This is a genomic window from Streptomyces sp. NPDC002537 (assembly GCF_053594975.1).
On record NZ_JBSFWT010000022.1, the window covers coordinates 1 to 57,112 of the forward strand.

General features: G+C 71.7%; 51 protein-coding genes and 1 pseudogene (1 of these 52 cut by a window edge). 37 read left to right on the top strand and 15 right to left on the bottom strand.

The window, feature by feature from the left end; translation table 11 throughout:
• Window positions 1-185: 185 nt before the first annotated feature.
• The gene (locus ACWD4A_RS12935) at window positions 186-662 is read right to left on the bottom strand and encodes a MarR family winged helix-turn-helix transcriptional regulator (RefSeq protein WP_451193011.1); all 477 of its coding nucleotides are present in this window, start codon (window positions 660-662) and stop codon (window positions 186-188) included.
• Window positions 663-755: 93 nt separating this feature from the next.
• Here ACWD4A_RS12935 and ACWD4A_RS12940 point away from each other — a divergent pair, with 93 nt between their 5' ends.
• Entirely contained in the window at window positions 756-1,100 is a 345-nt protein-coding gene (locus ACWD4A_RS12940) for a rhodanese-like domain-containing protein (RefSeq protein ID WP_451193014.1), read from the top strand.
• Window positions 1,101-1,138: 38 nt separating this feature from the next.
• On the top strand, window positions 1,139-1,714 hold the full coding sequence (locus ACWD4A_RS12945) for a YceI family protein (protein WP_451193016.1): 576 nt from the start codon (window positions 1,139-1,141) through the stop codon (window positions 1,712-1,714).
• A gap of 81 nt (window positions 1,715-1,795) precedes the next feature.
• On the opposite strand, the gene ACWD4A_RS12950 is transcribed toward ACWD4A_RS12945, so the two are convergent.
• Window positions 1,796-2,416, bottom strand: a complete 621-nt coding sequence (locus tag ACWD4A_RS12950) for a TetR/AcrR family transcriptional regulator (protein ID WP_451193019.1) — start codon at window positions 2,414-2,416, stop codon at window positions 1,796-1,798.
• A 727-nt stretch (window positions 2,417-3,143) separates the two neighbouring features.
• Here ACWD4A_RS12950 and ACWD4A_RS12955 point away from each other — a divergent pair.
• The 8 genes from ACWD4A_RS12955 (at window position 3,144) to ACWD4A_RS12990 (ending at window position 12,528) form a co-directional block, all read left to right on the top strand.
• Window positions 3,144-4,322: a pyridoxal phosphate-dependent aminotransferase gene (locus tag ACWD4A_RS12955; RefSeq protein ID WP_451193022.1), complete on the top strand. Its 1,179-nt coding sequence runs from the start codon at window positions 3,144-3,146 to the stop codon at window positions 4,320-4,322.
• The gene (locus tag ACWD4A_RS12960) at window positions 4,312-4,815 is read left to right on the top strand and encodes a DUF6190 family protein (protein WP_451193025.1); all 504 of its coding nucleotides are present in this window, start codon (window positions 4,312-4,314) and stop codon (window positions 4,813-4,815) included. The genes ACWD4A_RS12955 and ACWD4A_RS12960 overlap by 11 nt, the downstream gene beginning before the upstream one ends.
• A complete protein-coding gene (locus ACWD4A_RS12965) occupies window positions 4,815-5,609 on the top strand; it encodes a dihydrodipicolinate synthase family protein (protein ID WP_451193028.1) in 795 nt (264 codons plus the stop codon). The genes ACWD4A_RS12960 and ACWD4A_RS12965 overlap by 1 nt, the downstream gene beginning before the upstream one ends.
• Window positions 5,606-6,436: an iron-containing redox enzyme family protein gene (locus ACWD4A_RS12970; protein WP_451193030.1), complete on the top strand. Its 831-nt coding sequence runs from the start codon at window positions 5,606-5,608 to the stop codon at window positions 6,434-6,436. Before ACWD4A_RS12965 ends, ACWD4A_RS12970 begins: the two co-directional genes overlap by 4 nt.
• On the top strand, window positions 6,433-6,744 hold the full coding sequence (locus tag ACWD4A_RS12975) for a Rieske (2Fe-2S) protein (RefSeq protein ID WP_451193033.1): 312 nt from the start codon (window positions 6,433-6,435) through the stop codon (window positions 6,742-6,744). The genes ACWD4A_RS12970 and ACWD4A_RS12975 overlap by 4 nt, the downstream gene beginning before the upstream one ends.
• On the top strand, window positions 6,741-7,778 hold the full coding sequence (locus ACWD4A_RS12980) for a methyltransferase domain-containing protein (protein WP_451193036.1): 1,038 nt from the start codon (window positions 6,741-6,743) through the stop codon (window positions 7,776-7,778). Before ACWD4A_RS12975 ends, ACWD4A_RS12980 begins: the two co-directional genes overlap by 4 nt.
• A 139-nt stretch (window positions 7,779-7,917) precedes the next feature.
• Window positions 7,918-11,661, top strand: a complete 3,744-nt coding sequence (locus tag ACWD4A_RS12985; protein ID WP_451193039.1) for a multicopper oxidase domain-containing protein — start codon at window positions 7,918-7,920, stop codon at window positions 11,659-11,661.
• A gap of 105 nt (window positions 11,662-11,766) precedes the next feature.
• The gene (locus ACWD4A_RS12990) at window positions 11,767-12,528 is read left to right on the top strand and encodes a DsbA family oxidoreductase (RefSeq protein ID WP_451193042.1); all 762 of its coding nucleotides are present in this window, start codon (window positions 11,767-11,769) and stop codon (window positions 12,526-12,528) included.
• Between the two features lie 53 nt (window positions 12,529-12,581).
• Here the strand turns inward: ACWD4A_RS12990 and ACWD4A_RS12995 are convergent, their stop codons facing one another.
• Together ACWD4A_RS12995 and ACWD4A_RS13000 are read right to left on the bottom strand one after the other, a co-directional pair.
• Window positions 12,582-13,355 (bottom strand): ABC transporter permease, encoded by a 774-nt coding sequence (locus ACWD4A_RS12995; RefSeq protein WP_451193045.1) that lies wholly within the window; start codon window positions 13,353-13,355, stop codon window positions 12,582-12,584.
• A complete protein-coding gene (locus ACWD4A_RS13000) occupies window positions 13,352-13,975 on the bottom strand; it encodes an ABC transporter ATP-binding protein (protein ID WP_451193048.1) in 624 nt (207 codons plus the stop codon). Before ACWD4A_RS13000 ends, ACWD4A_RS12995 begins: the two co-directional genes overlap by 4 nt.
• A gap of 248 nt (window positions 13,976-14,223) precedes the next feature.
• On the opposite strand from ACWD4A_RS13000, the gene ACWD4A_RS13005 reads away from it, so the two are divergent.
• From ACWD4A_RS13005 to ACWD4A_RS13025, 5 genes are all read left to right on the top strand, one after another.
• Window positions 14,224-15,465 carry a helix-turn-helix domain-containing protein gene (locus tag ACWD4A_RS13005; RefSeq protein ID WP_451193050.1) on the top strand — a complete coding sequence of 414 codons (1,242 nt, stop codon included), beginning with the start codon at window positions 14,224-14,226 and terminating at the stop codon, window positions 15,463-15,465.
• Between the two features lie 165 nt (window positions 15,466-15,630).
• On the top strand, window positions 15,631-16,071 hold the full coding sequence (locus tag ACWD4A_RS13010; RefSeq protein WP_451193053.1) for a hypothetical protein: 441 nt from the start codon (window positions 15,631-15,633) through the stop codon (window positions 16,069-16,071).
• Window positions 16,071-16,295: a hypothetical protein gene (locus ACWD4A_RS13015; RefSeq protein ID WP_451193056.1), complete on the top strand. Its 225-nt coding sequence runs from the start codon at window positions 16,071-16,073 to the stop codon at window positions 16,293-16,295. Before ACWD4A_RS13010 ends, ACWD4A_RS13015 begins: the two co-directional genes overlap by 1 nt.
• A gap of 199 nt (window positions 16,296-16,494) precedes the next feature.
• Entirely contained in the window at window positions 16,495-17,379 is an 885-nt protein-coding gene (locus ACWD4A_RS13020; RefSeq protein ID WP_451193059.1) for a radical SAM/SPASM domain-containing protein, read from the top strand.
• Window positions 17,376-18,509, top strand: coding sequence for a methyltransferase domain-containing protein (locus ACWD4A_RS13025; protein WP_451193062.1), 1,134 nt, complete (start codon window positions 17,376-17,378; stop codon window positions 18,507-18,509). Before ACWD4A_RS13020 ends, ACWD4A_RS13025 begins: the two co-directional genes overlap by 4 nt.
• 119 nt (window positions 18,510-18,628) lie before the next feature.
• On the opposite strand, the gene ACWD4A_RS13030 is transcribed toward ACWD4A_RS13025, so the two are convergent.
• From ACWD4A_RS13030 to ACWD4A_RS13045, 4 genes and pseudogenes are all read right to left on the bottom strand, one after another.
• The gene (locus ACWD4A_RS13030) at window positions 18,629-19,081 is read right to left on the bottom strand and encodes a hypothetical protein (protein WP_451193065.1); all 453 of its coding nucleotides are present in this window, start codon (window positions 19,079-19,081) and stop codon (window positions 18,629-18,631) included.
• Window positions 19,082-19,347: 266 nt separating this feature from the next.
• Window positions 19,348-20,544: a hypothetical protein gene (locus ACWD4A_RS13035; RefSeq protein ID WP_451193067.1), complete on the bottom strand. Its 1,197-nt coding sequence runs from the start codon at window positions 20,542-20,544 to the stop codon at window positions 19,348-19,350.
• A 161-nt stretch (window positions 20,545-20,705) separates the two neighbouring features.
• Window positions 20,706-21,068, bottom strand: a pseudogene (locus tag ACWD4A_RS13040) (transposase); the annotation flags it as partial.
• 154 nt (window positions 21,069-21,222) lie between these two features.
• Window positions 21,223-22,065: a helix-turn-helix transcriptional regulator gene (locus ACWD4A_RS13045; protein WP_451193070.1), complete on the bottom strand. Its 843-nt coding sequence runs from the start codon at window positions 22,063-22,065 to the stop codon at window positions 21,223-21,225.
• A 210-nt stretch (window positions 22,066-22,275) separates the two neighbouring features.
• Between ACWD4A_RS13045 and ACWD4A_RS13050 the strand changes: the two genes are divergently transcribed.
• On the top strand, window positions 22,276-23,127 hold the full coding sequence (locus tag ACWD4A_RS13050) for an oxidoreductase (RefSeq protein ID WP_451193073.1): 852 nt from the start codon (window positions 22,276-22,278) through the stop codon (window positions 23,125-23,127).
• A gap of 96 nt (window positions 23,128-23,223) precedes the next feature.
• On the opposite strand, the gene ACWD4A_RS13055 is transcribed toward ACWD4A_RS13050, so the two are convergent.
• Window positions 23,224-24,612 carry a S10 family serine carboxypeptidase-like protein gene (locus ACWD4A_RS13055; protein WP_451193075.1) on the bottom strand — a complete coding sequence of 463 codons (1,389 nt, stop codon included), beginning with the start codon at window positions 24,610-24,612 and terminating at the stop codon, window positions 23,224-23,226.
• A 26-nt stretch (window positions 24,613-24,638) separates the two neighbouring features.
• Window positions 24,639-25,865 (bottom strand): phosphatidylserine decarboxylase, encoded by a 1,227-nt coding sequence (locus tag ACWD4A_RS13060; RefSeq protein WP_451193078.1) that lies wholly within the window; start codon window positions 25,863-25,865, stop codon window positions 24,639-24,641.
• A 400-nt stretch (window positions 25,866-26,265) separates the two neighbouring features.
• Between ACWD4A_RS13060 and ACWD4A_RS13065 the strand changes: the two genes are divergently transcribed.
• A complete protein-coding gene (locus tag ACWD4A_RS13065; RefSeq protein ID WP_451193081.1) occupies window positions 26,266-26,838 on the top strand; it encodes an RICIN domain-containing protein in 573 nt (190 codons plus the stop codon).
• Between the two features lie 179 nt (window positions 26,839-27,017).
• Window positions 27,018-27,881 (top strand): TauD/TfdA family dioxygenase, encoded by an 864-nt coding sequence (locus ACWD4A_RS13070; RefSeq protein ID WP_451193084.1) that lies wholly within the window; start codon window positions 27,018-27,020, stop codon window positions 27,879-27,881.
• A 250-nt stretch (window positions 27,882-28,131) separates the two neighbouring features.
• Here the strand turns inward: ACWD4A_RS13070 and ACWD4A_RS13075 are convergent, their stop codons facing one another.
• The gene (locus tag ACWD4A_RS13075; RefSeq protein WP_451193087.1) at window positions 28,132-29,499 is read right to left on the bottom strand and encodes a S53 family peptidase; all 1,368 of its coding nucleotides are present in this window, start codon (window positions 29,497-29,499) and stop codon (window positions 28,132-28,134) included.
• A 275-nt stretch (window positions 29,500-29,774) separates the two neighbouring features.
• Here ACWD4A_RS13075 and ACWD4A_RS13080 point away from each other — a divergent pair, with 275 nt between their 5' ends.
• The gene (locus ACWD4A_RS13080) at window positions 29,775-30,320 is read left to right on the top strand and encodes a DoxX family protein (protein ID WP_451193090.1); all 546 of its coding nucleotides are present in this window, start codon (window positions 29,775-29,777) and stop codon (window positions 30,318-30,320) included.
• Window positions 30,321-30,396: 76 nt separating this feature from the next.
• On the opposite strand, the gene ACWD4A_RS13085 is transcribed toward ACWD4A_RS13080, so the two are convergent.
• Both ACWD4A_RS13085 and ACWD4A_RS13090 read right to left on the bottom strand, forming a co-directional pair.
• Window positions 30,397-31,506 (bottom strand): alpha/beta hydrolase, encoded by a 1,110-nt coding sequence (locus tag ACWD4A_RS13085; protein ID WP_451193091.1) that lies wholly within the window; start codon window positions 31,504-31,506, stop codon window positions 30,397-30,399.
• A gap of 208 nt (window positions 31,507-31,714) precedes the next feature.
• Window positions 31,715-32,134 (bottom strand): DUF4345 domain-containing protein, encoded by a 420-nt coding sequence (locus tag ACWD4A_RS13090; RefSeq protein ID WP_451193093.1) that lies wholly within the window; start codon window positions 32,132-32,134, stop codon window positions 31,715-31,717.
• Between the two features lie 93 nt (window positions 32,135-32,227).
• Between ACWD4A_RS13090 and ACWD4A_RS13095 the strand changes: the two genes are divergently transcribed.
• A complete protein-coding gene (locus ACWD4A_RS13095) occupies window positions 32,228-32,827 on the top strand; it encodes a TetR/AcrR family transcriptional regulator (RefSeq protein WP_451193095.1) in 600 nt (199 codons plus the stop codon).
• A 100-nt stretch (window positions 32,828-32,927) separates the two neighbouring features.
• On the opposite strand, the gene ACWD4A_RS13100 is transcribed toward ACWD4A_RS13095, so the two are convergent.
• Window positions 32,928-34,592: an aldehyde dehydrogenase family protein gene (locus tag ACWD4A_RS13100; RefSeq protein ID WP_451193097.1), complete on the bottom strand. Its 1,665-nt coding sequence runs from the start codon at window positions 34,590-34,592 to the stop codon at window positions 32,928-32,930.
• 197 nt (window positions 34,593-34,789) lie between these two features.
• Here ACWD4A_RS13100 and ACWD4A_RS13105 point away from each other — a divergent pair, with 197 nt between their 5' ends.
• From ACWD4A_RS13105 to ACWD4A_RS13155, 11 genes are all read left to right on the top strand, one after another.
• A complete protein-coding gene (locus ACWD4A_RS13105) occupies window positions 34,790-35,890 on the top strand; it encodes a hypothetical protein (protein ID WP_451193099.1) in 1,101 nt (366 codons plus the stop codon).
• 318 nt (window positions 35,891-36,208) lie between these two features.
• On the top strand, window positions 36,209-37,297 hold the full coding sequence (locus tag ACWD4A_RS13110) for a hypothetical protein (protein ID WP_451193101.1): 1,089 nt from the start codon (window positions 36,209-36,211) through the stop codon (window positions 37,295-37,297).
• 41 nt (window positions 37,298-37,338) lie between these two features.
• Window positions 37,339-38,058 (top strand): iron-containing redox enzyme family protein, encoded by a 720-nt coding sequence (locus ACWD4A_RS13115; protein WP_451193102.1) that lies wholly within the window; start codon window positions 37,339-37,341, stop codon window positions 38,056-38,058.
• Between the two features lie 37 nt (window positions 38,059-38,095).
• The gene (locus ACWD4A_RS13120; protein WP_451193104.1) at window positions 38,096-38,860 is read left to right on the top strand and encodes a hypothetical protein; all 765 of its coding nucleotides are present in this window, start codon (window positions 38,096-38,098) and stop codon (window positions 38,858-38,860) included.
• A complete protein-coding gene (locus ACWD4A_RS13125) occupies window positions 38,857-39,960 on the top strand; it encodes a M14 family metallopeptidase (RefSeq protein WP_451193106.1) in 1,104 nt (367 codons plus the stop codon). Before ACWD4A_RS13120 ends, ACWD4A_RS13125 begins: the two co-directional genes overlap by 4 nt.
• A 53-nt stretch (window positions 39,961-40,013) precedes the next feature.
• Window positions 40,014-41,744 carry a fatty acyl-AMP ligase gene (locus ACWD4A_RS13130; protein WP_451193108.1) on the top strand — a complete coding sequence of 577 codons (1,731 nt, stop codon included), beginning with the start codon at window positions 40,014-40,016 and terminating at the stop codon, window positions 41,742-41,744.
• Window positions 41,741-42,820 carry a thioesterase domain-containing protein gene (locus tag ACWD4A_RS13135; RefSeq protein WP_451193110.1) on the top strand — a complete coding sequence of 360 codons (1,080 nt, stop codon included), beginning with the start codon at window positions 41,741-41,743 and terminating at the stop codon, window positions 42,818-42,820. Before ACWD4A_RS13130 ends, ACWD4A_RS13135 begins: the two co-directional genes overlap by 4 nt.
• Window positions 42,807-44,171 (top strand): aspartate aminotransferase family protein, encoded by a 1,365-nt coding sequence (locus tag ACWD4A_RS13140; protein ID WP_451193112.1) that lies wholly within the window; start codon window positions 42,807-42,809, stop codon window positions 44,169-44,171. Before ACWD4A_RS13135 ends, ACWD4A_RS13140 begins: the two co-directional genes overlap by 14 nt.
• A complete protein-coding gene (locus tag ACWD4A_RS13145; RefSeq protein WP_451193114.1) occupies window positions 44,168-45,160 on the top strand; it encodes an aldo/keto reductase in 993 nt (330 codons plus the stop codon). The genes ACWD4A_RS13140 and ACWD4A_RS13145 overlap by 4 nt, the downstream gene beginning before the upstream one ends.
• Window positions 45,161-45,388: 228 nt before the next feature.
• Window positions 45,389-46,687, top strand: a complete 1,299-nt coding sequence (locus ACWD4A_RS13150) for a hydroxyacid-oxoacid transhydrogenase (RefSeq protein WP_451193115.1) — start codon at window positions 45,389-45,391, stop codon at window positions 46,685-46,687.
• Between the two features lie 17 nt (window positions 46,688-46,704).
• Entirely contained in the window at window positions 46,705-48,207 is a 1,503-nt protein-coding gene (locus ACWD4A_RS13155; protein ID WP_451193117.1) for an aldehyde dehydrogenase family protein, read from the top strand.
• On the opposite strand, the gene ACWD4A_RS13160 is transcribed toward ACWD4A_RS13155, so the two are convergent.
• Window positions 48,181-50,475 carry a BTAD domain-containing putative transcriptional regulator gene (locus tag ACWD4A_RS13160; protein WP_451193120.1) on the bottom strand — a complete coding sequence of 765 codons (2,295 nt, stop codon included), beginning with the start codon at window positions 50,473-50,475 and terminating at the stop codon, window positions 48,181-48,183. The genes ACWD4A_RS13155 and ACWD4A_RS13160 overlap by 27 nt on opposite strands.
• A gap of 440 nt (window positions 50,476-50,915) precedes the next feature.
• On the opposite strand from ACWD4A_RS13160, the gene ACWD4A_RS13165 reads away from it, so the two are divergent.
• The 6 genes in view from ACWD4A_RS13165 to ACWD4A_RS13190 are tightly spaced (at most 27 nt apart) and all read left to right on the top strand, a layout consistent with a single transcriptional unit that may run on beyond the window.
• Window positions 50,916-52,520: an AMP-binding protein gene (locus tag ACWD4A_RS13165; protein WP_451193121.1), complete on the top strand. Its 1,605-nt coding sequence runs from the start codon at window positions 50,916-50,918 to the stop codon at window positions 52,518-52,520.
• Complete coding sequence (locus ACWD4A_RS13170; protein WP_451193123.1) at window positions 52,517-53,410, top strand: phosphopantetheine-binding protein; 894 nt, start codon at window positions 52,517-52,519, stop codon at window positions 53,408-53,410. The genes ACWD4A_RS13165 and ACWD4A_RS13170 overlap by 4 nt, the downstream gene beginning before the upstream one ends.
• Window positions 53,407-54,564, top strand: a complete 1,158-nt coding sequence (locus ACWD4A_RS13175; protein ID WP_451193125.1) for an SDR family oxidoreductase — start codon at window positions 53,407-53,409, stop codon at window positions 54,562-54,564. Before ACWD4A_RS13170 ends, ACWD4A_RS13175 begins: the two co-directional genes overlap by 4 nt.
• Entirely contained in the window at window positions 54,557-55,417 is an 861-nt protein-coding gene (locus tag ACWD4A_RS13180; RefSeq protein WP_451193127.1) for an alpha/beta fold hydrolase, read from the top strand. The genes ACWD4A_RS13175 and ACWD4A_RS13180 overlap by 8 nt, the downstream gene beginning before the upstream one ends.
• Window positions 55,414-56,373, top strand: a complete 960-nt coding sequence (locus tag ACWD4A_RS13185) for a hypothetical protein (RefSeq protein ID WP_451193129.1) — start codon at window positions 55,414-55,416, stop codon at window positions 56,371-56,373. Before ACWD4A_RS13180 ends, ACWD4A_RS13185 begins: the two co-directional genes overlap by 4 nt.
• Before the next feature lie 27 nt (window positions 56,374-56,400).
• Window positions 56,401-57,112 carry the start of an MFS transporter gene (locus tag ACWD4A_RS13190; RefSeq protein ID WP_451193131.1) on the top strand. It continues 878 nt past the right edge of the window, so only the first 712 of its 1,590 coding nucleotides appear in the window; it begins with the start codon at window positions 56,401-56,403; its stop codon lies off the right edge, out of view.

Genomic DNA, 57,112 nt, shown 5'->3' on the forward strand with positions numbered 1-57,112 from the left:
AGAACCACGGTCCGCAAATCCAGCCCGTCCGGCGTTTGAGGACAACGCGGCGAAGCCGTGTTGCGGGGCCCGGGGCGTCAGCCCCGGGAACCAGAGCCCGGGGCGCAGCCCCAGCAGCCAGGGGTCCGGGGCGTCAGCCCCGGCAGCCAGGGCCGGGGGGCGCCCCCCCGGGATCGGGAACTGGGTCAGCCGCGCCGACGAGCGGGGCTGGCCACCGTGTCGAGCCGTTCCCCCCGCGCCACCTTGGTCAGCGCCTCGGCGACGACCTCGGTCTCCTCCTCCGTCAGGTACGCGGAGAAGTGCCGCCGGATTCCCCGCATGTACACCGGTGCCGTGGCCCGCAGCGCCTCCAGCCCGTCCTCGGTGATGACGGCCCACACCACCCGCTTGTCCGCGCCGTCGGCGTCCTTGCGGACGAGCCCCACGCGGACCATCTCGTCGACGAGTCGGCTCACCCGGGTGCGGCTCAGGACCACCCGCTCCGCGACCTCCTGCATCCGCAGTCCGTGCTCGCCCGCGGCCTTGAGCTCCAGCAGCACGTCGTACCACGTCAGGGGGACGCGGCCCTCGCGCTGCACGTCGCTCTCGATCGCGCGGACGGCTGTGTTGTGGGCGAGCAGCAGTGCTCGCCATGCCTCGATGCCCACATCCCCTTTGCTCACGGGGAAAGTATATCGGCGCTTGTGTGCGTCCGCACGCACTTGATAGTGTGTGTGCGAACGCACGGAAAACTTCGACCCCGGAAGGGTGACGACATGGTCCGCAGCATCGGACGTGACGACGTCAAGAAGAAGATCGACAGTGGTTCGGTGACGGTCGTCGAGGCCCTGCCCTCCTCGTACTTCGAGGAGGCGCATCTGCCCGGCGCCCTCAACCTCCCGCACGACGCGGTCGACAAGCTCGCTCCCGGGCTGCTGCCCGACAAGCAGGCCGAGATCGTCGTCTACTGCGCCGACGGGCCCTGCGGGAACTCCGGCATCGCCGCCAAGCGGCTGACCGAACTGGGCTACGCGAACGTGTACGAGTACGGCGAGGGCAAGAAGGACTGGATCGACGCCGGCCTGCCGACCGAGTCCGGGCCCGCCGCCCGCACCTCCTGACGAACACCTCCTGACGAACCAGGAAAGGGGACACCCCCATGAGCAGTGCTGTTTCCCCCACCCGTGAGGTGAACGGTGTCCAGCTGCCGTCCGCCGGCACGTGGAAGGTCGACCCCGGCCACGCCGAGGTCGGCTTCGTGGGCCGCCACTTCATGCTGACCAAGGTGCGCGGGCGCTTCACCGGCGTCGAGGCGTCCGTCTCGGTCGGCGAGCGGCCCGAGGACAGCCGGGTCACCGCCGTCATCGACATGGCCAGCGTCGACAGCGGCGACAAGACCCGCGACGACCACCTGCGCTCGGGCGACTTCTTCGACGTGGAGAAGCACCCCAAGGCCACCTTCGCCTCGACGTCGGTGACCTGGAAGGGCAGCAAGGGGACCATGACCGGGGACCTCACCATCAAGGGCGTGACGCGGTCCGTCACCCTCGATGTGGACTACCTCGGCTACGCCAAGGACCCGTGGAACAACGACCGCGCGGTGTTCTCGGCGCACGGCAAGGTCAACCGCGAGGACTGGGGCCTCACCTGGAACATGGCCCTGGAGACCGGTGGCATCCTCGTCTCCAAGGAGATCGAGCTGACGCTGGAGATCGAGACGATCCGCGAGGCCTGACCTCGGTGGGCACCGCCCCGCCCCGTACGCCGCCGCCCCTCCGGGCGGCGCGTGCGGGGCGCCGCGCCGTGTCCGGGGCCGTCACGGCCCGCCGTCGCCGGCGACCTGACGGACGAGGGCGAGCACGGCCTCGCGCACCCGGGCGTCCTCGAACTTCCGTGTGCGCAGGGCGTGGTGGAGGTCGGCGGCGAGCGGCGCGAGCAGCAGATGGGCGGTGGCCTGCGCGTCGAGCCCGGGGCGCGCCTCGGCGAGCAGCAGGGACAGGTGCCGCTGCCACAGGTGGTACGAGCCGACCCGGTAGCGGGCACCCGGCCGGGCGGTCTCCGACAGCCGGATCAACTCCAGGTTGCCGCCGAGGAGTTCGAGATATCCGTCGAAGAAGGCGAGCAGCCGGGCCGCCGCCGGGGCGCCGGGCCCGAGCGGTGCGGGGCCGGACAGCAGCCGCTCCTGGAACCCGCGGTCCTGGGCGTCGAGGAGCGCGGCCGCCAGCCCGGCCTTGCTGCCGAACCGCCGGAAGAGCGTGCCCTTCCCGACCCCCGCCTCGGCGGCGATGGCATCCAGCGAGACGCGCTCCACCCCGCGCTCGGCGAACAGCCGCGCGGCCGTGGCCAGAATGACGTCGCGATTGCGCGCCGCGTCCGCACGTTCGCGCGGCGGGCCGGAACCGATCTCTATCAATTCCCTGTCGACCGGGCCCTCCATGAATCGATCTTGGTTTATTCTCCGCGGCCGCGGTCCCGCCGGGCAAGAAAAATTCGGTGAAGTATCCGTCAAGTCATGGGCAAGGCCGGGAATATGACACCGCCACCCATCGGCCGAATCCCTTGATCGTTCGCCGCCTGCACGGAAATCCGAGTCTCGAAGATGCTTGCTCGGGGTGTTCCCGGTATGGCATAGTCCTGGCCGTCGGACTACGGTCCGTTTACGGGGGAGCAGGAACATGGCACGTAATTTTGACCGTGTTCGCAGCACGATGCCGAGCGAAGCGGAGGAATCCGCGTGATCGGGGCATCGTCGAGCGGGCGGCAGCCGGATCTTTATATTCCGGGGGGCATCCGAACGGCCGGCGGGCACAGACCCGCCCTGGCCGGGCGCGCATAGCCACGGGCGTACCACGAGGGAATCCGCAATCGGGCCACCGGCCGGGACGGCCGGCCGACCCGTGCCCGCGGCCGATTCCCCGGCGCTCATCGCGCCGTGCGCGGCAGTGCGTCATACGGAGCCGCGCAATTTCTTCCAGGCTCCGGCGGGCCGGTGCGTCGGCAGTGTGCCGCACCCGGTATGCCGGAGCGTTCCCACAGAGCCATCGCAGTGTTTCCCGGCGACGGAGCCGAGCACCTTCCACGGCGCGGCCGGGCGAGTCGGAACAGCGCCACGGACCGTCCTGGACCGGCCGGTCCGGATCACCGAACGCGCACGGGGAGAGACCATGAACACCAACGGCACCCGCACCGGCGGGGCACTCGTCGACCTGACCCAGCACGAGATCCAGGCGCTGCGGACCGAGTTCAACCTGGCCGACGCCCACACCCACCAGCGGCAGTCGGCCGGCCAGCACCACATCGTCGCCCGCCTCCCGCAGTTATGGTACGAAGCGGAACAGGGCCTCCAGGAGACCTACGAACAGCGCTTCGTCGACGCGTTCTTCCGGCTGCACCGGCAGCCCACGGCACTGGCGAAGAAGAAGACCATGCTCTCCTACGCCGCGTCGATATCGACGATGGTGGTCGGCATGTACCTGAAGCAGCAGCGGATGGCGGTGACGCTGATAGAGCCCTGCTTCGACAACCTCTACGACGTGCTGGCCAATATGGGCGTGCCGCTGTACCCGGTGGACGAATCGGCCTTTGCCGACCCCGACCGGATCTACACCGAGCTCAAGCGTAGGGTCCGTACCGACGCACTGTTCCTGGTCGACCCGAACAATCCCACCGGGTTCAGCCTGCTGAAGCACGGCCGCCGCGGGTTCGAGGAAGTGGTCCGGTTCTGCAAGGACCACGACAAACTGCTGGTGATTGATTTCTGCTTCGCCTCGTTCACGCTATTCGACCCCGCTGTCGCACGGTTCGACATGTATGAACTCCTGGAGAATTCAGGGGTCAGCTACATGGCGATCGAGGACACTGGGAAGACCTGGCCGGTGCAGGACGCCAAATGCGCGATGATCACCGTCAGCGACGACATCCACGAGGCGGTCCGCAATCTGCACACCAGCGTTCTGCTGAATGTCTCGCCCTTCGTGCTGAACATGCTCGCCGAGTACATCGAGGACTCCATCGGGGACGACCTCTCCTCGGTCCGCGACGTCCTCACCAGCAACCGGGAAGCCGCGCGGAAGGCCCTGGACGGCACGATCCTGGAGTACCAGGAGCCGGTGGTCAACGTCAGTGTCGCCTGGTTCCGGATCAACCACCCCGAGCTCACCGCCACCGAGCTCCAGCGCGACCTCACCGGCGAGGGCCTGTACCTGCTGCCCGGCCGGTACTTCTACTGGAGCCAGCCCGACAAGGGCGACGGACACCTCCGGATGGCCCTGGCCCGCGACCCGAAGATGTTCTCCGCGGCCATGACCCGGCTGACCCGGACGCTCGACCGCCATGCCCGGTGACTCCTACGTGGACGCCGCGCTGTTCCTCGGCATGAACAGCGCGGACGAGGCCACCCGGATCGCCTGCAAGTCGTTTTTCGCCACCCGGCTCCACGGCAGGGTCACGATGAGCCTGGAACAGGTGGGCCGCTGCGACGACCTGGTGTGGCGCTTCCCTCGCGAACTCCAGGACGCCTACTACCCGTTCATGGACCACCTGCACACCGACATGGACATCCGCCGCCTCGGCTACACCCGCGAGGACCTCGACACCGGACTCGGCACGCCCGGGACGGCCGGGCTGCCCACGCACGAACGGCTCCTGGCCGGCATGGTCCTGCACCGCGGTGGAGTCCTCCACACGGTCAGCCCCGGGCTGCTCGCCCGCACCGGGCTGCCGGTCCTGCCGCCCGAGCCCGGACCCGAAGTCCCCTTCCCCGACGGCCTGGAGAAGCTCTACCGCGACTCGCTCGCCCTGCGGATCGCGCCCGGCCTGCTCCTGGGGGAGGGCTGATGTACGCGGGAGTGACCGTCGCCCTGGTGACACCGCTGACCGACCGGGGCGACGTACCCCGACGGGACGTCACCCGCCTCGTGGACTCCGTACGGCCCCACGTGAGCGCCCTGCTCCCGGCCCTCAGCACAGGCGAGGGCTGGGCGCTGACCGACCGTCAGTGGCAGGCGATGATCGGTCACACCGTCGACTGCGCGGACGGCCTGCCGGTGTTCGCGGGCATCCAGCGGCCCACCACCGGGGAGGTGACCGAACGGGCCCGGCTCGCCGCCCGTCTCGGCGCCACCGCCGTCGTCGCCACCACCCCGTACGGGCCGCACGTCACCCAGCGGCAGATGTACGACCACTACGCGGCCGTGGCGGAGGCGGCCGGGCTGCCCGTGGTCGTCTACCACGAGTCCGTGATCTCCGGGAACGGCATCGAACTCGCCACCCTGCTGCGGATCTGCGACCTGCCCGGGACGGCCGCTGTCAAGGACTCGGCCGGTTCCGCCGCGGACACCCGGGCCCTGCTCGCCGCGGGGCCCGGGGTGCCGGTGCTCCAGGGACTGGAGCACCTCGTCGGCGACTGCGGGGACGTCGACGGCTGGGTCATGGCCCTCGCCAACGTCGAACCCGCCCTGTGCGCCACGGCGTTCGGCGCCCGGCCGGTGTACAACGCGGCGGTGCGCGAAGCCTGCGAACGCCACGGCCTGGACCGGGCCGACTGGTACCGGTCCCTCAAATCCGAACTCCACCGCCGCCGGGTGATCGGCACCGGCCGGACCGCGACACCCGAAGGGAGCCGCACATGAGGACGGAACCCACGGACAGCGACCTCAAGCGGCTGTTCATCCACAACCGCTCCCTGCCCGACGCCCGCACCTACGCCCACATCGAACGCATCGAACGCGCCTGGATCGTCGCCCGGGTCGCGGAGCTCGAGGAGCGCATACCCCCGCTCGCCGGCCGGGCCGAGTGGCTGGAGGCGCTCGACGGACTCCTGGAGAAGGAACGCGCGGGCACACCGGCCGGCCACTACCTCGCCGAGAAGGCGACCCGGGAGCAAATGACCTATGTCGTAGGGGAGTTCGCCCCCGACGGCCTGACCGAGGCACAGAACTTCTTCCCGGCCGTACCCCGGCTCCCCATCCGGGCCCAGATGGCCGTGATGCGGGTGCTCATCGACGAGTTCGGCTGCGGCAACCTCCAGCAGGCCCACTCCCAGCTCTACCGCGACCTGCTGGCCGAACTCGGGCTCCCGCTCGAACTGGACGCCTACCTGGACCGCACCAGCGACGAGACGTACGCCTTCCTCGACGCCTTCTACTGGCTCACCCAGCGCGCCCCGCACCTGGAGTACTTCCTCGGCGCCCTCGCCTACCTGGAGGCCAGCATCCCCTCCGCGTTCACCGTCCAGGCACGCGCCTGCGAACGGCTGGGCATCGTCCACGGCCGGTACTACACCGAGCACCTCCACATCGACACCTTCCACCGGCAGGAGATGCAGGTGGCCATCCGCGAGTACGAGGCCGTGCACGGACTGGACCCCACCCGGCTCTGGGTCGGCGCGCTGCTGCTCTCCGAACTGATCGGCACCGCCTTCGAGACCGCCGTCGAGCGGGCCCGGGAGGCGGCGTGACCGGCGGCACGGGCGGCCACGCCGTCACCGTCGAACCCCTGCCGGGGGAGTGGGTGCGGGTCACCGTCGACGGACGGGCGTACGAGATCGCGGCGGCCTGCCCGCACCGCAAGGGCCGCCTCGTCCACGGCTACGTCAACCCCCGCACCCTGCGCATCACCTGCCCCCTGCACCGCTCCACCTTCGACCTCGTCACCGGCTGCCAGACCTCCGGCCCCAGCGCGGACGCGCTCCCGGTCCGCCCCGCCCCGGACGGCACCGACCTGAACAGACCTGCCCCGGACGCCACCCAAGGAGAGCCACAGTGAGCACCACGGCCCACGGCCCCGCGCCGTACACGGCGGAACAGGTCTGGCTGCCCGCCTCCGAGCGGCTCACCGACTGGGACGCCGCCTTCCACGATCTGATGCTCGGCGACGACCTCCGGATGGATGCCTTCCGCGCGGCCGTCCGGGAGGCCGTGCGGCCCGGCGCCACCGTCCTCGACCTCGGCACCGGCACCGGCGTCCTCGCCCAGTGGGCCCTGGAGGCGGGCGCCCGCCGGGTGTACGGCATCGAGCTCAACGCCGACGTGCTGCGCGCCGCCTGCGACCGGGTGGCGGCCGCGGGACACCGCGAGCGGTTCCGGCCCGTCCACGGCCTCTCCTTTGACGTCGACCTGCCCGAGCGCGTCGACGTCGTCATCTCCGAGATCATGGGCAACCTCGCCGACAACGAGGGCTTCGCCGCGATCCTCGCCGACGCCCGCGAGCGCTTCCTCGCGCCCGGCGGCGCCATGCTCCCGCAGCGGGTCGAGAGCTACCTCGTCCCGGTCGCCGCGCCCCGGGCCCACGCCCAGGTGCGCGCCGGGCGGCCGCAGGACGGCGGCGGCCCCGGGCCGTTCGCCGAACTGCTGCGCAGCCGGGGCGCCCGCGGCCCCTTCGACCTCTACTACGACGTCGTCCTGCCGCTGGACGGCCACCTCTCCGCGCCCCGGATCGTCCGCGTCTACGACCTGGAACGACAGGAGCCGTCCGCCACCTACCAGGTGCCGCTCGTGTTCACCGCGCAACGGGACGGCGTGCTGAGCGGGTTCAAGGGCTACTTCGTGGCGACGCTGTCGGACACGGTGGCCCTGGACATCTCCGGGGACGGCATCGCCGAGCGGACGGCCTCCGACAGCTGGAAGCACTGCTTCCTGCCGATCGAACGGCAGATCCGCGTCCGGCGCGGGGACCGGATCGCCCTCACGTTCACGCGGACGGACGGCTCCGACGGACCCTTCCGGCAGAGCTACCGCTGGGAGGGCCGGGTCCTCTCCGGCGGCACGGTGACGGCGCAATTCGCCCACACAACGGCCTGACCGCGCAACTGCCTGACCGCACAACCGCCTGACCACACGACCGCCTGATCGCACCACCGGTGGAACACCACCGCATCACCGGAAACGCACCGCAACCACAGGAAACGAGCAGCACCGACACCACGGGGGAACCACACGCATGCCAGCACCCACCCGTACCTACGACGTCGTCGCCCTCCATGTCCCCATCGCCTACAACGGATTCGGCGACTACGACTCCAACGGCGCCCTCTACACCCTCGCCACGGACGCGGAAGAGCTCCGCTCGATCGCCGCCACCTGGCCCTCGCCGTTCCCCAACTACCTGGAGGAGCCCGAGCGGGTGCCCGAGCCGCACCCGCTGATGCGCCCGCTCGTCCTGCGCGCCCGCCGCGGCGAACGGCTGCGCGTACGGCTCTCCAACGAGCTCGACCGTCCCACCGGCATCACCATACAGGGCGTGCGCTACGACGCCCGTACCCAGGACGGCACGGCCGTCGGCCGCAACCCCGACAGCACCGTGCCGCCGGGCGGCACCCGCGAGTACGAGTGGGTCTGCGAACACGAGGGCGTGTTCCACTTCGGCGACATGGCCGACCCGCGCGGCGAGGGCGCCCAGAGCCACGGACTGATCGGCGCCCTCGTGGTCGAGGCGGCGGACGCCACCTGGACCGACCCCGAGACCGGCAGCGACCTCGCGTCCGGGCTGTACGCCGACGTGCACCTGCCTGACCGCAGCTTCCGCGAGTTCGTCATCTTCATGATGGAGTACCCCAGCAACGACAACCCCGCCGACGCGTCCGCCCTGATGCCCATGGGCGGCATGCACTCCATGGACACCCCGGGCGCCCCGGGCCCCGCGGGACACCCGATGCTGCGCGCCGCCGACGGCCGGGGCCCCGACACCACCGCCGACCTCACCCCGCCCAACCTCGCCATGCTGCCCGTCAACCTCCGCATCGAGCCCATGGAATGGCGGATGTACCGGTACCAGCGGATGCTGGACAACGGGGTGCTCGACCCGGTGCGCGACGCCCAGACCGGCGAGGAGATGCACCACAGCTCCTGGATGTTCGGCGACCCCGCCACCCCCGTCCTGCGCGGCTACCAGGGCGACCCAGCGGTGATCCGGCTGGTCCACGGCGGCATGCGCGACACCCACGTCTTCCACACCCACCTCCACCAGTGGCACGCCGACCCCACCGACCCCGCCTCGCCGATCGTCGACTCCGTCAGCATCAGCCCGCAGGAGGGCCTCACCCTCGAACTCATCGGCGGCCTCGGCTCGGTGCAGGCCGCCGTCGGCGACTCCATCTGGCACTGCCACATGTACGTCCACTTCCACATGGGCATGTGGGGCCTCTTCCGGATGTTCGACACCCTCCAGGACGGCACCGGCCGCTACCCCGACGGCACGGCCATCAGCCGGCTCGTCCCGCTCCCGCACCGCGCGCCGCCGCCCCTCCCGACCCCGGAGAAGCCCGGCTTCCCCGCCTTCATGCGGGACGCCGCCTCCTACCCGCAGAAGTCGCCCCGCCCCCCGCGCACCCCGCACCAGCCCCTCGGCATGGGCCGCGAACCCACTCCGCTGGAGGCCGCCGCCTTCTGCCCCGACCCCCAGCCCGGCGAGGCGTTCACCAAGATCGGCCCGCCCGACGCACCCGTACGCCGCTACCACCTCGTCGTCACCAGCGGAACCGTCTACTACCACGGCGACCCCACCGCCGAGCACGCCAAGACCTGGCACGACCACCGCGGCCACTTCTTCGTCCTCGCCGAGGAGCTCGAAGAGGCGGGCGGCATCGAGGAGTTCAGGCGCCGGCTCGAAGCGGGCGAACGCACCGTGGAGCCGCTGGTCATCCGGGCCCGCAAGGGCGAGATCCTCGAACTCACCCTCACCAACGCCCTGCCCACCGGACCGCAGGGCCAGACCGCGTTCGACCCCAAGCTCCCCTTCCAGCCCGAGGCCGGACTCCACACCCACCTGGTCAAGTACGACCCGCTGATCTCCGACGGCTCCAGCATCGGCTGGAACTACATCACCGGCACCACCACCGCCGACCAGGGCGCCGACGCCTTCGCCCGCTACAACTCCTGGACCTACCGCTGGTACGTCAACGAGGAGTTCGGCACCGTCTTCTTCCACGACCACCTGCTCGCCAACTACCGCCAGCGGCACGGACTCTTCGGCGCCATGATCGCCGAAGCCGAGGACGCCCACTGGTACGAGCCCGCCGACGGCACGACACCGCTGCGCCGCGGCACCCAGGCCGTGATCAAACGGAAGGACGGCCAGTTCCGCGAATTCGTGCTGGCCGTCGCCGACTTCGTGCCCCTCGTCGAACATCTGCAGATGCCCATGGCGGGAGACGACCACGAGGACCACGGCGGGCACAGCGGTCCCCTCAACCCGCCACCGGTGCCCGGCGGCCCCGACGACCAGGGCGTGATGGCGGTCAACTACCGCTGCGAACCCCTCTCGGAACGGGGCGGCGACCCCGCCGACTGGTTCGCCAGCGGTGTCCACGGCGACCCGGCCACCCCCTTGCTGCACGCCTACCCCGGCGAACAGATCCGGCTGCACGTCCTCCAGGGCTCGCACGACCTCCAGCACAGCTTCACCACCAACGGGCTGCGCTGGCACGAATGGCGCGGCCGCCCCGACACCCCCTGGCGCGACCAGCGGACCCTCGGCATCTCCAACACCGCCGACCTCGACCTCGACCCCGCGCAGGGGCCGGGCGACCACCTCTGGTCGTTCGGCGCCACCGACGACCTGTGGCTCGGCTGCTGGGGACTGCTCCGGCTGCACGGCGCCCTCCGGCCCGGCCTGCCCGCCCTGCCCTCCGCGAACCCCGGCCTCCGACACCTGCCGCCCAAGCGCGACGTCCGCCGCTACACCGTGCGCGCCCGCGCCCGCGACATCCGCTACAGCGACCTGCGCGTCGACCCGTACGGCCTCGTCTACGAGGTCGACGGCGCGCCGCGGGACGAGGGGCCGCTCGTACTGCGCTGCCGCGAGGGCGAGTGGGTCGAGGTCACGCTGGTCAACGAACTCGACGGGCCACCGCCCGCGAGCGCCTTCGACCCGCCGCTCATGGCCAAGGACGACCCCGGCTCCCGGGTGCTGTCCGGCCGCGTCTCCCTGCACCCGACCCGGCTGCGCTACGACGTCACCACCGACGACGGCGCACACGCCGGACACAACGAGGACAGCACCGTCAAACCGGGCGGCTCCCGCACCTACCACTGGTACGCCGACAGCCCCGGCGTCGCCCTCCTCCGCGACCAGGCCGACGTCGTCTCGCACATGCGGCGCGGCCTCGTGGGCGCCCTGGTGATCGAGGCCGCGGACGCCACCCCCTACGACCCGGCCACCGGCGAGGAGCGCTGGACCGGCGAACGGGCCGTCGTCCGGCGGACCGACGCCGAACCCGTGCACGAACTCGTGCTGATCAGCCAGGACGGACTGCGGCTCTTCCACGACGGCGACCTCACCCAGCCCGTCGCCGACCTGTTCTCGGACAGCAGGGACGACGCCGGGCAGAAGGCGTACAACTACCGCACCGCCGCCCTGCACCCGCTGCACCCCGTCCTGGCCGACCCCGCCCCGCCCACCCCGCTGCTGGAGTGCCGGGCCGGCGACCAGGTCGCCATCCACCTCGCCGTCGCCGGGGCCCGCAGCCGCAACCAGTGCTTCACGGTCCACGGCCAGGTCTGGGACGGCTCCGAGACCGGCCGGGGCCCGTACGTCTCGACCATCGGCGCCCTCGCCGCGGGCAGCACCCGCACCGTCCGCTTCCGCGCCAACCACCCCGGCGACTACGCCTACCGCACCGGAAACCTGCACTGGGGCGTCTGCGAGGGCTGGTGGGGAATCCTGCGCGTGGCGGAAACGCCGTGACGGTTCGCCGGACCCCGTGACAGGGTGCCTGGGGTGGGAAACCCTCCCGCCCCAGGCACCGCACGGCATCGCACCGCACGGCATCGCACCGCACCGAGGAGAGAGATGAACCCCTTACCGCATCCCCCGGCCGACTCCCGGCGGGCAGGGACCGACCGGGACCCCAGACTGCCGCACAGCCCGGACACCGTCGTCGTCTTCACCGACCTCAACTGCTCCTTCGCGCATGTCGCCGTGCACCGCCTGCACGAGACCCGCCGCCGGCTGGGGCTGGAGGGCCGGATCTGGTTCGACCTGCGGGCCTTCCCGCTGGAGCTGTTCAACGAGGAGGTCAACGCCCGCCCCGGCGTGGACTCGGAGATCTCCGTGCTCGGCGCCGTCGAGCCCGGAGCGGGCTGGCGGCTGTGGCAGGGCCCGGACTGGACCTACCCGGTCACCACCCTGCCCGCCCTGGAGGCCGTGGAAGCCGCCAAGGCCCAGAGCTGGCACGCCAGCGAACAACTCGACCGCGCCCTGCGCCGGGCCTTCTGGGCCGAGGGCCGGTGCATCTCCCTGCGGCACGTCATCCTCGACGTCGCCCGCGCCACGGACGCCGTCGACGTCGCCGCGCTCGCCGCCGCCCTGGACTCCGGCAGCGCCCGCGCGGCCGTCTTCGACCAGTACCGGGCCGCCCGCGACGGCCGCGTCAACTGCAGCCCGCACGTCTTCCTCCACGACGGCACGGACAGCGCCAACCCGGGGGTGTCGGCGCGCTGGGTGAACGGAGACTTCGGCATCGGCTCACCGGTGATCGACGAGGACCGCCCCGAGGTGTACGAGGAGTTGCTGACGCGGGCGGCCGAGCTCGCGGCCTCCGTGTGCGCCTGAGTGCGCCTGACACATTGGGGCTCCGCACCCGCAGCGCCGGGGCGGAGCCCCGGTCAGGCGTGGGCCGGCTGGTGGTTGCGGGTGCGGACGCGGAACGCGGCGGCCGCCAGCAGCCACAGGCCCGCGAACCACGCGGGCCCCAGCAGCAGTTGGGTGAACGGCACCGACCGCGTGAACCCCGCGGCCACGCTCACCTGCGTGGGCCCGTACTCCGGCAGCAGATACACCCCGTCCTTGCTCGCCGCGGGATTGCTGATCGGGTTCTGCAGCATCGTGTCCAGCAGACTCACCATGATGATCACGAACATGCCCGCCAGCTCGCTCCGCAGGAACGCGCCGAACAGGATGCCCAGCCCGCCGTAGGCCACCGCCGCGCTGCACAGCCCCGCCGCCAGCAGGGCGGGCCGCACCGGATCCCAGTAGCAGCACACCACGGCCGTCGCGTACCCCGAGATCAGGACGGCCGCCAGCGCCATCGCGGCGACCTTGGCGACCAGCAGATGACTCCGGGGATAACCGGCGAGCACCAGCCTGCCGTCGAAGGCCAGGGACTTGAACGTGGTCATGAACATCATGAAGCCCACGATGAGCGTGACCGTGTTCACCGCCCCCGACACCATCGTCAGCCGGCCGCCGTCGACGGTCAGCCGCTCCCCGGTCGCGCGCAGCAGGAACGTCGCGGGGGCCGAGGCCACGAACCAGTGCTCCAGCGACAGCCATAGGGGGATGTAGAACAGCACCAGGACCAGCGCGAACCGGTTCCTGACGTGTTCCAGCAGGGCGAACCCCACGGCAGCGGAGAGCCGCGACGGCACCCGGCGGCTCAACGGACCGGCTCCCACCGGGCCGTGACCCCGTCGCGCAGCCGGTGCAGCTCGTCCAGCCGGTCGGTGTCCCACGCCAGATGGGAGACGACGAGGACACACCGCCCCCGGTCGCGCAGCCCGGCCGCGAGCTTCCAGAACCGCAGGTACGTCTCCCAGTCGAAGCCCTGGTACGGCTCGTCCAGCAGCAGCACCTGCGGATCGTGCATCAGCGCCAGCGTCAGATTCAGCTTCTGCCGGGTGCCCCCGCTCAGCGCGTCCACGCGGGTGTGGCGGTACTCGGCGAAGTGGAGCTCCTCGACGAGCTCCTCGGCACGGTCCACGGACTCCAGACCGTAGGCGGCCCGGAAGTAGCGGATGTGCTGCTCCACGGTGAGGAAGTCGTTGAGCACCGTCTCCTGGGGGCAGTAGCCCAGCGCCCCTTGATGCGCCACCTCGCCCGAGTCGGCCGCGATCTGCCCGCACAGGATGCGCAGCAGGGTCGTCTTGCCCGCCCCGTTCTCCCCGACCAGACCCGCGAGGGTACCGGGCGCGAGCCTGAGCGAGACACCCCGCAGCACCTCGTGGGAACCGTACGCCTTGCGCACGTCGCGCACGCTCAGGGCACACGCTGCTCCAGCCATGACGCCGCCCCTCGGCCTTCGCCTCTCTCGGACTTCGGATTTCCCCCGTCTTCAACGACTCGGGGGGAGATCCGTTGCGTCTCGCTGGGGAGGGTATCGGACGCGGTGCTCGTGGACCCCGCCCAACGTTCCCGCGTGAACCCGCCCCTTACCGAACCCTTGCGGGCTTCGGTTCAGGCTGGGACTGGTGGGCGGGCCACCGGTACCGTTCAAGAACAGGAGACGTTCCAGAACGGAGTTGATCCCCCATGCAGTGGAGCGACTACACCACCGGTGAGCGCATCAAGATCCTGCGAGGCAGGGACGTTCATCAGTCTGATCTCGCCGAGATGACGGGTTTGTCGATCGTCACCGTTCAGAAGGCCGAGCAGGAAAAACAGCTCAGTCTCAACACCCTCCTGCTGATCGCGGACGCTCTCGGGGTCGACACCTCCGTGATCCTCGGGCAGCAAGCCCCACGTCGGGCAATGGCGCAAGGGGACCGCGCGATGATGCGAGCCCTGTCACAGGCCGTGCACGACACGGCGGCCGGCCTCCTGCCGGACAACCTCGAAGCGAACACCGAGGCGGGTCTTCGGGAAGCTGTCGACCGGTGCTGGGAGTTGTACTGGAAAGGTCACTACACCGAGGCAGGAGCACTCACCGCCCCTCTTGTTCTCCAGGCAGCAGTGCATCTGCACACCCGTCCGGCCGGTGAACAAGGCGCAGCTTGGAGCGTGCTCGCCGACAGCTATCGGATCGCCGCGTATGTCGCCAATCTCGTGGGCGCCCGGGAGCTCGCATATGCGGCGATCGGACATGCGAAGTCCGCAGCGGAGCGATCGGACGATGAACTGCTGCCCGCAGTGGTGGCCTCTGGCCGCTCCTGGATCTACCTCCGGGACGCACGCCTGCCAGAGGCGTTGAAGCTGGCGGAGAAGGCGGCGGTCGACATCGAGCCCAAGTTCTCCCGGGCCACCTCGGAGCAGCTCACCGTGTACGGCTCCCACGTGAACTTCGCGGCCGTGGTCGCCTCCCGGATGCGGGACAAGGAACGAGCTGCGGACTACCTCTCGCAGTCCAACGCCACAGGCGCTCGGTTGGGCGGTGAACGCCACGCATACGGAACGCTCTTCGGCCCGGTCACGGCCACGACACAGTCCGTCGGGATCGCGGTCGCACTGGGCCAGACCGGCAAAGCCCTCGACCTGATCGGCAGCATCAACGATGCCTCGGTCTCGCAACTGACGGAGGCCGCGCGCAACCGGTACGCCATGGACAAGGCGATGGCGCAGGCCGACGCGAAGATGTGGGACGCCTCCCTGGAGACGTTGGAGGAGACCTTGACGCAGGCCCCGCAGTGGGCCCGCCACCAGGCCCTCCCCAGCGTGATCGTCCAGAAGGTCGGCCGTGCCTCCACATCGCGGGTGCGCCGGGTGTCGGCACTCATCGGTGTTCAGCCCGGAGTGGTGGACGGCTTCCCTGTCGCGACGCGGAAAACAGCCCTGTAGACCGGTCTCAAGATCGACGTCAGCGCCAATGGTATGCAGCGGACGACTTCACTCAGTTGCCCCATGAACAGTCGTATGGGGTAGCTGAGTTGTGTGGTCACGACTTCGGGAAGTCGTCCGCCTCGTTTCTGTACGAGGTCTCCCCGCTACGGCACGGTTGCGACCATGACGCGCACAGCCAATGAACAACAGCGTCGCCGCGACATCGCGGACGCATCCAGCGGCCTCCCCGGGCGCATCATCGTGGTGCTGTACACATGCATCCACGATGCCCGCGACCCCGAGGAAACCCTGACGACCTTGCGCAGGCACGCCGAAGCCCGGGATTGGGTCGTGCACTCGGCTCTGTACGACAACGCCGACATCACCAGCATCCGTAGCGACCGCAAGGCATGGCCGAAGGCCGAGACCCTCCTGAAGCAGAAAGAGGCAACGGGGCTTGTCGCTCCGAGCGAAGCCGAGATCGCCCTCCACCCCATGTCCAAGAACCGGTTACGGGAATGGCTGCACAGCCTTCCGGCCTTCGCCTCGTACGCCTGCGAGTTGGCTGAATGTGAAGCCGAGCCGCGCGCGCCGCGCGGAACCGGTCCGAGGAGCGAGAGCTGATGGCCGGAGCAATCGTGATCTCCCTGCCCCACTCGTCGGGCCCCGGGATCGTGGTCGGCGGCGAAGCCGATCGGTGCCGCACCTGCCTCAGGCTGACCAACGCCCGGTACACGGCCTGGGTGACCCATGACTGGGACGGTGACGCCCGCGCCCGGCACGCGTTCCTCGGCCACTGGGAGGAGTCGCACCTTGAGTCGGCGCGAGAGAGGCGGTCGCCATGCTGATGCCCCGGCCGAAGGCCGACGCCTACGCGATCACCATGCCGTGCGGCCTGTGCGTTCAATACGACACCGCCAAGCGCGCCGCCCTCCGTGCGGGTGACTCGACGGCGCATGCCGAGTACACGAAGGCGCGCGAGATCCACTTGCGTACCATGCCCCACCCCGTGAGGGAACCGCACCGTCGGTGAAAGGAAGCGAGAACATGACAGCCCTCGTGGAACGGCCGATCACTCACCCCGTACAGCTCACGACCCTGGAACTGGAGATCACCGGCGGGTGCCAGCTCACCTGCACTCATTGCCTCGCGTCGTCCAGCCCCCAAGGCACGCACGGCACCATGACGTTCGCCGACTGGCACACGGTGGTCGGCGACGCGGCGGTACTGAACATCCCGCATGTTCAGTTGATCGGTGGGGAGCCGACGTTGTACCCCCGCTGGGTGGAACTGGTCGAGCACACCCTGGATCTGGGGATCGGGGTCGAGGTGTACAGCAACCTGTTCCATGTGCGGCCGCAGTGGTGGGAGGTCTTCGGCCGGAGCGGTGTCACGCTCGCGACCAGCTGCTACAGCGACGATCCCGCCGAACACGACGCGATCACCACGCGCGCCGGTAGCCACCGGCGCACGCGCGACAACATCGCCGAGGCCGTCCAAAGGGGCATCCCGATCCGGGTCGGGATCGTCGAAGTGCTCGACGGACAGCGGGTCGAGCAAGCACACGCGGAGCTCACGGCCATGGGCGTCCAGCGGATCAGCACGGACCGGGTACGCGCTGTCGGGCGCGCGGCCGGACGAGAAGCCGCGCCGACCGTGGACGAACTGTGCGGGCGGTGCGGGCAGGGGAAGGCGGCGGTCCTCCCGGACGGGAGCCTGGCCCTGTGCGTCATGTCGCGGTTCATGCCGTGCGGCAACGTCAGGGAAGCACGCCTCACCGATCTCGTCGGCAGCGAGCAGTGGTGGCAGGCCGTCGGTCTGGTTCCGGCGCCTGGGGCCGGTGGCTGCGCCCCCGATGACTCCGCCTGCCAGCCCGGTCAGACCGCCTGCCTGCCGAAGTTCCCCAACATCCCCCAGGACGGCCCGCGATGACGGAATGGCAGGAGCACGCCGCGCGCCTCGCGGATGAGGTGACGCATCCTCAGTCCCGCTGGCGCGACGCCGTGGCCGGAACGCCTCGTCACCTGTTCGTGCCCCGGTGGTGGTGGGCCGAGCGGACCGGAGCGCTGCTGGCCGACGGGCAGGGCGACCCCGATCTGTGGATGCGCGTGGCGTACAGCGACCTCACGCTGACCACCCGGCTCGGCACCTTGCACGCCGACCACGCCAAGCCCGACGACCACCCGGAATGGCGGCCCACGTCGTCCTCCACCCTGCCGTCCCTGGTGGTGCAGATGCTTCGGCACGCCCGTCCCGATGACGGCATGGACGTACTCGACGTGGGTACCGGGTCCGGCTACTCCGCGGGGCTGCTCTCGTACCGCTTCGGCGACCGGCGCGTCACGAGCGTCGACGTGGACCCCTACCTGACCGAGGCGGCCCGCGAACGGCTCACGGAAGCCGGGCACCGGCCTGACCTGGCCACGGTGGACGCCACGGGAACGCTGCCCGGCACCTACGACCGCATCGTCTCCACGGTGTCCGTACCCCGCATCCCGGCGTCCTGGCTCACCGCCCTGCGGCCGGGCGGGCGGCTGGTGACCACCATCACCGGAACATCCCTGATCATCGGCGCGGACAAGACCTCCGACGGGGGAGCGGTGGGACGGATCGAACGCGACTGGGCCGGGTTCATGAGCACGCGCCACGGCGCCGACTACCCGCCCCGTCTCATGGCGCGGTTGCCCCACGTACGGGACCAGGACGGGGAAGAAGTCACCACCGGTCGCTACCCCGTGCTCAATGTGGCCGACGCGTGGGAGGTACAGACCCGGCTCACCCTCGCCGCGCCCGGGATCGAAACACACTTCGAGGACCACGGGGGGCAGCGCACGGCGTGGCTGCTCCACGCGGACGGCTCATGGGCACGGGCCGAAGGGCGCCCGGCCGATCCACCGACCGTCCACCAAGGCGGTCCCCGCCGTCTGTGGAACGTACTTGAACGCATCCGGCACATGCTCAACGCGGAGGGCGGCATCGGCTTGTACGGCAGCCGCGTACGCATCGAACCGGATGGCGTGTGCCGTATCGCGCGCGGCGACTGGGAGGCCACCCTCGAATGAGGGCGCGCGAAGCCTCAGCCCTGATGACGCGCACGAAGTCGACGACGTGTTGCCCCGCTTCCGCAGGGCTCGGGGAAGCGGGGCCAACAGGCTGGGCTATGAGTGATGCCGGGTATGCGCTACAGCAGGGCTGCTACTGCGGCGGGGAATTCGACTACCCCGTCCGTGGCCTTGGTGCCCAACTGCTCGGTGACGGAGTCGAGCTGTGCGCGATTGATCTGGCGGGAGATGACGGTGATCCGGTCCTGGAGCGTGCCGGCCACGCCAGGGCCGGTGATCGTCCCGCTGTAGCGGATAGCGCCGACGGCGCTGCCGAAACCAACAGCGACGATGAAGTCGCCGCCGGTGATGCGGCGCATCACCGTCTCTCGCTGCAGCCAACAGGTGTATCCGGGCTGGACCGGGATGGTCAGGTAGTCCTTGAACGTCTCGTCCCTCCGCCACTCCTGGCTGTAGGAGGTGGTGACCGAGACGTTGACGACCGAGAAGAGACCTGCTTCCACCGTCGCGGAGACCGAGAAGCTCTTGGTGGTTCCGACGGTGGCCTCACCGCCGATATCCCGCGTGATCACATCAGGCGTGCTGTAGCCGACACCAAGCCTCAAGTGATAGAGCCCTCGAATCGATTGATGGCTCCAAAGCTTGTCGCGTGGCGATCTGACGGATGATGAGTGGGCCCTGGTCGAGCCGCACCTCCCACTGCTGGGGGAGATCGCGGAGGGGATGGCGGTGCTGGGGCGGGTGGCGCGGCGGCCGGGGTGGCCGGGTGATTCCGGGGATGGTGGGCGTTCGGGGGCCCGCCCGTGTGCGGGTGGGTCCCCGAACGGGTGGGCGGTGGTTATGGCCGCCAGATCACCGCGGTGTGCGTGGGGCTTCCCGGTGTCGGGAAGGTGATCCGGGCGCCGACGGTCACGCCGGCGTTGTTGATGGACGTGGCGTAGGAGTTGCTGCCGTCCGGTGTCACGTTCAGTTCGGTCAGGCTCCCGTCGGCCTCGTAGCGGAGGGCGAAGCGGTGCTGATCGGACGGGGACTTGGCCCCGGTGTGCCCGACGGAGACACCGGCGTCGTTGACGGCGACGGCCGTGGTGTACTCGTACGCGGAGCCGATCGCCGTGGCGGTGCCGTCGGGGCTCCAACTCGTGGCGGTGTAGTCGATGTTGTCCGCTCCGAGCTGCCGACCGACGGCGGTGCCCGAAGCGTTGACGGCGTTCGCGTTGGAGCGCGGGCCCAGGTCCGTAACGGTGCCGTTGGCGCCCCAGGTCACGGAGCGGGACTGGCTGATCGTGCCACCGGTCGGCACGGCCCCCCGCGCGAGCACGGTGCCGGCGTCGTTGATCTGGACGACCCATGCGGTGGAGTAGGCCGAGGCCGGGTCGAGCGGGACGGGAGTGCCGTCCGGGTTCCACTTCACGGGGTGGTAGGCGTTGTAGTCCGAGAAGGACACACCGGCGACCGTGCCCGAGCTGTTGACCGAGAGGGCGAAGGTGAGGGTGTCACCCTTGAGCGGAGCGAGCTGGACGGCCTGGCCGTCCGGGCGCCATTTCACTGCGTGGTAGGTCCCGCCGAGCGCGGACTCTCCCACCGCGATACCGGTGCGGCTCATCGCGCGGAAGTCGGCGCTGGTGTCGCCGGGCAGCGGCTGCAGTTGGGTGACCGCGCCGTCGGGCGCCCAGCGCACCGTGTGGCTCCCCGACGAGCCGGCGGCGGTGCCGTCTTCGCTGACGGCCTCGACATAGCCCATCGGGTCCCCGGGCAGCAGCGGGAGTGTCGTGGGGCTGAGGTCCGGGTTCCAACGGACCGGAGACATCCGGTTGTTGGGACCGGTGGTGTAGCCGACGATCACCCCGTTGTCGTTGATTGCGGCGGGGTAGCTCGAGGTGGCGCCGGGCGGGAGGGGCAGGTCGGCGGCCGCGTTGGCCGTCGGGCCGGTGTCGGCCGACGCGCTGCCGGCCGTGGCCAGGGTGAGGGTGCAGACGGCGGCCAGGGCGATGGTGGCGGCGCCCGCGGACCGCAGGGCTCTTATGCCTGTGCTCATGACGTGCGTTCCTCGTCTCGTGGACTTCATCGGAATGGCACTGTGGTGATGCTGTGTCATGTTTCGCGTGGAGAGAGCCTGTGCGCCATACTGTTCGATGCACAGGAACTTCACTCAATCTTCACGAAGTTCGGCCTGGAGCGTCTTCGTAGTTCGGATCTTCAGGTTGGTCGGAGGCTGCGGATCCACAGGATCGCCCCGCGCAGATGGAGTCCGGCGAGGTAGCTCTCGGGCGTCTTGTCGTAGCGGGTGGCAGCCCGCGCCACGCGCTCCCGGTACAGCACCGTGTCGTGGGTGACCGGGCGGCCGCCGCGAGAGCCCTTCTTCCTGCGGTTGGCAGCCTGGTCCGCCTTCTCGGGGATGACCGCCTTGACCTTCCGGTTGCGCAGGCAGGCGCGGTTGGCGCGGGACGAGTACGCCTTATCCGCAGCGACGACGTCCGGACGGGTGGGCGGCCGCCCGACGGGGACGCGGACTTTGATGCGCTCCACCACCGCGCGAAAGCGCGGGCTGTCGGCGGCCTGCGCTTCTTCGGCGGCGTCACCGGGCTCGTGGTGCGGCGTTCGGTGGAGTCCACGCTGACCAGTTCCAGGTCCACCTGCCCGCGCAAGGCGACGGCCGCGATCATCTGCTCCATCAGGCGCGCGAAAACGCTCCGCAGGGCCCACTCATCATCCGTCAGATCGCCACGCGCCACGCGGCCAGTAGCCGAAGCGCCTCTTCGGAGCTGGAGCCCGCATCGGCGGTGTAGACGCTCAGCCGCTGGTCCGGGTCGGCGGGCAGGGTGAGGGACTCGTAATTGAGGGTGAGCGGGCCGACGATCGGGTGGTGGAAGTGTTTGCTGCCGTGCGTGTGCCGGTACACGTTCTGGTCGGCCCACCAGCGGCGGAAGTCCTCGTCCTTGATGGAGAGTTCGCCGACGAGTTCGGCCAGCAGTGGATCGTGGGGATGGCGTCCGGCGTCTCGCCGGAGCGAGGCGACAATGTCCTGGGCGTGGGTGTCCCAGTGGGTGTACAGCGAGCGGGCGGTCTCGTCGCAGAACATGAACCGCACCAGGTTCCGCTCGCGGTGCGGCAGCGCGTCGAAGTCGGTGAGCAGCGCACGTGCCATCCGGTTGGACGCGAGTACGTCCAGTCGCCGCCCCAGCACAAGGGCGGGGGTGTGCTCGAGGATCCGGAGCAGGTCGCGCAGCCCCGGGCGGACCGGCTGCGGGCGCGTCGCCGTGCGGCGGGGCCTGCCCGCGGCGGGCTTGGCGAGCTGGAACAGATGGGTGCGTTCGACGGGATCGAGGCGTAGCGCGCGGGAGATGGCGTCCAGCACGGTCTCGGAGACGTTCAGCCGGCGTCCACGTTCCAGGCGTACGTAGTAGTCGACGCTCACGCCCGCCAGTTGCGCGATCTCTTCGCGGCGCAGTCCGGGCACTCGCCGGGAGCCGCCGTCGTCGGGCAGGCCCGCCTGACGCGGGGTGATCCGTGCCCGCCGGGAGCGGAGGAACTCACCGAGAGCTGTGTTGCGGTCCATACCGTTCACGATAGGGCCCAAGATCGCCCCGACGGCCCGCGAAGGGGGGACTGGCAGTCCCCCGGTCCGGCTGTCCCCAGGGCGAAGCGGACCCCCCGGAAGCCGGTCAGCGGCCGATTCCGGTGCTGAAGTGGAACGTGTCGAGACCGACCGGGCGGGCCTGACCGCCTCGGGTCGGCCTCTGTTTCGCATCGTACGAAGGGAACTCCTGTGTCGGACACCAAGACATTCCTGATCACCGGCGTCAGCACCGGCCTGGGCCGCGCACTCGCCCGCGCGGCGCTGGCCGCGGGCCACCGGGTGGTGGGCACGGTGCGCACGCCCGCCGACGCGCGGGCCTTTGAGGCGCTCGCCGGCGACGCGCATGCCCGCATCCTGGACGTGACCGACCATGACGCGGTGGACACGGTCGTGGACGAGACCGAGCGCGACCTGGGCCCGGTCGACGTACTCGTCGCCAACGCCGGATACGGCCATGAGGGCCTCTTCGAGGAGTCGTCGATGGACGACCTCCGCCGTCAGTTCGAGGTGAACGTCTACGGAACCGTGGCGGTGATCAAGGCCGTGCTGCCGCACATGCGGGAGCGCCGTTCGGGCCGCATCATCGCCGTCACCTCGATGGGCGGGCTGGTCACCATGCCGGGCCTCAGCTTCTACCACGGCAGCAAGTTCGCGGTGGAGGGCATCCTCGAAACGCTCGGCAAGGAGGTCGCCGATTTCGGCATCCATGTCACCGCCGTCGAGCCCGGCAGTTTCCGGACCGACTGGTCCGGCCGCTCGATGATCCGCGCACCCCGTGCGATCGCCGACTACGACGAGCTGTTCGAGCCGCTGCGCGCCCGGCGCATCCACGGCGGCGGGACCCAGCCGGGCGACCCGGACAAGGCCGCGGCCGCGGTGCTGCGCATCGTGGCGGCCGGCCGGCCGCCGAGGCGCCTGCTGCTCGGCACCGACGCGCTTCGATTCGTCCAGGCCGGACGCGACGCCTTCGAGCGCGACATGCTGGCATGGGCCGAGCTGTCGGTCTCCACCGACTTCGACGACGTCAGCCGGTCCGCCTGACGTCACTCGCTGTCGGGCCCCCAGCGCGGGGGCCCGACAGCGGCCGCCATCACCGAGCCGGCCCGCTCACCCGATGCTTCGCAGGGCCGAGTGCGGTCAGTCCTGGCGCAGATCCCCGTGGCCGTTGCGGGGTTTGGCCGGCTGTTGCGGGTCGTAGCCGGGGAAGGGGCGGTCGAAGAGCCAGTTGTAGAGCATCTCGCGACAGATCTGCGGCTGGAAGGCCGGCACCTCGTGTCCGGAGTCGGGCACGCTGACCTGGGTCAGGTTCCTGTGGCGGCGGACGAATCCCTTGGGGTTGCCCTGTGCCTGCGTCCATATCAGCCGGGGAGCGTTGCGCCACTCCGCGTGCTCGTGCTCGCCCTTGTGTTTCATGAGCTTGTCGAGGATCTCCTCGGTGCTCCGGAAACCGCAGGCGGTGTCGAAGTTCCCGGTGTAGAGGAGGGTTTTGTAGCCCTTGCCGAGGATCTCGGTGTACAGCCCGGAGCAGTCGGCCATGTTGTCCTTGACCAGCCATTCGGCCACTGGTCCCGCGTTGTCGGCGCATTGCCAGGCGATGTCCGCGGGAACGTGCAGGGACCGCTTCACCTCGTCGCTGTTCAGGTAGGCGCGCAGTGCCCCCATGGGCAGATCGTCCCAGCGCCGCACGTCGTAGAAGTCGAAGTTCCCGCCGTACGTCAGGGTCGTGGTCACCAGGTCGTTGCCGAGCCTGGTGGCCTTCTCCATTTCGCCCGCTTCGAGGGCGGCCTGGAAGACGGTGTAGGAGTCGTACAGGGAGTGTTTCTGGCCGATGCCGATGAATCCGGTCGTGTAGGCGTAGTCGATCAGGACGCGGAGCGACAGTTCGGGCTTGATCCAGCCGTTGCCGACGGAGATCCCCTTCAGGTTGATGCGCCGTCCGCCCGCCTTCTCGTGGTTCCGTTTGTCGATCTCCAGGGCGATCGCCGGCACGTACTTGCCCGCGTAGCTCTCGCCGCAGACATAGAGCGGGCATTGCGCGTATTCCGGGTGCGCGTCGAAGAACTTCTGCAGGCCCGCCCAGAACATCCGGCTGAGGGCGCGCTCGTCCTGGACGTACTCCCCGACGTCGGAGTAGCTGTATCCGGTGCCGAGGGGCTGGTCCCAGAAGACGACGTGTGCCTCCTGGTTCCAGGTGCCGGGATTCACCGATATCGTCCCGGCGGCGTCGTCGCCGATGGACAGCGGCCCGTTCTCCAGGAAGAGTCCCAGCAGGGAGGAGGCGCCGGGCCCGCCGTTGAGCCAGATCAGCAGCGGCGTCCGGTTGATGAGTTCCTGTTGGTCGTGGACCGCGACATGAGGGTTGCAGGTCTGGCTCTCGAAGAACCAGTAGAACAGGTGGTTCTCGGTCCCCGGGTGTTCCGTGCTGTCGATGTGCGCGTGCCCGGCGTAGGAGCGCACTTTCACGTCGACGCGCTGGGTGTTGAGGACGTTCGCCGGAACCGAGACGACGAGGTCGTCTGAAGACATGGTTCACCCTCCGTTCGGCAGCGGGGTCAGGGAGCCAGGGGGCGGCGCCGCAGGGACCGCGTGTAGGAAGAGGAGCGGTTGAACAGCCCGGCCGTCCGTGCCGGGTCCTCCAGGACCCCGATGCGCTGCCCCTGGAGCAGTTGCAGGGCGGGGAACCTGCCCTTTTCGAACAGCAGGATGTTCAGCGATCCGCCGTACATGAAGTTCCCGATCTCGTCGCCCTTCTTCACCGGGACCGGGGTCTCGATCGGGCCCTTGAACTGGGGCAGGAAATTCACGGAGGCGATCGAGTTGAGGCCGACGGGCACCATCCCGACGTACCCTTCGCCGTCTCGCTTTCCCGACGCGGGATCCAGGTACTCCGTCCTGATGATGATGTATCCCCGGCGGAAGTGATCGAACATCTCGTAGTCGTAGTCGTAGCCGACGTTCCCCTTGTCGAGCAGTTCGGGGAAGTCCCGCATCCCGTAGTACACGCCGCCGAGGTTGTCGCGGGCCTCCACCACGTCACCCGTCACCGGGGCGTGATACCGGTGGTAGCTGTCGGGCATCAGGATGCACGACACCGCCGTACCGCCGACGAACCTTTCGGCGAACATGGAGTTGCCGAGCAGCTGCGCGACGTTCATGGTCACGTTCTTGACCGGGATCGGCGTGGTCTCGGTCAGCTCATCGACGATCATGTTGATGACACAGTCGGCAGGGGCGACCACCACGCTTTTGTCGCAAGGGGCGTCGACCGGCCGCCCGTGGCCCCCCTTGATCTCCCGGATGAAGAACTCGTTGAAGCTCTGCCAGTCCTCCTGCTCGAAGTCGGCCATGCGCTTCGGCCCGAGCTCTTCGATCCACCTGTTGATGAGCTCCTTCGCCCGCGGACCCTGCTCGTCCATCTGCTTGCCGCGCAGACGGGTGAAGTCGGCCATCATCTTGAGGCCCGGACCGCAGGTCACGAAGACCATGCCGTATTCGTTCTCGTAGTTGAGCCAGCTGAACTTCTCGATGTAGTCCAGCCCGCTGTTGACCCCCGGCTGCCAGTGGTACCACTCCTTGAAGAAGTGACACAGGAAGTGGAAGTCCTTGTTCTTCCAGTCGCACCGCACGGCTTCCGGTGTGTCGTCCGGGTACGGCACCACGTTCCTGACCGCCGCCTCGTACATGGTCCGGAAACCCTCGTGGTCGGTTTTGTGCCACCTCTTGATTTTTTCGAGAAACGCTTCGAGGGTCTCCGAATACGATTCTTCGCTCTGCGTCATTTCCTGGTTCCTTCCGCGTGCGGGGATGCCGGGCGGCAGCCGACCGGTGGCGGTGCCGCCCTGTGCGCCGCCGCCCAATGTGCCGTGTCCCCGGGGCCGGGGCGAGCGCGCAAAATGGCCACCAGAAGGCATGTGCACCAGGAGGCACTGCCGCTCCAGCTCCCTCAAAGCGACGTCACTTTCCGGCCGTGTGACGGGAGTTGGAGCCGAGCCGTTCCCGGCGGCGCTCCGACCGTTGGCCTGTGAATACCGGACACCGCGTCGCGCCTGGGTGACGTGACTACGTGCTGGTGGCCGTGCGAGCGCGCGGATGAGGAAACGGCCGGTACAGGGTCGACAGCGTCGGTATCTCCGACCGTACTGTCGTGGACATGCCCGAATCCAGTGACAGGAGTCGAGGATGAACGTGTTCAAGCGAGCGGGCTCGGTGCTGGGAGCCGCGGTGGCGGCCGTGGCGCTGTGCGGCGGGGCGGTCGCCGCGAGCCCTCAGCCCGTAGCGTCTGGCTCGACCGGTAGCACCCTCTCCGCCACCGGCCCGGCGGCGGGCAAGGCCCCATCGATCAAACGGACGTTCACCCTCACCAGCATGAGCTCCAACGCCGCGGGAAAGTGTTTGGACGTCTGGGACTGGGGAAACGGGCCATGGATCCAGGTCTGGGGCTGCCATGGCGGCAGTAACCAGTCCTGGAACGTCACGTGGAACAGCGGCAGTTCGAGTTGGACGATCCGGAGCAACTCGAGCGGCAAGTGCGTCGACGGCTACCGGGGCCGCGGGAATCAGCTCGTCCAGTACCCGTGTGACAACACCAGCACACAGTCCTGGAACGCATCCGTGGCCGCCAACGGGGCCTACCGGTTCGAGAACCGTGGCAACTCCGGGCAGTGCATGGACATCTACGACTGGGGCCGCGGCAATGTCGTCCAGCTCTGGGACTGCGGAGGCCAGGACAACCAGTGGTGGTCCTACAACTGACATACGGAAAACGAGACCCTCGACGGTCCGCCGTCGAGGGCTCGCCCATGACCCTGAAGACCCAAGGTTGAGGAACACACCGAGTGCGGCGGCACTCGGCCTCCCCGTCGGACGGTGTCCGGCGGTTCTGGACCGTGACGGAGCTTGTCGGCGGACAACCGCCGCGGAAAAATGAGCAGATGACCCAGCCCGCCCCGGTCGAAGCACCCACGGCGTGGAACGGACACACCCTCGACGAGGCGGACTGGCTGCTCCCGCTGCCGCCCGCTTGCTCGCGCGCACTGGACAGCCGGGGGGAAGACACGGGATCCACCGAGGCGTCTCCCGAGCCGGCACTGGCGGATCTGGCCATGCGTGTCACCCATCGCCTGCTGAACGGCCTCGGGTTCGTCGTGATCCGCGGTTGGCCGGTGGGCGGCCGCACCGACCAGGAGTGCGCCGCGATGTTCCGGCAGCTCGCTGCCTTGCTGGGCACTCCGAGACCAGCGGACTCCGGTGGCTTCGTCACCGTGGCCGACAACGCGGGACTGGGCAAGACCGACCTCGCTCTGGCCCCGCACACCGACCGGACCCCGGCACCCCGTCCTCCAAGGCTGCTGGGACTGCTGTGTGTGCGACAGGCGGCACAAGGCGGGGAGACGCTACTGGTCAGCGGCCATACCGCGCACAACAGGCTGCTCACCGACAACCCCTGGGCCCTGCCTCGCCTCTACCAGGACTTCCACTTCGGCCGGGGAGCCGGCTTCGACCGGCTCCGCCCCGTCTTCCAGCGGCACGGCGCCGGCCTGCGCGTGCATTACAACAGGCGCGGGATCGAACGCGCCCAGCACGGAGCCGGCGCGCCCCTGACCCCCGACGAACAGGCAGTCCTCGACGCTGTCGACCAGATCCTGTCCGACCGTTGCGCGGTCCTTCGCATTCCCCTGCGCCCAGGAGACCTTCTCTGGCTGGACAACACCGTCGTGCTGCACGGCCGCACCGCCTTCACCGACCCGCCCGCCCCGTACGCCCGTAGATGCCTGGCCCGTCTGTGGGTGGACTGAAGAGCAGGGCGGGCGGTCAGACGTTGGCCGGCGCCGGTTTCCTCTTCCGACTGGGGGTGGCCCCCTTCCGCGCGAGACGCCTGGTCATGAGGGTGATCGCGGCCCAGGTGATCAGGGCCGGGGTCTGCACCCCGGCCCCATCTGGTCGGGCGATATCTGGTCGGGCGACGCGAAACGCCGGACGGGCTGGATCCAGCCCGTCCGGCGTTCGAGGACGACGCGGCGGAGCCGTGTCGCGGGGCCCCGGGTGTCAGTGGCGGCAGGCCCGCGCCAGTGCCGGGACGAAGCGGGCGGCGTCAAGGGTGCCGACGCCCGTCGCCATGTCGTAGCCGTCGACCGCCTTGTAGCCGACGACGCCCTGGTAGCTGTTGTCCGTGCCGTCGTTCACGTCGACGATGCCGGTGCTCGCCGAGTGGCGGCCGTACAGGGAGTACAGCGCGTCGTGGATGTTGCCGAGACGGTGCCCGGCGGCCTGGTCGGCCAGGGCCACGATGCCGGAGAACAGCGGGCTGGACTCGCTGGTGCCGCCGGAGACGTCCCAGCCGGTGGCGGTCGGGTCGTAGCTGGAGTAGACCCAGGCGCCGCCGTCGACCGCGGCGGCCATGGAGATGTCGGGGGTGCCGCGGCGGTCGCCGACGACGTCCTTCACGACGTCCTGGAAGCCGGGCCGGGCGAAGACGTGCGACTGGCCGCCGCCGCCCGCGCCGTGGTCGTTGTAGACGCTCTCCGGGGCGGTGCGCCTGCCCGACTCGTCCAGGTGCAGCTGGGTGCCGCCCACCGAGGTGACCAGCGGGTCGGAGGAGGGCCAGGAGTTGACGCGCTCCTTGTAGTAGCCCTTGCCGTCCGCGGTGTTGTCGGTGGCGCCGCCGTCACCGGAGGAGGCGAGGACGGTCACGTTCTTCCGCGCGGCCGCCTTGAAGGCGTACCGCAGGTCGTTGATGCTGGAGAAGTCGCCCTTGTCGAAGCCGGGGAACGTGTTCTCCGTGGCGCCGAAGCTCTGGGAGATGACGTCGCCGACCCCATGGTCGATCATGAACTTCTCGGCGGACATCATCTCCGGCAGACCGGTGACGCCCTCGGTCTCCGCGACGGCCGTCTCCACCAGCACGATCTTCGCGTCGGGCGCCACGGCGTGCGCCATCTCCACGTCGAGGGTGGTCTCGCCCGCCCAGCCGGTCATCTCCGTGTTCTTCGGGTCGAACGCCGGGACGTTGCCCCACTTGACGACCTGCACCTTGGTGCTGGGCATCCCGAACTGCTTGCTGTAGACGTCCAGGTCGTGCTGGACCGTCGGCGAACCGAACGAGTCCACGATGACGATCGTCCGGCCCTTGCCCGTGATCCCGGCCTTGTACAGCGGGTTCAGGTTGTACGCCGCGCGGTACTGGAGCGGGGTGTAGCAGGCGATCTTCCACTTGGCCCGGCACTGCTCGATCGAGAGCGGGCTGCCCTCGGCGCGGGCCAGCGTGTGTCCGGCGACGGCCGGGACGACCTTGGCGTGCGGGGCCGCGGCGGCGGTCGTCGTGGTGGCCGGCAGGGTGGCCGTCGCCGCGGCGACGAGAGCGGCGGTCCCGGCCGCTGCGGCGAGGCTGCGCGTCCGGGGGCGGGCTATGTGCATCGGGTCTCCTCTTGGAGGTCGAGCCGTGAGGTGCGGCTGTCGTGATCACACCGGGAGGGTCATGTGCAGGACAAGGCTGTTTGGTTCTTGATGCCGAATGCTTTACCTGGCGCCGAATCCTTGGGGGATTCATGGCCATCCCATGGGCGCGGGAACCGTCTCGCCGGGGACAGGAGCCGCCGAGGATGCGCTCTCTGAGCCGTACGGGGAGACACTGGTAGGTGAGCCCCAGGGGGCGGGTCGGACCGGATCCCGGAAGGAAGAAGGCACCCACCATGGCTTTCCGCAAAGACCCTCTGACAGGCCGGGCGCCGGACGCGTCCGCGACCGCGACCGTGTCCGCGTTCTCCGTGGGCATCCTGCTGCTGCGCCTCATGCTCGGGCTGACCATGATGGCCCACGGCTCGCAGAAGCTCTTCGGCTGGTTCGGCGGCGGCGGGATCGACGGGACGGGCAAGGCGTTCACCGAGCTCGGCTACCCGGCGGGCAAGGCCATGGGTGTCGTCGCCGGACTCAGCGAGGGTCTCGGCGGCGCCGGGGTCCTCCTGGGGCTGTTCACCCCGCTCGCGGCCGCCGCGGTCCTCGGCACGATGATCAACGCGCTCGACGTGACGTGGGAGGGCGGGTTCTTCGCGCCGAACGGCGTGGAGTTCACGCTCCTGGTGGCCGTCGCCGCCGCGGCGATCGCCCTCACGGGACCGGGCCGTTACGCCGCCGACCACTACCTGCCGGTACTGCGCGACCACCGGCTCTCGTACGGAGTCGCCGCGATCGTGCTGGCGGGCGTGGCCGCCTGCGCGATCCTCCTGACCCGGGACTGACCCCGGGACTGGTCCGGGCCTGATCCGGGACTGATCCGGGACCAGGGCCGTTCCGGGCCGGGGCCGGGCGGGCCGCTCAGTCCGCGGTGAGGCGTTTGCCGAGCCACACCAGGGCGGGCGGGATCTCCCGTTTCCAGGTGTTGAAGTTGTGACCGCCGCTGTTGAGCGTGATCGACGAGACGTGTGCGGGTGCCTTCACCTTCGCGATGAACCGTTGTGTCGCCGCGAAGTTGGACTCGCCGTGCCTGGACGTGGTGACGAGGAAGGACGAGTGGCCCTGCGGCAGATGGTCCAGGCTCCACAGGAGGTCGGACCGCTTCTCCTCGCGCTTGTTCCCGTGGAAGAGGTCACCGGAGTCCCCGTCCACCTCCGGCTTGTAGTCCGCCGACAGGCCCACGCCGGCCGCGAACGCCTCCGGGTGCTGCAGGGGTATCTTCAGCGCGCAGTAGCCGCCGGTGGAATCGCCCATGAAGCCCCAGTTGCCCGGCTTGGTGCCGACGCGGAACGTGCCCGAGACCGCCTTCGGCAGGTCGTCGGCGAAGAACGTCTCCGTCCGCGGCCCGCCGGGGACGTCGATGCACTGGGTGTTCTGCGGTACGACGGTGGGCCGCATCATGACCAGGATCATCGGCTGCATCTTCTTCTGCCTGGCCTGCGTCCACGCCGTCTTCGGGTAGTGCAGGCCCTTGATCAGGTTCTCGGCGAGCCCCGGGTAGCCGGTCAGCACCACCGCGGCGGGGAACGTCTTCTTCGCGTACTCCTTCTGGAAGTACTCCGGCGGCAGGTAGACATAGGCGGAGCCGGCGAGCCGGGACCGCTGTCCCCGTACCGTGACCTTCTGTATCTGGCCGCCGACGCGGGGCGTTCCGGCCCCCGGGACGTCCACCTTCTGCCTCCCGACCAGCTGCACCTCCGAGCTGCCGGTCAACTGCCCGGCGCGGACCTCCGACCCCCGTTCCTGGCCGAACAACTCGGTCCAGGAGCCGACGAGGAGGAACGTGTTGTTCGCCGCGAGCCCCATCGAGCAGAACAGCAGCGCCTGGACCGCGCAGATCAGACCCGCCCGGCCCAGGACCGCCGCCCAGCTCCGGCGCGCCAGACGTGGCCACTGCCAGATGGTCACGGCGAACAACAGCACCGTGCACAGCACGGCCACCACCAGAACGTTGGTACTCCTCAGCCCCATAGCGTGTGGCTCCCCGCCCTCTTCGCTCCGGGCGGACCGCCCGGACGCACCGCACCAGGGTGCGCACCGGGGTAGATCGCGATCCGGCCCGATCCGTTCCACCGGCGGGTGCCCGGCGCGCGGAGAGAAAGATCACCGGCGAGGCCGGGCATGTCGCGCCGTGTCCAGGGCGGTCGTGCCCAAGACGTCTTGTCCAGGACGGTCGTGTCTAGGACAGCGCGGCGTCCGCGGTCGTGCGCGTGCGGAGCGCCGCCCGGCGTTCGTCGGCGGCCGACAGCCAGAAGTAGACCGGGGGCAGGCCGAGTTCGAGGGCCGTCAGGACCAGCTGGAGCCAGTGGGGCCGGCCGACGTCGGCCCAGGATATGAGCCTGCCGACACCGCCGAGGAAGAAGATCCCGGCGAGCAGGCGCACCCCCTTCGACGGGATCGGCGACTGCCGGGCCACCCGGATCCAGGCCAGGCCGTAACCGAGGAAGACCGCGCCGAAGAACCGCACCAGACTGTCCGCCGTCGCACCGCTCGAACTCCCGTCGGGCACCGCTCTCATGCCGACGGCGAGGTGCGCGACGCCGATCGCCACACAGGCGATTCCCAGAATCCACGAAAGCCACTTGAGGAGCCCGGCCATGTCGAGTGATCACCCCTTCGCCTTAGTAGGCAGGTGTCTACTAACGTCGACGGTAGGGCTCCCGGTAGACACGCGTCAAGTAGTCTGGGCGGCGTGACCACGCGCCGCAGACTCGACCCCGGTGAGCGCCGCGACCAGTTGCTCGACGTCGGAGCCCACCTGTTCGCGGCGAAGCCCTACCACGACGTGCTGATGGAGGACGTCGCGGAGAGCGCCGGCATCTCCCGGGCCCTGCTCTACCGCTACTTCCCCAACAAACACGCCCTGTTGGCCGCGATCTACCGGCAGGCCACGGACCGGCTGCTGGCCGACACGCACATCGACCCGGAGGGCTCCCTGCCGGAACAGGTGTCCGCAGGGCTCGACGTCCACTTCGACTACTTCCACGCGAACAGGCACACGGTGCTCGCCGCGAACAGGACGCTCGCGGGCGACCCGGTGATCCAGGCCATCATCACCGATGAACTGGGCGAACTGAGACGCCGTCTGCTCGACGCGACCGGACTCGACGGCGGCTCGCGGGAGGCGGCCTCGGCCGCCCTGACGAGCTGGCTGGCCTTCGTCCGCGTGCTGTGCGTGGAGTGGCTGGCGAACGAGGCGTTCTCCCGCACCCAGTTGCACGACATGTGCGTCGGCGCCCTGCGGGGAGCACTGGGCGCGATCACGGACGCCGACCGGCTCTTCGGCGCCTGACCGACCCCGGCCGCGGGGTTCGGCGAACGGCCGTCGGCCGCGGGTACGGCCGCGCGGGCCGGACCGTCCCATGGCGGTGGGCCGGGGCCGCGTGGCGGTGTCAGCCCCGCAGCGCCGAGTTCAGCACCGCGGCCAGGCCCCGCGCGGACGGCCGTGCCGTGTACGCGAACAGCAGCCGCCCCGTCCGGTGGGCCGTGCGGTTGTCGACGAACCACGGCGGGACAGGGGACAGCGCCCGCGGCGCGGCCCGGAAGGGCCCGGTGACCACGGTCCGCTCCACCCCGGGAAGCAGCAGCGCGTTGTGCACCGCGCCGATGCCGCTGCCGACGTCGGCGAGCGTGTGCCCGGGATACGCGCCCCACACCGCGCGCGGCACCGCGTAGCCCACCGCCGTCCAGCAGTTCACCCCCACCGTGCCGTAGCGCAGCCTCGCCACGGCCTCGTGGAACCCGGCGCCGAGCGCGCGCAGCGTCCGCGGCGGGGCGATCAGGTTCACCCCGAGCGTCCCGGACACCGCGGAATCGCAGAACTCCACGGCCCGGTCGAGGAATTCGGCGGGGGTACGGCCCGGCAGCGCCGTGACGGCGAGGACGGGCCCGAAGAACTCGCCGCGGAACGCCGCGTCGTCCGCGCCCGGGCCGACACGGGGCAGGAGCGTGCGCGGCACCTCGGCGGAGTCCAGCAGCTCGACGTCCGGCCGGCCCGCGACCGCCCGGTTCCAGCGCTCGGCCGCCCCCGGATACCAGGCGGCGCGGGCGGGCGCGGCGCGCAGCGCGGCCCGCAGCTCGGCGAGGAACTCCGCACGGGCGTCCCAGTGTTCCGGCACGACCACCACCTGTACGGCCGCGCAGTTGAAGCCGTTGTTGCTCAGCTTCTGCGCCGCGAGGTGCCGCGCCTGGAAGCGCAGGTCCGCCCGGCTCCACGGGCCGGGGAGGACGACTGCGGGCCCCACGCCGCCGAGTTCGCTCGTGACCGGCTTGCCGAGGAGAGGCCTGCCCGCCGCCCTGCGCGCGGCCCCCTCGGGCCCGGGGCCGAACACGATCGCGTCGTGCGTGGCGGCGCTCCCGGTGATGTGCACGGAGGTGACGTCCGGGTCGTTCACCAGCGCGGACCCGGCCGCCGCGCCGCCCGTCGTGATCCGCACGAACCCCCGCTCGACGAACGGCGCGAAGACGTCCCGCAGCAACGGCGCCAGGTAGTCGTTGACCGGGTTGAGCTTCAGCAGCACCACCGTCCCGGCCGCGTACAGCCGGTGCAGCACGTCGAGCGGCGCGATGGAGTTGATGTTCCCGGCGCCCAGGACCAGACACACCCCGCCCGCCTCCGGCCGCGCGCCCCGCCCGGCCCCGGCCCGCGCCCGCGCCTCGTCCACGCCCGGCGCCAGCCACACCTCCGCCCGGAACCCGTACAACAGCAGCCGGTCGGCCGGCTCGTACGGCAGGACGCGGACCGCCGTCCGGCCGCCGGGCCGGGCCGCGAACCGGGCGCGCCGCAGCGGATCGCGGCCCGCGCCGACCGCCCGGAGCGTCGCCGCCAGCGCGTCGACGTAGGCGAGCAGCGGATACGGGCCGGTGAGCCATTCCTCCCCGGCCGCCGGTGACCCCGGGGCGATGCCCTTCGCCCGGCACGACTCCGCCACCCAGCGCTCCGCCACCGCGACGATCCGCGGGCGCACCGCCGCCAGCAGGGCCAGCCGCCCGGCGACCGGCAGGGCGGCCCACTCGGCGGCGGCACCGCGCAGCGCCGACGGCTCCGTCCGTTCCACACGCGCCCCCAGGCACCGTCGTCTCGAAAGTGCAGCAGTGCGTCGAACATGCCCGGTCCACCGCCCCGTTGGCAACGCCCCAGGGCCCCGCGTACACGCCGTGGACGCCCGGTAGACGCCCCGCAGACCGGGCTGCGCCTACGTTGCAAGGCATCGGTACTTCCGCAGTCCGCGCCGCGCCAGGAGGTGGGTCGCTGATGAGCCCGGTCATCGTGGTCGACCCCGATCGGCTCCAGCAGTTCGGGGACCCGCAGGGCGCGGTGTTCTGTCTGGTGACCAATCCCGGGCTGATGACGGAGATCGGGATCGCCGGGGGCGGCGGCTACAAGACCTGCCTGAAGGTCCCGATGGACGAGGGCGAGACGTTCGAGGACGTCCTGCGCGACCGCGTCCCCGAACCCGCCCACGTCCTCGCGATCTCGCCGCACGCCTTCTTCGCGTCACCGCGCCCCGAGGACCTCGGACCCCGGCGCAAACTGATGGCGATGGCCTGCAACTCCACGCCCACGACACCGGAGACCGTGCGGCACTTCCTCCGGGTGATGGAGCGCACCTCCGCGGCCGAACAGGGCGCGTTCTCCGACACCTTCTTCGACCGCCTCGAAGCGGCCGGCCACCTCGTCTACCGCGACGACCGGCGCGGCACCCGGGCCGTCCTGCGCCATCTCGACGACGGCCTGGAGTGGAACCAGCAGGCCGGCCCCCTGGACTGGGGCGAGCAGCAGATCGTGCCGTCCGGCGAGATCAGCGTGCTGCCCGTGGAGATCACCGAGTTCCACGAGGACATGCGGCTGCCGCTCGAAGGCGAGATCGTCCTCTCCGGATACCCGATCCTGCACAACGGGACCCCGTCCTACACCCGCCGGGACCAGGCCCGCGTCCACGGGGAGCTCGCGGCGATGACCGGCGGCGCCGTCGTCGCCCGCGTCGAGGCGGGCGCCATCACCGGACTGCGGGCCGACACCCCGGCCGCACAGCCGGCCGTCGACATGCTGGAGGCGATGTTCGCCGTCGACTCGCGCTACCGCATCGTCTGGGAGATCGGCCACGCCCTCAACACCAGCCTCGACCTGCTCCCCGGCAACCATGCGATGAACGAGGTGTACGGAGGCACGGACGGCTGTCTGCACTGGGGCCTCGGGCTCACCCCGTACACCCAGTACCACCTCGACATCATCTCTCCCGGGACCACCGTCTACACCGACACCGGGACGCGCGTCCTCGGCGTCGACGGCGGCTACGCCGAGGACCGCGTCGCCACCGCGGTGCCGGGCTCCGCGTCCGGGCCGCGCCCATGAACTCCCGTACGGGAGAACGCCACCGAGCTGTCCGGAAGGAGGATCCGCAGTGCAGCAGACCGACAAGAAGATCAAGGTCAAGAAGAACAGCAACTACCTGGGCACCCTTCTGGGCTGACCCCGCAGGAACGGCGGAACCGGCCCCACGACGGGCTGAACGCAGGCCTGCCGCGGCCGGACCCGCCGCGTCAGGAGGCGGGTGGGCCGACTGATGCCCGGCCCACCCGCCGAACCCCAGCGTCGCACACCCCGCCGCCGCCCCGCCGTCGATCCCCGCCGATTCAGTCGCCGATTCAGTCGTCGATCCAGGAGGAAGCCGTGGAACCCCCTCTGGCCGTACACCCGGCGGCCTACCGGCAGTTCACCGCCCCCGAGGGAACCTTCTGCCTGATCACCGACGAGTCCACGGCCGGTGACTTCGTCATCGAGGGGCCGCACGACTACGCCGAGGCGCTCGTCGTCGCCGCGGGCCCCGAGGACACCCTCCAGAGCCTCCTGGAGACCCGCGTCCCCGACACCGCCGACCTCCTCGTGATCCGCCCGGGGACGTTCGTGACCTCGCCCGACCCGGCCGCCGTCGGCGCCCGCCGCATCGCCGTCGTGCCGTGCGGGTCGACACCGGTGGAGAAGGGGCACCTCCGCTACTTCCTGTCCGTACTGGAACGCACCGACCCGGCCGCACAGGCCGCCCGCGCCGACCGGTTCCTCACGGGCCTGGAAGAGGCGGACGAACTGCGCATCGTCGACGCCGGCATGGGCACCTCCTGTGCCGTCGGCCTCGGCGACCCGGACCTGGAGGTCAACCTCCAGGCCGGCCCCCTCGGCCCCGGCGAGCAGCAGATCGCCCCGAGCGGCGAGATCAGCGTCCTGCCCCTGCCCATCACCGGCTTCGACGCGGACCGCCGTCTCGACCTCGACGGCGAACTCACCCTGCACGGCTGGCCGATCGTGCACGCGGGTCACGACCCGGCCCTCGCCCGGCCGCAGGAGGACCTCTTCCGACAACTGCTGCCGCTGCACCGGCACCCCGTCGTCGTCACCGTCACCGCCGGGGCCATCATGGCCTGCCGCCCCGGGACCGCCCACCCCGCCGCCGCGGCCGCCGCCAAGGCCCTCGACGCGCTCCTGGACGCCGACGAACGCTACCGGCCCGTGTGGGAACTCGGCTTCGGCATCCACACGGACATGGCCACCGTCCCCGCCAACTGCGGCCTCAACGAGGTCTACGGAGCGACGAACGGCGTGGTGCACCTCGGACTCGGGCTGACCCCCTTCACCCGCTTCGCGCTCACCTTCCTGTGCCCCGGTTCCGCCGTCGTCGACGGAACCGGCGAGGTCCTGCTGGGCGCCACCGCGTCCCCCCGCCGCCTGAGGCGGACCAACAGGGCGGGATGCGGCTGCCATTGACAGCCCGTCGGCCAGTGCCGGACAGACTAGGAGAGGACCGCATGAAGAACGGGGACTTCCGCACCCGGGTGGACGCCTACCTCGACCTGTGTATCAAGGACTTCTACGAGACCATCCCCTCCGCCCGCCACCAACTGGAGGCGAAGGAGATCAACCTCGCCTACTACAAGCGCCACAACATCGAGACCATCCTCCGGCTCCGCCGCAAGCGCACCGTCGACGCCCTCGCGCTCCGCCACTGGACCAAGACCGACCCCGTCACGGCCAAGAAGTGGGCGCACTACACCGAGGACGAGATGCTGCACGACGCCCTCTTCGCCGCCGACCTCGCCAAGGTCGGCGTCACCAAGGAGGAGATCTACGGCACCGAACCCCTGCTGTCGACCAAGCTCCTGACCGGCTACCTCCAGTACGGCCTGGAGTACGAGAACAGCCCGCTCGCCCTGGTCGCCAGCGTCTACTTCGTCGAGTACACCACCACCCGCACCCAGCCCTCCTGGCTGGACAACCTGGAGAAGTCCCTCGGCGCGGACAAGGTCAAGGGCCAGCGCGCCCACGTCGGCACCGACCTCGACGACGACCACGACGACTTCGTCTGGGACGTGCTCGCCGGCCTCGTCCGCACCTCCGAGGACCAGGCCCGCACCCTCGCCCACCTCAGGGACATCTACCAGCTCTGGCAGCTCTACTTCCTCGAACTCCACCGCCTCACCGTCGACCCGCACCAGCGCCTGGACCTGCCCGCCCCGCTCGAGGCATGAGATCCGCACCGGCGGCACGCACAACGGGGGAGACACGATGACGACGGCCACGGCGGACCGCCGTGCCATACGGCTGATCCACATCAGGCCGCCGCGGGAGCTGACCGCGGAGCGCGAGCGCTGGCTCGTCGACGGACTCGTCGATGCCCTGCCCGGCCTGCGCATGCGCGAACTCTTCGCCCTGCGCCGCGACATGTTCCGGTCCGCCGGCCTGATCACCGTGGCCGTCGACCCCGCCACCGGAGGCGCCGTCGGCGCCCTCGCCACCCGCCCCGGACACCTCCCCACCGGGCAGCCACTGCTCCACGCGACCACCCAGTTCGTCGCCGAAGGGCTGCGCCGCACCGGGCTGTTCCGCGCCACCTGGGGCGCCCACTTCGACGCCCTCGGACACACCGCCGACGACCTGCCGCGCCTGATCGCCCTCAAGACGTACAACCCGGTCGTCTACTGCGGCATGCGGGCCTTCACCCGGATTCCCGGCACCTCGCTCTACCCCGACTGCTCGGGCGCGCCCCAGGACGGCACGCACCTGGAACGCGCCGAGCACATCGCCGCCCGGCTGTCCCCGGGGCACCCCTTCGACCCCAAGACCGGGGTGATCTCCGGCGCCGGGGTCCCGCCGGACCTCTACCCCGGGCTGCCGCTGTGCCGGGACGACACGGTCAACGCCTACTTCGCCCGCACCACCCGGCCCGGCGACCGCGTCCTGTGCGTCTTCGACGTCGGCACCCGCGACGCGGCGCACGCCCTGCTCGGCGCCTTCCACGCCCGTACGGCGGCCCGGGGAGCGGCCCGATGACCGGACACTTCCCCGACAGCTACCCGACGGCGCGGCAGACCTTCCTCGCCCGCGCCGCGGCCCGCGGCGTCACCCCCCGCGGCCACCGCAACGACCGCGCCACCGGCCCCGCGGGCGAACGGCTGTACACGGACGTGGCCCGGTTCGGGCCGCCCGGCGCGCGCCGCGTCGTGCTCTGCGTCAGCGGCACCCACGGCATCGAGGGCTACGCGGGCTCCGCCGTCCAGTCCGCGCTCATCGCCGACGGCTACCCCTACGGCACCCCCGACGTCGCCTTCGTCGCCGTGCACGCCCTCAACCCCTTCGGCTTCGCCCACCGCCGCCGTGTCGACGAGGACAACATCGACCTCAACCGCAACTTCGTCGACCACGCCCGGCCCCCGGCCAACGCCCGCTACCCCGGACTGCACCCGGCCCTCGTCCCCGACGACTGGGAGGGCCCGGCCCACCACAAGGCGGACGCCGCCCTCGGCGCGTACGCCGCCGTACACGGCCTCCGCACCCTCCAACAGGCCGTCACCCAGGGCCAGTGGACCCACCCGGACGGCCTCTTCTACGGCGGCACCGCCCCGACCTGGTCGCACCGGACGCTGCGCGAAGTCGTCGCCGAGCACACCGCGGGCGCCGAACACGTCGCGTACGTCGACCTCCACACCGGACTCGGCGCCCGCGCCGCCGTCGAACCCATCTTCCGCGGCGGCCGCGACCCGGGCGCCCTCGACCGGGCCCGCGCCTGGTACGGCCCCGCGCTCACGGTCTCCGAGGACGGCACCTCCAGCTCCACCCCGATCACCGGCAACACCGCGGGCCTGGTCGCCGACGTCCTCGGCGACGGCGCACGGCTGACCGCGATCACCCTGGAGATGGGCACGGCCGACGGCCTCGCCGTGCTCACCGCGCTGCGCGCCGACAACTGGCTGTGGCTCCACCCCGAACGGCGGCCCGCCCTCGCGGCGGGCATCGGGCGGCGGATGAGCGCGGCGTTCTCCCCGGACGACCCCGGATGGCGCCACGCTGTACCGAGAGCCGCGACCGGCGTCCTCCACGCGGCGCTGGCCGGGCTCGCCCCCGAGACGCGGCCCCGGCCCGCACGACCGTGACCCCTCCGCCGCACGCCCGCGTGCGGACGAGCACAGAACGGACTGCACACGACATGTCGATCGGCTCGATGCCCCGGCCGCTGACCGCCGGGCTGGACGCGCTGCTCCGGGACCGGGCGCAGCGGACCCCCGAGGACCTCGCCTTCCGCTTCGTCGCGGACTCCCGCGAACCGGACGCCCCGGGACACACCCTCGCGGTCACCCGCGCCGCCCTGGACACCCGGGCGTCGGCCCTCGCCGCCGCCCTGCGCGCCCGGGTCCGGCCGGGCGACCGCGTCCTGCTGCTGCACCCGCACGGGCCCGAGTACGTGGCGGCGTTCCTCGCCTGCCTGTACGCGGGCGCCGTGGCCGTGCCCGCGAACCCGCCGGACACCCCGGCGGGCGCCGCCCGGGTCGCCGCGATCGTCCACGACGCCCGGCCCGCGCTGTTCGCCACCGTCACCGAACACCTGGCGGACTATCGGAGCAACCCCGGCCTGCGCGGCGTCCCCGGCCTCGCCACCGACACCGTCGACGACTCCGAAGCGGCCGCGCCGGGCCGCTCCACGGCGGCCGGGGACACCGCGTTCCTCCAGTACACCTCCGGCTCCACCGGGGACCCGCGCGGCGTCGTCGTCACCCACGCCGGACTCCTGGCCAACATGGCCGCGATGCGCGACCGCTTCCGGCTGACGCCCGACGACCGCCAGGTGTCCTGGCTGCCGCCGTACCACGACATGGGCCTGATCCTCGGCATCCTGCTGCCGCTCTGCTCGGGGATCGACGCCGTCCTCTCCTCGCCGTTCGAGTTCATGGTCGACCCGCTGAGCTGGCTGGAGAACCTCACCCGCTTCGGGGGCACCTTCAGCGCCGCCCCCAACTTCGCCTACGACCTGTGCGTCCGCAAGGCCACCCCGGAGCGGGCCGCCGCCCTGGACCTCTCCGCGTGGCGGCTCGCCGTCAACGGGGCGGAGCCGGTACGGCGTTCCACCGTCGAACGGTTCACCGAGCGCTTCGCGGCGGCCGGGTTCACCGCCGGGCGCGTCACCCCGGGGTACGGGCTCGCCGAGGCCACGCTCATGGTGTCAGGACCCGACCCCGGCACCGGGGTCCGCGTCACCGGCCCGCCCACGGGCGCGGGGCCCGGCCCCCTCGTCGTCGGCGTCGGCCGCCCGGTGACCGGCACCGAGGTGCGTATCGTCTCGCCCGACACCCTGCGCACCCGCCCGGACGGCGCCGAGGGCGAGATCTGGGTGCGCGGCCCCGGCGTGGCGGCCGGCTACTGGGCCCGCCCGGAGACGACCGCCGCCACCTTCGCCGCACACCCCGCCGACGCGCCCGGCACCGGACCGTACCTCCGCACCGGCGACCTCGGGCTCGTCCGCGACGGCGAACTGTACGTCACCGGGCGCCTCAAGGACCTCATCATCGTGCACGGGCGGAACCACTATCCGCAGGACATAGAAGAGGCCGTCTGGTCCGCCGACCACCGGCTGCGGCCCGGCTGCGCCGCCGCCTTCGACACCGAGGGCGCGGACGGCACGGACGGCTCCCGCGTCGTCGCCGTCGCCGAGTACGACGGCACGCCCGCCGAGGCCACCGCCGTCGGCGCTGCGGCCTGCCGCGCCGTCGCCCGGGACTGCGGCCTGCGCCTCGCCGAACTCGTCCTGATCCGGCGGCGCACCGTCCCCAAGACCAGCGCCGGCAAGATCCGCCGCGCCGCCGCCCGGGACGCCTACCTGCACGGCGGCCTCGACGAGATCGCCCGCGTGCCCGCACCGCTGTCCGGGGCGGACCGCGGATGACGGCCATCACGGGCGGGCAGCCGCGCACCGGCCTGGAGAAGACCCTCGGGGACGTCTGGACGCGCGTCCTGGGCACCCCGGTCGGCATGGACGACAACTTCTTCGACCTCGGCGGCGACTCCCTGCTCGCCGCGGAACTCGTCGCCGGTGTCGAACGCGACCTGATGGTCCGGCTGCCCCGGCGCGGCGCCGCCGAGTTCGCGACCGTGCGCCGTATGGCCCGGTGGATCACCACCCACACGCCCGAGGACGCCGCCGAGCGCACCCTGGTCCGCTTCTCGCCGCCCGGCGGCGAGCGGCCCGCGCTGTTCTGCGTGCACGGCATGGGCGGCCACGTCCTGGTGCTCGGACAGCTCGCCCGGCGCCTGGAACACCTCGTCCGCACCTACGGCTTCGAGGCCGTCGGCCGCAACGACGCCACGCGCGGCGACCGCACGGTGCCCGCCATGGCCGCCCGCTACGTCCGCCACATGAAACACGTCCAGCCGCACGGCCCCTACCTCCTCGGCGGCTACTCGATGGGCGGCGCCGTGGCCCTGGAGATGGCCGCCGCCCTGACCGCCGACGGCGAGCGGGTCGACCACGTGCTGCTGCTCGACTGCGACCTGCGGCCGCCCGACGTCCCCGCGATCCGGGCCCGCGCCGTCGAATTCGTCTCCCGCGCCCTCGGCCAGGACCCGCCCGTCACGGCCCCGTACGCGGAACTGGACGCCGCGGCCGCCGAGATCCGCCGCCGCGCGGGCGGCGACCGCTCCGGCCTCGCCCCGCACGAGGTCGCCCGGTTCGCGGCCGTCTACGTGGAGAACGCCCGCGCCCTGGCCGGCTGGACCCCGCCGCCCTACGCCGGGGACATGACACTCGTCCACACCCGCGACGGCACCCACGACGGCACCGGCACGACCGGCCCGGACGCCTACGGCTGGGGGCCCTACGCCGCGGGCGGACGGTTCCGCGCGGTCCAGGTGCCGGGCGACCACTGGACGCTGTTCTCCACCCACGTGACCGAACTGGCGGCGGTGTGCGAGTCCGTGCTCCGCCCGACAGCAGAACGAGGAGTCAGTGATGACCACAGTTGAGCACCCGTCCGGCCCGCCCGCGGGCGCGGCGGACATCGCCCGGCGCGAACGCGAGCTGCTGGACGCCGCTCAGCGGTACAGCTTCCGCGGCCGCATCGACACGAGCGCCTTCAACGGGCCCGTGTTCGCGTCCGCCCGCGGCTCCGTCGTCACCGATCTGCGCGGCAACGACTACCTGGACTTCAACTCCGGCCAGATGTGCGCCGCCCTCGGGCACAACCACCCGCGCATCCTCGCCGCCATCCAGGAGGCGTGCGACACGATGCTGCACGCCCACAGCAGCCACTTCAACGTCCACGAGATCGAACTCGCGGCGAAACTCGGCGAGTTGCTGCCCGACCCGCTCACCCGCAGCCTCTTCGGCGAGTCCGGCGCCGACGCCAACGAGATGGCCCTGCTGCTCGCCCGGATCCACACCGGCGGCCGCGAGGTCTTCAGCCCGCACGTCAGCTACCACGGCCTGTCCGCGAGCGCCCGCTCCGTCACCTTCGCGGGCTGGCGGCGCGGCCACGGCCCGCTCTCCGGCGACTCCTACGCCCTCCTCGCCCCCTACTGCTACCGCTGCCCCCTCGCCAAGACGTACCCGTCCTGCGGACTCGCCTGCCTGGACGCGAGCTTCGAGCTCGTCGACGCCCAGGCCACCGACCAGCCCGCCGCCGTCATCACCGAGCCGCTGTTCAGCGCGGGCGGCGTCATCGACCCGCCCAAGGGCTGGCTCGCCCGGCTGCGGGAGCTCTGCCACGAACGCGGCATGCTCCTCATCGTGGACGACGAGCAGACCGGACTGGGCAAGCTCGGCACCCTGTTCGGCTTCACGGACGAGGACGGCACCCAGGTCGTCCCCGACATCGTCACCCTGGCCAAGCACCTCGGCGGCGGCGTCGGCATCAGCTCCGTCACCACGACCGACGCGATCGAGGACAAGGCCGTCGGGGCCGGGCTGACCGTCACCCGCTCGCACAGCAACGACCCGCTGCTGTGCGCCGCCGGCTCCGCGAGCATCGACATCGTCGTCGAGGAGGACGTACCCGCCAAGGCCCGCGCCCTCGGCATCCGCCTCCGCGAGCACCTCGCCGCCCTGATGGAGCGTTACGAGATCATCGGCGACCTGCGCGGCCGCGGCATGCTCGTCGGCGTCGAACTCGTCCGCGACCGCGACACCAAGGAACCCGCCCTCGACGAGGGCAACGAGATCGGCCGCCGCTGCTTCGAGGCCGGCCTCATCTTCAGTGTGCGCCGCGGCGGCGGCGTCCTGCGCTTCGTCCCCCCGGCCAGCACCACCCTCGACCAGATCGACCAGGGCATGGAGATCCTCGGCAAGGTCCTGGAAGAGGTGAGCACGGACTCATGACACCGCCGCTCCCCACCCGCCGCCTCGGCGCCCTGGAGGTCTCCGCCATCGGCCTCGGCTGCATGGGCATGACCGACTTCTACGGCGCCGCCGACCCCGCCGCCGCCGTCCGAACCATCCGCGAGGCCGTCGACCTCGGCGTGACCCTCCTCGACACCGCGGACGTCTACGGCCCGCACACCGGCGAGGAACTCGTCGGCAAGGCCGTCGCCGGACTCCGCGAACGGGTCACCGTCGCCACCAAGTTCGGGCTGCGCCGCGGCCCCGGCAACACCTGGCTCGGCATCGACGGCAGCCCCGCCTACGCCAGGGCCTGCTGCGACGCCTCGCTGCGCAGACTCGGCGTCGACCGCATCGACCTGTACCAGCTGCACCGCGTCGACCCCGCCGTGCCCGTCGAGGAGACCGTCGGCGCCCTCGGCGAGCTCGTCACGGCCGGGAAGGTCGGCCACATCGGGCTCTCCGAGGCGTCCCCGGACACCGTCCGCAGGGCCCACGCGACCCACCCCGTGACCGCCGTGCAGTCGGAGTACTCCCTGTGGTCCCGCGACGTGGAGAACGGCCTCCTGGCCACCCTGCGCGAGCTCGGCATCGGCCTCGTCGCCTACAGCCCGCTCGGGCGCGGCTTCCTGACGGGCACGCTGACCTCGCCGGACGCCTTCGCCGAAGGCGACTACCGACGGGCCAGCCCCCGCTTCCAGCCGGAGAACTTCACCGCCAACCTCGGCCTCATCGAGCCGTTGCGGGCTCTCGCCCGCCGGCACGAGACCACTCCGGCCCAACTGGCCCTGGCCTGGCTGCTGTCACGGGGCGAGGACGTGGTGCCGATCCCGGGCACGAAGCGCGTGCGCTACCTCCGCGAGAACGTGGCGGCGGCGTCGCTCTCCCTTACGGGGGAGGAACTGACGGCGATCGGCGCGACCGTGTCGCCCTCCCGGGCGGCGGGTGACCGCTACCCGGCGCACCGCATGGCAGAGCTGGACGGCTGACGTCCCCCCACCGGGGTGCCCCCTGGGCCCGGTGCGTGGCTGCGGGTCCGCTGTGGTCGCTCGCGCAGTTCCCCGCGCCCCTTGCGGGGCGGGGTGCCGGGCCCCGTCAGGGGCGCGGGGAACTGCGCGACAAGCCACACACGGCCGACAGTCGCGAACCGGGCCCTCGGGGCACCCCGGTAGGCGCGGGGTCCAGGGCGGAATACCGCACCCCGACAGGAGGAAAAAATGGAGTACCCCACCGAAACCGTCATCACCTGGCAGGCCCCACCCGTCCGGTACGGACTCGGCGCCACGGACGAGATCGGCCACGAACTCCGCCGCCTCGACGTCCGGTCGACCCTGCTCGTCACCGACCCCGGCCTCGCCCGCCTCGACCTGACCCAGCGGGTCCGGAAGCTCGTGGAGAGCGAGGGCATCGAGGTCACCGTCTTCGACGGAGCCGAGGTGGAGCCCACCGACCGCGGCTGCGAAGCCGCCGCCGCCTCCCTCGGCACCCGGCACTTCGACAGCTACATCGGGCTCGGCGGCGGCAGCTCCATGGACACCGCGAAGGTGATCAACCTGCTGCGGAGCTGCCCCGAGAGCGGGATACACCGCTATCTCAACCGGCCGATCGGCGCGGGCGCCCCCGTACCCCGGCCGCTCCGGCCCCTGGTGGCCGTGCCGACGACGGCGGGCAGCGGCAGCGAGTGCACCGCCATGGTCGCCCTCGGCGTCGTCGCCGAACGCGTCAAGACCGGCATCTCCGACCCGCGGCTCCGCCCCACCGTCGCGGTCGTCGACCCCCTGAACACGGTGACCGCCCCACCCGCGGTGACCGCGGCATCGGGCTACGACGTCCTCACCCACGCCTGCGAGTCCTACACCGCCCGCCCCTACGACCGGCGGCCCCCCTACCCCTCGCCGGGGGACCGCCCTCTCTACGTCGGCGCCAACCCGATCAGCGACGTCTGGTCGGAGCAGGCCCTCGTCCTCGTCGGCCGCTACCTCCGCAGGGCGGTGCTCAACCCGTACGACATCGAGGCGCGCGCCGGGATGAGCCGGGCCGCGCTGTTCGCGGGCATGGGCTTCGGCAACGCGGGCACCCACATCCCGCACGCCTGTGCCTATCCGATCGCGGGCCTGGTCTCCGACTACCGGCCCCGCGACTACCGTGTCGACCACCCGCTCGTCCCGCACGGGCAGGCCGTCGTCGTCACCGCGCCCACCGCGTTCGCGTACACCTACCCCACCTCCCCGGAGCGGCACCTGCGCGCCGCGGAGCTGCTGGGCGCGAACCCCGCCGGGACCACCCCGCGCAACGGCGCCGATCTGCTGCCGCAGACCATCCTCGACCTCGTCGCCGACACCGGAGGCCCCCGCGGCCTCGCCGACTTCGGGTACACCGCCCGGGACATCCCCGCGCTCACCGAGGGCGCGGCCCGGCAGGAGCGGCTGCTGGCCTGCTGCCCCCGGGACGTGGCGCGCCCGGAGCTGGCGGCGATCCTCGCGGGCTCGCTCCCCGGTACGGCGGCCGCGATATGACCCACCGTCAACTACCGGTGGCGGAAGCGTTCATCGACGGCAGGCGCGTCCCCGCGCGGGACACCTTCGCCGACCTCGACCCGTCGACCGGGCTGCCCTGCGCCCGGGTGGGCCGCTGCGGGGCCACCGAGGTCGACCGGGCGGTGACGGCGGCGCGCACGGCCTACGAAAGGACCTGGCGCCGCACCACCGCCGCCGACCGGGCGGCGGCCTGCCGGGCCGTCGCCCGGACCCTGCGCGAGCACCGCCGCGAACTCGCCGAGCTGGAGTGCCTGGACACCGGCAAGCCGATCGGGCAGGCGTACACGGACGCCGACGTGGCCGCGCGCTACTTCGACTTCTACGCGAACACCGCCGAGGCCCTCCACGGGCAGACCCTCCTCGACCACCCGGACCTGCTCGCCTACACCCTCCGGGAACCGCACGGCGTCTGCGGCCACATCATCCCGTGGAACTACCCGATGCAGATCACCGCCCGCACCCTCGCCCCGGCGCTCGCGGCGGGCAACACCTGCGTACTCAAACCCGCCGAGGACGCCCCACTGACCCCCGTCCGCATCGTCGAGCTCGCGACCGCGGCGGGGCTCCCGGACGGAGTCCTGGGCGTCGTGCCCGGCCTCGGCGCGGAGGCCGGGGCCGCCCTGGCCGCCCACCCGGGCATCGACCACCTGGCCTTCACCGGATCGCGCGCGACCGGACAGTCCGTCATGACGGCGGCGGCCCGCAACATCGTCCCCGTCACCCTCGAACTGGGCGGCAAGTCACCGCACTTGGTGTTCCCCGACCACGACCCGGCGACCGCCGTGCCGCGCATCGTCGCCTCCGTCACCGAGCACGCCGGACAGAACTGCTCGGCGGGCTCCCGCGTCCTCGTCCACCACAGCGTCCACGCGCGGCTGACCGCGGCCGTCGCCGAGGCGTTCACGGCCCTGCGCATCGGCCCGGGGGCCGAGGACCCCGACCTGGGGCCGCTGATCTCCGCCCGCCAGCGCGGCACCGTGCTCGACCACATCGACGGCGGCCGCAAGAGCGCCCGCCTCGTCGTCGGCGGGGGAGTGCCCGCCGGTCCCCTCCCGCCCGGCGGCTTCTACGTCCAGCCGACGCTCTTCGACGACGTGCCGCCCGACGCCGACATCGCCCAGCGGGAGATCTTCGGCCCGGTGCTGTGCGTCACCCCGTTCGGTGACCCCGCCGAGGCCGTCGCCTTGGCCAACGCGACGACGTACGGACTGAGCGCCGGCGTATGGACCCGGGACGTGGGGCTGGCCCACGCGGTGGCCCGCGAACTGCGCGTGAGTCAGGTCTTCGTGAACACCTACAGCGCGGCCGGGGGCGTCGAACTCCCCTTCGGCGGCTACCGCCGGTCGGGCTTCGGCCGCGAGAAGGGGTTCGCCGCGCTGCTGGAGTACACCCGGCTCAAGGCGGTGGCAGTCCACATCGACCACATCGACCATACCGACCGTATCGACGGGGCCCCGCAGGGCGCGTCCCCGTCATCCGGCCCGCTCGGGGGCCGCTGACCGGGACGCCGGACGGAGCCCCCGCCCCCGGGCCGCGTTCACGCACGCGAGCTGCAGGCGCGCGTGCGCCGCCGTCGCGTCCTGGCCCAGCAGCGCCGCGCACTCCGCGATGCGCTGCCAGGTCCGCGCGGCGTCGTCGAACAGCCCGTGCTGGTGCTGCCAGGCGAACTGACGGTCCGCCAGCCGGGCCGCCGTCCCCGGCCGCACCGCGCACTCGCGGTCGACCACCCGCCGCAGATTCGCGTCCTCCGCCGCGAACCACGCCGAGGCGTCCACGGTGATCCGGGTGGCCATCCGCCCGGGTATCGCCGCCGCGACGGCGGCGGCCCGTTCCCCGCGCGCCTCGTCCGCTGTGGCCGGGTGCGCCACGCGGGACACCCGGCGGTCGGCGGCACGGGTCAGCAACAGCCAGGCGTCGAGGAGGCGTTCGCGCACCGCCTCGGCCTCGTCCGCCTCCAGCACCCCGTCCTGACCGGACGTCACATACAGCCGCAGCAGCTCCGGCAGCCGGTACCGGGGCTCCCCGGTCGCGTCGACACCGACCGGTGTGAGCAGACAGTGGTCGACGAGGGTGCCGACCACCGCGTCCGCGTGCGGCTCCCCGAGCAGCACCGCGATGACCCAGGACGCGAAGTCGCCCAGTTCGCAGTGGGAGAGGAGGCGCACCGCACGCCGCACCCGCGGCTCCAGGGCCGCGTAGCTCGGGGCGAGCCGGGCCCGTACGCCCACGTCGTCCGCCTCCAGCACGTCGAGTCGGCCGTGCCGGTCGCCGATGATCTCCGCGAAGGTGCGCAGCGGCCAGTTGGGGCGGGCGGCCAGCCGCATCCCGGCGATCCGCAGCGCGAGCGGCAGCTCCGCGCACGCGGCGGTCACCCGCCGGGCCGCGTCGGGCTCGGCGGCGACCCGCGCCCGGCCGATCATCCGCTCCAGCATCAGCAGGGACTCGGCGGGGAGCAGCGGCGCGAGGTCGACCAGGGTCGCGCCCGGCGGCGCGGCGAGCCGCATCCGGCCCGTCAGCAGCAGCGCGGAGCCCGCCATGCCGGGAAGCAGCCGCCGTACCTGCGCGGTGCCCGCCGCGTCGTCGGCGACGATCAGGACGCGCCGCCCGGACAGCCGGGTGCGGAACAGCGCCGCGCGCTCGTCCGCGGACTCCGGTACGGCCCACGCGGCGACCCCCAGCGACCGCAGCAGCTCCCCGAGCGCGTCGTGGACGCCCTTCGGGCTGTCCGCGGTGGCGCCCAGCTGGACGTACACCTGCCCGTCGGGGAAACGGTGCCGCAGCCGGTGGGCCGCGTGCACGGCCAGGGCCGTCTTGCCCACACCGGGCTGCCCGCAGACCAGGACGACCGGCGGCGCGGCGGCGGGGCCCGCCGCGCCGAGCAACGTCACCAGCCGGTCCGTCTCCGCCTCACGGCCCGTGAAATCCGGGATGTCCGGCGGGAGTTGGTGCGGTGCGCGCGACGAATCGTTCCGGTCCGGCGCCCCGGCGGGCTCCGCCGGCGCCCGGTCACCGCCCGGCTCGGCCGCTTCGGGACCGCGGTAGGTCAGGGTGTCGTCCTCGTCGAGGATGCGCTGGTGGAGGCGGCGCAGCTCGGGCCCGGGGTCGACACCGCACTCGTCGGCGAGCAGCGTGCGGACCCGGGTGTACGTCTTCAGGGCGTCCGCCTGGCGGCCGCTGCGGTAGAGGGCGAGCATCAGCTGCGCCCACGCGTGCTCGTCCAAGGGGTCGGCCGCGGCCATGGCACGCAGCCGGGGCACGACCTCGTGGTGCCGACCCAGCGCCAACTCGGCCCAGACCATGGAGCGTTCGGCGAGCCGCCGGCGGTCCATGAGGTGGATCGCCTCCGCCTCCATCGCCGCCGTCGGCGGCAGGTCGCCGAGTACCGGGTCCTGCCACAGGGCCAGCGCCTGCCGGAGGAGCAGCGAGGCGGTGTGCGGGTCGTCGTCCAGCAACTGCTCGCCGAGGTCGACGAGGCGGCGGAAGTCGTCCAGGTCGAGCTCGCCCGGCTCCACATGGAGGACGTACCCGCCGGGGTGGGTGCGCAGCCGGGTCGGGTCGTCGAACAGGGTCCGCGCCCGCCAGAGGTACGTCCGCAGCATGCCGCAGGCGGAGGCCGGGGGACCGGGGCCCCACAGCAGGTCGGTCAGCCGGTGTTTGGGCACGGGCCGGTTGGCGTGCAGCAGCAGGATGCTGAGGAGGGCCCGCTGCTGCGGCTGTGTGACATCGAGGACCCGATCGTCGGCGCCGCGAATCTCCAGATATCCCAAGACTCGAAATTTCAACGGTTCCCCCGGGATGCAGAGGTGTGATGCGGGACGGCAGCGTCCACCGATGGGCCTGCCGGCTCCGGGCGACGCTCCGGTCGCGCGGATTGTAGTCAGTTCTCGCGCACTCCGGATGAGCCGGGGAACCGGCCGTTCGGCGCGTGTGCCGTCGGTTGCGCCGGGGCCGGATCGGGGGTACCCGCGGTCGGGGAGCGCCGATCCGAGGGTAGCAATTCCCTGACCGGCGGAGCAGGCGTATCGGCCGGTGCGCGGCGGATGCCCGGTAGACGTCGCATAGACGGTGCGCTCGTAAAGTCGGGTGGGTCCAGTGGTGGGGGATCGGGACGCCGTCGGCGGGGGGATCGGGCATGCGTGTTCCGGGCCGGAAGAGGCTGCCGTCCGGAGCGCGCGGCGGAAATCCGAATACCGAATTCCAGGCGCTCGTGGATAACCTCGCGGAATATGCGCGGCGGGAATTCTGGTACTACCGGGGCCGGGAAATCGTGCGCAGCACCTACGGCCGGGTGCGCGAGGACGTCCTCGCCGCCTGCGCCGCGCTGGAGTCGGCCGGGGTCGTGCCGGGCACCCACGTGGGCATCCTCGGCGAGAACAGCTACGAGTGGATCGTCGCCGACCTCGCGCTGATCCGGCTGCGGGCCGTGTCCGTCGCCCTGCCCGTCGAGACCCACCGCGACACCGCGCCGGAAGAGCTGCGCTCCGCGTACGGCCTCGGACTGCTGCTGATGTCGCGGAGCGAATACACCCGGCGCGCACCCGCGCGGCCCTGGGTCGCGCCGCTGGACGCGCCCGGCAGCGCCACCGTGGCCCCCTCCCGCTCCCGCCACGAGCCGTGCGACGCCGACGTGTTCACGCTCGTCTTCTCCTCCGGCTCCAGCGGCACGCCCAAGTGCATCAAGATGAGCGCGCGCGGCACGGCGGCGTCCCTGGGGGAGTACGCCCGCCAGCTGCGGATGACCGCGGACGACGCCGTCTTCGTGGTCCTGCCGCTGACCGCCTTCCCGCAGCGGCTCATGGTGTACCTCGCCGTCCGGCACGGCTTCGGCATCCGGCTCGCGGATGTCCCCCGGCTGCACCAGGCGCTCAAGGCGATGGCACCCACCCTCGTCGTGGGGCCGCCGGCGTTCTTCGAGACCGTCGAGGGCCGCTACCGGGCCCTGCCCGCGCCCGCCCGCCGCAGGGCGGACCGGCTGCGACGGCTCACCCGCCTCGTGCCCTTCCGCACGCTCCGGCAGCGCCTCCGCAGGCGGCTCTTCGCCGAGCTGCACGACCAGTTCGGCGGCCGGGCGCGGCTGCTGCTCACCGGCTCGGCCCCCGCCCGCGTGGCCACCCTGCGGCTCATGGAGGAACTCGGCTTCCCCCTTCACGAGTTCTACGGGATGACGGAGGCGGGCGTCATCTCCTGGAACCTGCCGGGCCGCACCCGGCACGGCTCCGCGGGGCGGCCCCTGCTCCCCGGCACCGTCCGGATCGCCGCCGACGGCGAGATCCTCGTCCGCTTCGACCCGTCGCGCAGCACCGGCTACTTCGGCGCCTCCGCCGATCCCGACGTCTACCGCCCCGACGGCTGGACCGGCACCGGCGACCTCGGGCGTCTCGACGGGCCGTACCTCCGCCTGACGGGGCGCAAGAAGTCCGTCATCATCACGCGGTCCGGCTACAAGCTCCAGCCCGAGCCCGTCGAGCGGGCCCTCGCCGAACGGCCGGGCGTGGCCCACGCCGTGCTGCTGGGCGGCGAGCACGCCCACGTCGTGACCGCCGTCGTCTCCCTGCACGGCCCGGCCGACGACACCGCGCGCGCCGGACTCGACCGGGCCGTCGCCGACCTCAATCGCACCCTGCCCGAACCGGCCCGGGTGGCCCGGGTGTTGTGCACGGAGGAGGCGTTCACCGCCGCCAACGGACTGCTGACCCGGACCCTGAAGCCGGACCGCGCGGCGATCGCCGACCACTTCAGGGACCGGCTGACCGGCCCACCGCGGAAGACACCGGCACAGGAACGGAAACAGGGAACGGGAGAGGCACGATGAGCACGCGCACACCGGCCGCGGGCGGCCCCGGCCGGGACCCCGACCCGCGGGTCGTCGCCCTGATCACCGAGGCCGTGCCCCCGTGGGCCGACCCCGCCGCGATCGTCCTGACGGCCCGCCTGCGCGAGGACCTGGGACTCGACTCGCTCGCCAGGGTCGCCCTCACGGCCCGCCTCGCCGAAGCCGCCACCGATCCCGACGGCCTCGGCCTCGACGAGTTCACCGAACTGGTCACCGTCGCCGACGTCCAGAACCTCTACCACAGGCTGCGCGCCGGGAACGCCTCCGGCGGGGGGCGGGCTGCCGCGAGTGCCTGCGGCGGACCGCCGGTCGGTACGGGTGACCCTGATGCACAGCTCGCCGCTGCGGGTGGCTCGGGTGTATCCACCGCCCCCGTGAATGCCTCCGGTGGATGGCCCGCTGTCGCGGGCGAGTTGGGCGGGCGGCCCGTCGTCGTGGGTGCCTACGGCGGACCGCCTGTCGGTACGGGTGATCCTGGTGTGCCGTCCGCTGTCACGAGTGCTTCTGGCTCGCCGCCCGTCGCCACCGGCGACCCCGGTGTGCCGGCCGCCCCCACGAGCACCCCCGATGAGCGGCCCGGTGCCCCCGGAGGGGCCTCCGGGACCCTCGACCGTCTCGTGCGCCTGCTCGGCCGCGTCGTCCCGGAGCCCCAGTCCCTCGGCGTCGCGCGCTTCGACCCGTCCGCGCCTCTGCGCGACCTCGGGCTTCCCTCGATGGTTCTGGTCGACTTCCTCGTCCGCATCGAGCGGGAGTTCGCGTTCACCTGGGACGAGGACACCGCGCCCCAGACCTTCGGCACTCTCACGGCGCTCGCCCGCCACATCGACGACCGCACCGCCCCGCCCGTCCGCAGGGAGCCCGCCCCATGACGCCGTCGTCCGGCGCACCCGTACCGCCCGCCCTCGTCACCGGTGCCACCGGCCTCGTCGGTGGCGCGATCGTCCTCGAACTGCTCCGCCGCACCGGCGCCGACGTCCTCTGCCTGGCCCGTGACGGCCGCGGCGAACCCGCCGCGCACCGCGTCCCCCGACTGCTCACCCGTATGGCCGCCGGCTACGGCATGGCCGACGTCACCGACGCGATCATCACCCGCTGCCGGGTGCTGCCCGGCGACATGACCGCACCCGGCTGCGGCGTCCCCGACGCGGCTCTGCCCCCGGCGGTCGGCGAGGTCTGGCACGCCGCCGCGTCCCTGAAGTTCCGCGACCGCGACCGCGCCGAGATCGACCTGCACAACGTGACCGGCACCGCCAACGTCGCCGCCCTCGCCGCCCGGCTCGGCGCCCACACCTTCGACCTCGTCAGCACCGCCTACGTGGCCGGCGACCGCACCGGCCTGCTGGCCGAGGAGCCCGTCCCCCCGGACTGCCGCCCCAACAACGCCTACGAGAGCTCCAAGATCGCCGCCGAGGCGCTGATGCCCGACGTGCCCGTCGACACCGTACGCATCCTGCGCCCCGGCATCGTCATCGGCCACAGCGAGACCCTCGCCGCGCCGACCGCGTCCGGGCTCTACACCTTCGTCGACGAACTGACCGCGTTCCGGGCGCGGATCGAACCACGGCTCGGCAACTACCTCGACCACTACCCCGTGGCGATCCTCGGCGACCCCGCCACCCGCGGCAACCTCATCCCCGTCGACACCGTGGCCGCGGCCGCCGTCCGGCTGGGCCTGGCCGGGGCGCCCGGCGGCATCTACCACCTGACGAACACCGAACCCACCCGCCTCGGCGAGGCCCTCGCCGCCCTCACCGGCGCCCTCGGCATCCGCGCCCCGCGCTGGGTGTCCGACCCGGCCGAACTCACCTCCATAGACGACGAGTTCAACAAGGAGCTCGACTTCCAGGGCGCCTATATGCGCCAGGACAAGCTCTTCGACGCGACCAGGGCCCGGCGCCACTGCGCCGACCTCCTCACCGTCCCCCTGAGCCCGGAACGCCTCGGCGAGTTCGCCACCCGCTACCTCAAGGACGGCGCCGCCGAACAGGTCCTCGCACTGCGGAAGGCGGCCCACCGTGTTTGACTTCGCCGACCCCGGCTCCCTCGACCTGCGCTATCGCGGCCAGGGCCGCTGCCCCACCAGCACCGGCGCCGAGCTGTACTACGAGAGCGTCGGCAGCGGCCCGCCCATCGTCTGCCTCAACAACTTCTTCATCGTCGCCCCCGCCTGGCGCAACTTCACCTCGCGCCTCGCCCGCGACCACACCGTCGTCACCTACGACCTCCGCAACCAGGGCGTGTCCAGCCCCGGCACCGGCACCCACCACTTCGACGACCACGTCGGCGACCTCCTCGACCTCCTCGACCACCTCGGACTCGACGACGTCCACCTCATCGGCACCTCCGCCTCCACCCTCATCTGCCGCGACTTCGCCCTCCGCCACCCCGGACGCGTCCGCGGCCTCGTCCTCACCGGCCCCGCGTTCTCCCCCTACGGCCCGCTGCGCATGCGCCTCATGGTCAAGGACTGGCTGCAACGCCTGGACCAGCACCGGGCCGAGGGCGTCTTCGACTACCTCTATCCGCTCGTGTTCACCGACAAGGCCATCGAACGCGGCGGCCGCGCCACCTACCTCGCCCTGCGCGAGCACTTCCTCGCCCTCAACTCGGAGGCCCAGGTCCGCGCGTGCGTCACCGAGCTCCGCCAGGCCTCCGGCGACCCCGACCTGCTGAAACAACTGGACAGGCCCGTCCTGCTGCTGATCGGCGACGGCGACCACCTGTGGTCCGCCTCCACCCTCGAAGCCGCGACGGAACTGATCCCCGACGCCGTCGGCCGGATCATCGAGGGCGCGGGCCATATGCCGTTCATCGAGGCGACCGAGGAGTTCGAGGAGGCCGTGGCCCGCTTCGTCGACGGACCCGCGGCGCCGTGACCACCGCGGCGGACGGCACGGAAGCGGGCTGGCGGGCGGCCCTCGACGGCTTCGTCCCCGTGCCCCCCGCCCACGCCCGGCCCGAACTCGACGCCGCGGCCGCCCGGCACCTGCTGCGCTGCCCGCCCCGGGTGTGGGACCTGCTCACCGCCGAAGGGCTCCCCGCCAGGCCCGCGCCCGACGGGCCGCGCTACGACACCCGCGACCTGTTCAACCTCGCCGTCCACTCGGGCTCGCGCGAATCCGTACCCGAAGTCGCCCTGTCGCTGTCCCTCCGCTTCGCCCGCCAGGACCCCCGGCTCTGGGCCCGCGTCCGGAACTGGGACCTCCACACCACCCTGACCTGCCTACGGCACAAAGGGGACGGTCACTGGCGGACCTGGCCACCCGACACGTACGACGCCCCCGCCACCGCCCCCCGGCCGTGCCACTGGACCGGCCCCGGGGCCGTCCGCACCCTCCACCACCGGGTGCGGACCCGCGGCGTGCACGCCCGTCCGGAGTCGCCGCGGTTGCGCGCCGATATCGCCGCCGGACTCGCCCGCCCGCTGCGCTACGTCCGGATGCCCGCCGCCGTGCGCGCCGACGCCGACTGGATGGCGGAGCGGGGGCTGGTCGACTGCGTGAGTGGTACGCTCGCGCTCGCGCGCCGGCTGGCCGCCGCCGGGCACGAGGTCCGCGGCCGCACGGGCTGGCTCGTCGGCCCGCAGGTCTCCGCCCACACCTGGCTCGACGTACGCGACGACGACGGGCACTGGAAGACCGTCGACGTCGCCCACCACCACCTCGCCCGCACCCTCTTCGGGCCGGACGCGGTGGCCCCCGAGGCGTTCGCGGGCTCGCGCCCCGACCGCCTCGTCCCCAGCACCGCGCCCATGGGGGAGGAGCTCCACACCCACCGGTGCCTCGCCGCACCGGCCGAACTGGACTGCCGGATCACGGCGGTGAGCCGATAGGCCCCCGGGCCGGGAAGGCGGAGGGACATGACGGAGGCGCAGCGGTCCGCGCGCACGGCGCCGAGGACGGCCGTCCCCGGCGGGGACGCGGTGACCCTGCGGTCCATGGCGCCGGTCCTCCTCGTCCTCTGCACCGGGCTGTTGATGGTCTGGATCGACACGACCATCGTCAACGTCGCGCTGCCCGACATCCAGGACTCCCTCGGCACGACCTTCACCGGACTCCAATGGGTCGTCAACGTCTACACCCTCACCTTCGCCTGCCTCATGCTCGTCGCCGGCGACATCGGCGACCTCTTCGGCCACAAACGGGTCTTCCTCGCCGGCATCGCGGGCTTCACCGCCGCCTCGGCGCTCTGCGCGACCGCCCCGAACATCGGCGTCCTCCTCGCCGCCCGCGGCCTGCAGGGCGCCTCCGGGGCGGTGATCATGCCGATCTCGCTCTCCCTCATCACCGCCCGGGGCGGCGGCCCGAAGGTCCGCGCCGCCGCCGTCGGCATCTGGTCCGGCGCCGGCAGCCTCGGCCTCGCGGGCGGACCGCTGATCGGGGGCCTGCTCGTGACCCGCTTCGGCTGGGCCGGCGTGTTCTGGGTCAACGTGCCCATCGGAATCCTCACCGCCCTCGCCGGACACCGGATTCTCACCGGGCACCGCGGCCACGCCGGACGCACCGTCGACACCGTCGGCATGCTGCTCTTCGCCACGGGCGTCGGCTCCCTGACCCTCGGACTGATCCAGG

Bases quoted from the DNA above. Each gene is read 5' to 3' on its own strand.
- ACWD4A_RS12940 (WP_451193014.1), top strand. From the start codon at position 756: ATGGTCCGCAGCATCGGACGTGACGACGTCAAGAAGAAGATCGACAGT.
- ACWD4A_RS12945 (WP_451193016.1), top strand. From the start codon at position 1,139: ATGAGCAGTGCTGTTTCCCCCACCCGTGAGGTGAACGGTGTCCAGCTG.
- ACWD4A_RS12950 (WP_451193019.1), bottom strand. From the start codon at position 2,416: ATGGAGGGCCCGGTCGACAGGGAATTGATAGAGATCGGTTCCGGCCCG.
- ACWD4A_RS12955 (WP_451193022.1), top strand. From the start codon at position 3,144: ATGAACACCAACGGCACCCGCACCGGCGGGGCACTCGTCGACCTGACC.
- ACWD4A_RS12960 (WP_451193025.1), top strand. From the start codon at position 4,312: ATGCCCGGTGACTCCTACGTGGACGCCGCGCTGTTCCTCGGCATGAAC.
- ACWD4A_RS12965 (WP_451193028.1), top strand. From the start codon at position 4,815: ATGTACGCGGGAGTGACCGTCGCCCTGGTGACACCGCTGACCGACCGG.
- ACWD4A_RS12970 (WP_451193030.1), top strand. From the start codon at position 5,606: ATGAGGACGGAACCCACGGACAGCGACCTCAAGCGGCTGTTCATCCAC.
- ACWD4A_RS12985 (WP_451193039.1), top strand. From the start codon at position 7,918: ATGCCAGCACCCACCCGTACCTACGACGTCGTCGCCCTCCATGTCCCC.
- ACWD4A_RS12990 (WP_451193042.1), top strand. From the start codon at position 11,767: ATGAACCCCTTACCGCATCCCCCGGCCGACTCCCGGCGGGCAGGGACC.
- ACWD4A_RS13000 (WP_451193048.1), bottom strand. From the start codon at position 13,975: ATGGCTGGAGCAGCGTGTGCCCTGAGCGTGCGCGACGTGCGCAAGGCG.
- ACWD4A_RS13005 (WP_451193050.1), top strand. From the start codon at position 14,224: ATGCAGTGGAGCGACTACACCACCGGTGAGCGCATCAAGATCCTGCGA.
- ACWD4A_RS13010 (WP_451193053.1), top strand. From the start codon at position 15,631: ATGACGCGCACAGCCAATGAACAACAGCGTCGCCGCGACATCGCGGAC.
- ACWD4A_RS13015 (WP_451193056.1), top strand. From the start codon at position 16,071: ATGGCCGGAGCAATCGTGATCTCCCTGCCCCACTCGTCGGGCCCCGGG.
- ACWD4A_RS13020 (WP_451193059.1), top strand. From the start codon at position 16,495: ATGACAGCCCTCGTGGAACGGCCGATCACTCACCCCGTACAGCTCACG.
- ACWD4A_RS13025 (WP_451193062.1), top strand. From the start codon at position 17,376: ATGACGGAATGGCAGGAGCACGCCGCGCGCCTCGCGGATGAGGTGACG.
- ACWD4A_RS13035 (WP_451193067.1), bottom strand. From the start codon at position 20,544: ATGAGCACAGGCATAAGAGCCCTGCGGTCCGCGGGCGCCGCCACCATC.
- ACWD4A_RS13045 (WP_451193070.1), bottom strand. From the start codon at position 22,065: ATGGACCGCAACACAGCTCTCGGTGAGTTCCTCCGCTCCCGGCGGGCA.
- ACWD4A_RS13055 (WP_451193075.1), bottom strand. From the start codon at position 24,612: ATGTCTTCAGACGACCTCGTCGTCTCGGTTCCGGCGAACGTCCTCAAC.
- ACWD4A_RS13060 (WP_451193078.1), bottom strand. From the start codon at position 25,865: ATGACGCAGAGCGAAGAATCGTATTCGGAGACCCTCGAAGCGTTTCTC.
- ACWD4A_RS13065 (WP_451193081.1), top strand. From the start codon at position 26,266: ATGAACGTGTTCAAGCGAGCGGGCTCGGTGCTGGGAGCCGCGGTGGCG.
- ACWD4A_RS13070 (WP_451193084.1), top strand. From the start codon at position 27,018: ATGACCCAGCCCGCCCCGGTCGAAGCACCCACGGCGTGGAACGGACAC.
- ACWD4A_RS13075 (WP_451193087.1), bottom strand. From the start codon at position 29,499: ATGCACATAGCCCGCCCCCGGACGCGCAGCCTCGCCGCAGCGGCCGGG.
- ACWD4A_RS13080 (WP_451193090.1), top strand. From the start codon at position 29,775: ATGGCTTTCCGCAAAGACCCTCTGACAGGCCGGGCGCCGGACGCGTCC.
- ACWD4A_RS13085 (WP_451193091.1), bottom strand. From the start codon at position 31,506: ATGGGGCTGAGGAGTACCAACGTTCTGGTGGTGGCCGTGCTGTGCACG.
- ACWD4A_RS13090 (WP_451193093.1), bottom strand. From the start codon at position 32,134: ATGGCCGGGCTCCTCAAGTGGCTTTCGTGGATTCTGGGAATCGCCTGT.
- ACWD4A_RS13105 (WP_451193099.1), top strand. From the start codon at position 34,790: ATGAGCCCGGTCATCGTGGTCGACCCCGATCGGCTCCAGCAGTTCGGG.
- ACWD4A_RS13115 (WP_451193102.1), top strand. From the start codon at position 37,339: ATGAAGAACGGGGACTTCCGCACCCGGGTGGACGCCTACCTCGACCTG.
- ACWD4A_RS13120 (WP_451193104.1), top strand. From the start codon at position 38,096: ATGACGACGGCCACGGCGGACCGCCGTGCCATACGGCTGATCCACATC.
- ACWD4A_RS13125 (WP_451193106.1), top strand. From the start codon at position 38,857: ATGACCGGACACTTCCCCGACAGCTACCCGACGGCGCGGCAGACCTTC.
- ACWD4A_RS13130 (WP_451193108.1), top strand. From the start codon at position 40,014: ATGTCGATCGGCTCGATGCCCCGGCCGCTGACCGCCGGGCTGGACGCG.
- ACWD4A_RS13135 (WP_451193110.1), top strand. From the start codon at position 41,741: ATGACGGCCATCACGGGCGGGCAGCCGCGCACCGGCCTGGAGAAGACC.
- ACWD4A_RS13140 (WP_451193112.1), top strand. From the start codon at position 42,807: ATGACCACAGTTGAGCACCCGTCCGGCCCGCCCGCGGGCGCGGCGGAC.
- ACWD4A_RS13145 (WP_451193114.1), top strand. From the start codon at position 44,168: ATGACACCGCCGCTCCCCACCCGCCGCCTCGGCGCCCTGGAGGTCTCC.
- ACWD4A_RS13150 (WP_451193115.1), top strand. From the start codon at position 45,389: ATGGAGTACCCCACCGAAACCGTCATCACCTGGCAGGCCCCACCCGTC.
- ACWD4A_RS13170 (WP_451193123.1), top strand. From the start codon at position 52,517: ATGAGCACGCGCACACCGGCCGCGGGCGGCCCCGGCCGGGACCCCGAC.
- ACWD4A_RS13175 (WP_451193125.1), top strand. From the start codon at position 53,407: ATGACGCCGTCGTCCGGCGCACCCGTACCGCCCGCCCTCGTCACCGGT.